Source organism: Vibrio sp. 2433-A1 (assembly GCF_056726085.1).
This window is the reverse complement of the sequence record NZ_JBRESC010000007.1, coordinates 1-57,671: the sequence shown is the minus strand read 5'-3', so window position 1 is coordinate 57,671 and position 57,671 is coordinate 1. Positions and strand designations below refer to the sequence as shown.

The window sequence follows — 57,671 nt, the reverse complement described above, 5'->3', positions numbered from 1 at the left end:
CTTGTATAGAGGTCGTTAGATCTTTCGATGGGCATGTTCATAGACTTATGGGAGATGCCGTGATGGCTTTTTTTGGTGGTAGCACTAAGGGTAAGGAAGATGCTATTGCCGATGCGATCAATTGTAGTATTACTTTGAGGGCGATTTTGGAAGAAAGTATAAAGCCTTGGATGACAAAACAAGGCTTGGAGTCTAAAGACTTCGGTTTCCGAGTTGGTTGTGACTTTGGCAATGACGAGGAGGTTTTGTGGGGAAGTTTCGGATATCGAAGTGTAGGTGAAGTGTCTGCTACTGGGTTACCAGTTGATATGGCTTCAAAGTTACAGAGTTTGGCAGGTAAAAACCAGACTATGTTGGGACAAGGTCTGCTTGATTTTGTTTATTGGCCAGCAAAGTACTCAAACATTAAAGAACGAAAAAGAGGACAAGAAAAAGAATCTCTTCCTATAGTAGTTCCAAATATGAGCGACAATGGCGGTAACCTACTGAATTACAATATGAGACTTTTGGATTACTATAAGTGTATAGATTTCAGCGCATTACCGTTGGTTTTTCGAGAGAAAGTTGCAGGGAGCACTGTTAAGTACAACCCAGGTATTGAGTTTAGATGCTTTGTGACTAGCGGTAATCAAAGAGAAGAATATATTTCAGCGTCGTGCTATTTACAGCCAGGACTCGATCTTTTATTTGAAGTGAAAGCTACTACTAGGAGCCGACTAGCTTTTCCATTAAAAGTGGTGTTCAAGAAAACAAATCATGGCCCTAAAACTCCAGAAGATGAGAGGGATATCGAGCAAGATGGTGTAGTTAGATATCTACAAGCAAGGAAAACCAGTACCTACAACTCATCGATCGCTCCGTATTCCATTACCGAGCTAAATGAAGGTACAAGTTATAGGGGGTTACACACCATGAAATGTGAGGTCTTCGATAACAATCAAAGTTTAATCTTCAGGGACGTAATAGGTGTCATGATTAAGTGATAAGCTTAACTAAGAACGGCTTAGTGGAAGAAGGGAAAACCGTGAACGAAAAAGCATCAATCTTATTCGAATCACTACGAAGAACCGATAGCTACATAGTGGCAGCAGATCAGAAAGCCTCAATAACCCTCGCGGCAGGTGTGACCTTTTTAGGCATTTATACTTCAATATTTTATGGTCTGATAAGCGGTGATGATGTTGTTGTTCCAACCACATTGATCGTCTCTGTTGTTGGGGTTGTTATTATTAGTTGGGTTTATTGGTTTAATAAGCTTAAGGATGTGTTCGTACCTAGAGTCACTCCTTCGAAAGGAAAATCAATAGTGTCTTTTGCTTCAATGGTTGAGACTCACAACTCTCTGGACAATTTTATACATTATTATTCAACACTTAATAGTATGAGCCAGTCTTCTACGCTAACAGATCTAGAGAGAGACCTGTTAGAAAACCATTGGATTTGTGCAGAAATATGTTCTAAGAAAATGGGGGCATTTAAAAAGAGTCTATCGGCATTGTTGCTCTCATTGTCAGTGTCTTTATTGGGACTGGCTTTCGTTACGTTCTATGCAGATATAATTACATGACCAGCTTTCGTCAGTTTAGCTATCTCTAGAGCAAGCAAAGCTGACGAATTATTGTTATTAGGTGATCTTTTGGTGAAATTTTGCTAAGCCAACCTTTCCCTCAAAGAAGAGTCAATAGTCTGCCAGTTAGCCGATATTTCTTAGGTGCTCAAGCAAGTATTCCGTGTAGTACAAAGGCATAACAACATGTTTGGTTTCTGTTTCTGGAGACCCTTGAGTTTCCGTTAGCTTAATGGTTTTGTGGGGGCTGCATTTTTTAATGTAAGATTGTAGAGATTTCGCGCGAGTGCGTGTTCCACTTTTAACTTCGACTGGGATGATGCGATCTAGATCATCAGTAACTATAAACTCAATCTCTGCACGAGCATCATTCCAGGAGAAGCTTGGCTCAATACCTAATGCCACCATTTCTTGCTGGACATAGTTTTCCGCAACATAGCCCTTGTATTCACAGCCTTTTTGCTTTAGCTCACAATAGCTAATGCCTAGCATGTGGTTAAGTAACCCAACATCGAAGAGAAATAGCTTAATGGTGTTGTTTTTCTGATATGCGACCAACGGAGTTTTGGGACGTCCTTCAATCGGGTGATTTTTTAGAATCAGTTTGCCTTTTTTCAGCCAACATATGGCGCTTTCGTAATCTGTATAACGTGATTTTCGCTCATGTACTCCTTTGAACTTGAAGCGTTTTACCGAATTTTCATATACCGAAGAAAGTTGGATAGGGATGTTTCTAAAAACAGATCCTATTAACTGCGAATCAACTTTGCCAGAGTATTTTACGAAGTCACTCATGTAACCTTCGATTAAGTTCCAATGCACTTTAGATATTGCTTCAATACGTTCAATAATACTTAGTTCTGCGTTTTCGAACCACGACTTCACGGCTTCAGGCATACCGCCAACAAAGTAATAATCAGTAAGTAGCTCAAGTAACTTGGTATGGACTGCGGCAGAATTCAACTGTTGCTCGTAGGCTTTTTGAAGAGCTTTCTGTTCAGAGGCCCATAAAAACTCTTTAAAAGTAAGTGGCCTTAATTCGTATTGCTCTACTTTGCCCACTGGAAATGACGTGAGTCGATCGATATTGGAGCCACATGCGGCAACGTAAGCTTCAGGGGTCTTCTCTGCAAAATATTTGAGAGCTGTCACAGCTCTCGGGCACTCGACAATTTCATCGAGGATGAGAAGATCTGTCGATAAATCAAAGATCTTACCAGTTAAAAGTTCGATATTAGTAATGATCTCATTGGGGTTTAGAGAATCAGCAAAAGCGTTTATATATTCAGGATTTTCTAGAAAATCGATTCTTAGAACATTTTCAAATGACTTTCCTAGAAGCTCTTCTACTAGGAACGTCTTTCCTGTTCGTCTAGCACCATCAATAAGTAAAGGCTTTCTAGTCTTCTTATTCTTCCACGCGAGTAGGTTGTCAAGTAATGCTCGTTTCATCTAGCCCCCCTTTCGAAAATGTGTCTTCAATACCCAGTTACACTATTATGCGCAATAAAAAGTGGCTTTTGTCATTTTTATGCGCACAAAAATGTAAACTAATCTACATTTATGCGATTTAATAGCTCACTTTGTGGTAGGGAGAAGGTAAGCTTAATAGGCTAAAATTTGTCTGGTATGTATCAAATTTGGACTCTTCAGTTAATAGGATGGGTATGGGGTACTGTAAAGTGGCATTGGTCATCACTAAGCAAATGAATATCAGAGAAGTGTTAGATCAACTCGCCAGAACAAAATTTAAAGCTAATTGTGCTGTTCAATTTGAATGGGATCAAAGTCAATTTTCTGTAGACAATGGGATGAACAATGTACGTGCAGTTATCGATGAAAAGAGGGAGCTTATTTTATTTTGTTGCCGCTATCCACATTACATAAACATAGTGGAAGAGCTGGTAAGCGAGTTTGCAGGTGAATTGGTATTATCGCTCGAGAATCCAAAATTTATTGAAATACTTCACGCTAGGCCTCTAGCGTGATTTCTTGAGCTCAGTAATTGGCAGGGCAGTGGCATCGATTTGCAGTGTGTCTCCCACGAGTGGGAGATTATCTTTTGGCGCTAGACCTCTAGCGTGACTTCTTGAGCTCATTCATTCTGTTAATTGGCGGGGCAGTGGCATCGATTTGCAGTGTCTCCCACGAATGGGAGATTATCTTTTGGCGCTAGACCTCTAGCGTGATTTCTTGAGCTCATTCATTCTGGTAATTGGCAGGGCAGTGGCATCGATTTGCCGTGTGTCTCCCACGAATGGGAGATTATCTTTTGGCGCTAGACCTCTAGCGTGACTTCTTGAGCTCATTCATTCTGTTAATTGGCAGGGCAGTGGCATCGATTTGCAGTGTCTCCCACGAATGGGAGATTATCTTTTGGCGCTAGACCTCTAGCGTGACTTCTTGAGCTCATTCATTCTGTTAATTGGCAGAGCAGTGGCATCGATTTGCAGTGTCTCCCACGAATGGGAGATTATCTTTTGACGCTAGACCTCTAGCGTGATTTCTTGAGCTCATTCATTCTGGCAATTGTAAGGGCAATACCATCAATTCGTAGTGTCTCCCACGAATGGGAGACTATATTTTGGCGCTCGACCTCTAGCGTGAGGTTTAAAAAGACCGAATGAATAGAAATATAAGAACAACATGGCCGTTCCAAACTATTTTGAGCTATTAACCTTCGCACTCCCTGAGTGCGAGTCGATAGCAATTTCGCACTCAAGGAGTACGGGGCATGGGCAACAAAAGTGCCATTGGTGGCAGTAACATTGTCATTGGTGACAGTTGAAGTGCCATTGGTGGCAGTGTTTCAAAAGACAAGATTTTGGGAGTTTTCTGAATGGGAGTGCTGAAAAACATTCACTCCTTACATTAGTTATATAAATTTATAATTGTTATAAAGGTTATAATAGTTATACCATATTTCTAATCAAAATTAAACACCAACACAAAACAAAATATCACAAAAAACCTTAGAAAAAGATTAATATACCAGATAATTTATATTTGTCAGTCCTAAATAACGATAATATTCCTATATCAAACTAGCGCACTATCTATATGCGCCATCCATACATGCGATCTAGCCTCCGCACTCTGTGTGTGCAAATATTAACCAACAAGTATTGCAAATAAAGAAAATATAGATCCAATCTCATCATATCCTTTAGTATCAAAAAACAACCGCTAAACGATAACAGTGGGACATCCCTAAAAAGGTATCATAAAAATACCTATTATTTATATGATACCAATGTTATAGTGATACTAGATTTTATGATACTGGAAGTGAAATGACTGGACGTATTTTTGCCTATTGTCGAGTTTCAACGACAGAGCAAACCACAGAGAACCAAATTTTGGCGATTCGGAATGCAGGTTATGACGTTATCGATTCTCGAGTTATTAGTGAGACGATCTCGGGGAGCACTAAAGCAATAGATCGAAAACAGTTCTCTAATTTAGTCGAGTACAAGCTGGAAGAGGGCGATACACTCGTTGTGCTCAAGCTTGATAGGCTTGGTCGAGACAATATTGACGTACAGCAAACCATCAGTTTATTCGGTGAAAAAGGTATTCGTGTCGTTTGTCTTGACTTGCCTGTTGCTGATCTAAGCTCTTCGGAAGGGAAGCTAATGTTACAGATGTTCTCGGCATTTGCTGAATTCGAAAGAAATAGAATCAGAGAGCGTACTCAAGAAGGCTTGGTTAGAGCGAAGGCTGAAGGTAAAAAGCTAGGTAGGCCGAAAGCTATTAAAACTACCAAGCGAGTTCAAGACTGTAAAGTAGCGGGTATGTCTCAAAGTACTACAGCTTCACACCTTGGTATAGGAATCGCCACGGTCAAACGACACTGGAACCTGGCATCATAGCCAAGTGTACCATCGTCCCTTTCTCCAGCCGCTTATGCGGTTGAAGGAAACGAGTATGTATATGAGAGAGCTAATAGCTCCAATCTTCATAAGCAAGAGGAAGGCTGTTAAGCAGACTCCGACGTTCTCGCCAGTCAGGCATGTTCTTGTCCATAAGCGCCCTAAAACGTTCGTTATGGTGTCGCTCAAGCAAGTGCACTAATTCATGCACCAATATATATTCAAGGCATTCTGGTGGTTTTTTAGCTAGTTCTAGATTTAACCAAAGACGCTTCGCCTGAATATTACAGCTCCCCCATTTAGTCTTCATCTTTTTGATTCCGATACTATTTGAGGTAACACCTAGCCTATCTTCCCAATATGGTAACAACTTAGATAGTGACTCCTGCATGTGCCGCCTGTATAAGGCATTGAGTAATTTGAGACGATTATCAACCGAAGTTTTCTTTGATACTGCAAGTTCTAGCTTAGAGTTACCTCGAATAGTAACTCTATGCTTTCCAGACGTTTCCACCACATCCAAACGATAGCGCTTGCCCCATAGATAGTGACTCTCACCACTCACCATCTCTCTACTAGATTGTCTTGGCTGTGCAGCAAAGTCAGCTTGTTGTTGCTTAATCCAAGACAGCTTGTTAATGATTGCTAGTCTAATTGCTTGCTCATTAGTGTTATGAGGGACAGAGAGACGTACTCTTCCGTTTGGCGGCAGAACACTGAGATGCAAGTTTTTAATACTCTTTCGATTTAACTGAACCGAAATACCCGCTATCTCGACCACTTCACTAAGTTCCGATGACATTAGTGGTATTCCTTCTGAGCTTTGATAAGCTCCATAACAAACTCAATATCCAAATCGTACTCTTTGGTTTCTCGACGAACAGCATTAGCCACCTCACGTTCCTTAAACTTGTCGCCGACCCAATCAGCTTTCTTGGTGTATCGAACAACCATATCAATTTTAGCTGTAAGTACTTCGTCATTACCTAAGTTGTCATAAAGCGATTGTTTTGCAGCAGAGTCTATAGAGTCAGGGTAGCTTTTTTTGCGTTCACCGCCTGGGTTCACGACTTTCTTGGCAAGTTCACGAATGCTCTCCAAATACTCTTGGTAGCTGATCGCCTTAGCTCTACGTTGCTGAATAATTTCGTCTAAAAGGTGGGACATCTGATCGTAGTATTTTGGGTTGATAGGATTTTCATCAACAATCGTTTTGCGAACGTTATTCTCAATAGCTTCCGCCATTGCATCTTCGTTATCCCTCAGGTCTTTTGGTAATGAATCCAAACCATCAGCACCTTTCTTCACGACCAAATCAATAAGCCCAAGCTCTTCAAAGTCCATTAACACTTCACTATCGTCAGCGCGGATGTACATATCCAGAAGGTGTCTCATTGCTGGCTCAAAGCGTTTCATTTCTAGGAGATCACCGCTAGCCAATTTGATTTCATCACGAACTTTTTCAAAGTAAATGACTTCTTTCTTTATTTGCTCTGCTTCAGAGTAAGTATAACCAGCTTCTTCCATCTCATTGGCAAGGTTGGCATAAGCTCTAAGAAGCTTGGCTACTATTTGATATAGTGCCAAACGTAACGCTTCTTTTTCTGATCTTTCATCTGCATCAGTCGGTTCAACACCAGACTCCCCACAGAAATAGTGAATGAAGTCTTTAGTATCACGTGGTGCTTTCACTGGTTCACAAAGAGCCCTAACGGCTTCTAACGCGTTATCGAGGTCTTCTCGTGCTTGCACGAGGCGGTCTTTCAGAAGACCTGCTACATCTTCTTTGTCATATCCATCAAATGCTTCAGCCGTATAATCCTTGATGGCTTTATCTAGTGATCTGAACAAATCTTTATAGTCGATGATATAACCGTATTCTTTGTCTTCTCCGTCAAGTCGGTTTACGCGGCAGATAGCTTGGAACAAGTTATGATCAGCCATGCTTTTATCTATATACAAATAAGTCGCAGAGGGCGCATCAAATCCCGTCAATAGCTTATCAACCACGATCAACAAGCGCATTTGTCCAGGTTCTTCAACAAATCGTTCTTTTACTGCAATCTCAAACTCTTCAACTCGCTTCGCTGCATCATCTTCACTCTGTTCAAAATAGTCTGCGAGCATCTTTCTGTAAGTATCATACTTGAAGAGTTTTTCGGTGAGACCTTCACCTGATTCCTCTCCTTTAATGGAGCTAGCAGCGGGCTGATAGCTAGTTACTATTGCACACTTACCAGCCAAATCAGTCTTACTAAATAGGTCGTAAACCACGCAAGCTTGATGGACGCTAGAGCACACTAACATGGCATTTCCTCGGCCATCCATCAGTCTTGGCTTAAGCTCCATATCCATCAAGATGTCGCTAACAATTTTCTCAAGACGTGACTTACTTGAGAGTACTTTCTGCATGGTTCCCCATTTCTGTTTGAGCTGCATCTTAGCAAGATTAGAAATGCCTTTTGTCTTCGCTTCAAACCACTGATCGACTTTCCTCTCTGAAGTAAGGTGCTGGTCAATATCTCTCGCTTCATAGCGGAGATCCAAAACGACACCGTCGCTTACTGCTTCGTCAAACTTATAAGTGTGGATATAAGGGCCAAATACCTCTAAAGACTTCTTCTTGTCTTTTTTCATTAAAGGTGTGCCAGTGAAGCCAATAAACATCGCTTCAGGCAAGATTGTCTTCATTGCAGCATGTAGCTTTCCTGATTGTGTGCGATGGCACTCATCAACAAAAACAAACAGTTTTCCTTTAGGTGTGAAATTCGATGGTAGGGACTTTGTCAGTGCATCAATATAATCTGTCGTTGCCGCCTCATCATCTTCTTCTTTGAGATCCTCACCATTACGACCAAATTTATGTACCAATGAGCACATCAACCAAGGATTGGTGTTATCTAGCGTAGCGATTAAATCCTTCCCGCTTTTAGTGCGATATATCTCTTCGTCAACGCCAGAGAACACTTTTTCAATTTGTTCATCTAGTTCTGTACGGTCTGTAACAACAAGTACACGAGAGTCGGTAACGTTTTCGCGAATCCACTTCGCGAGCCAAACCATGGTGAGGCTTTTACCTGACCCTTGTGTGTGCCAAATAATGCCCCCCTGTTGAGACTTAACATGCTTCTTCGCATCTTGAATGCCAAAAAACTGATTGTGTCGACATGTTTTTTTTACTCCTGCATCAAATACAATGAAGTCATGAACAATCTGTAGGAAACGATTTTTATCGCATAACTGGGCTAGGTGCGTGTCTAAAACCGTCTCAGTATGGATATCAGAGTGTGGCAGCGCCTTATCGCTAGCGGCCTCTTTCCATTCTAGATAGTATTTTTCTGTTGTCTCAATCGTGCCGTAGCGAATGCCTTGAGTATCATTACCTGCCATTACTAGCTGCATGGTGGTAAAGAAATTTCGGATGAAGGATTTTTTCTGGTTATCAAGGTTTTGACGGATACCTTCACTAACAGAGACTGACGAACGCTTCAGCTCGATAACGCCAAGTGCAATACCATTAACATAAAGCACAATGTCAGGTCGCTTCTTATGCTCCCCCTTGATTGTAACTTCTTCTGCAATTGCAAAGTTATTGGCTTCTGGATTCTTCCAATCGATCAACCAGACTGTTTGGTTAAGCTCTCCAGCACCTTCTTTTTCTTTCACGCCATAACGAAGCAAACGATAGACTTCCTTATTAGCATCGAATAGCTTTTTACCCTCACCCAGAGCTGCGGCCATGTCGAGCTTTCTCAGAGTACGGGTGATTAAAGTTTCTGGCACACCTCTACTACTAAGCCACTCCGTGAGAATACCTTTTTCAACATTGCGGTTGTCTTCACGGTATTCCCAGTTACCAAGGTAATCATAATCTAACTGGTCTTTAAACAAACTCACGACACGATTCTGAGTTGCTCTTTCTTTTTGGCCTACGTTACTCATCTTTAAGTTCCTTAAACTCCGAGCAAAGCTCTAGAATCATATCTATAACTTCATCTAAACGATCCAATTCATCATTAATCAACTTTGATTCGTCGTAGGTGTATGATTTGAATCCATGCTTCTTCAAGATGGAGAGCAGCTTCTCTGAGTGTACAGAATTAGCTCCCGCATTAATCCAGACCTTGAAATGGCCATCATAAAAACCGACTTCAATAGAGTACAAGTTGTCGCCATACAACCATCCAGATAAGTTAAATGTCGCATACTCATCGCGGGACTTAACAGGAACATAACGAATATATTTAAAGGGTAAGAGCTCTTCTACTTCTTTATTTAATCGTAGTTCTATGACTTTTGAATACAGTTCGCTGTGATAATGGTTCCTCTGAGACTCACTAAGTAGGATGATTTCAGTGCCATCGTTGGAAATGAAGCCTTGTCGACACTTTTTAAACAAAATGGGGTATCGAATAAAGCATTTTTGCCAAAGCTCAATTGTTGGATTTTCCAAGGCATCACTACAGATTTTTTCAAGAGAAGTTTGAACATTTTCAGTATCAAAGTACGGGTCATCAAACACGGCTTTAACATATCGCTGCTTATCTTCACTCCTCGTTGATTTGACCGTGATTCTTAATAGGCGACGCCAGCTATGATCTCGAGGAATATTGTTTCGAGTATCGTTACTACTCAAAAGGTTGAACCTGTGCCCTGATTTTTCAGTAAAGTAGACTCCTTTACTAAGAACGGCCCTTTCCCATGCATAATTAATTGCAGAGGAATCAGTAGCCATCAGATCAAAAACAGCACATGCTGATAACTTATAGTGCCTAAACTTCTCTAGGTAACCTGAATCCAGCTCATCATCCCATGAACAATGGTTATTCTCTCGGTAAAACTCCAAGACTCCAGAGAAGTTGAATAGGAAGCCAATTTGTCCATTGAAGAACGTATTTTTTTCTGCCAGAAGAATTTCATCACGCCACTCAGCTGACTTCAGAAGTAGATACGCTTTAATCTTCTCCTCTAAAACCTGAGCTCCAACAAAGCCTGTAACTTCGATATCTTCTTGTAGGTGAAGAAGTATGGGGTCTTCTGCTTTCAAAAGGCGATCTAAGCCCAAAAGCGCCTTACAAAACTCATCTGACGTATTTATAATGGTGTTTTCTGTTAAGTTGTAAACAACTCGCATCCACTCTGCTAGCTCATCTAAATCAGAAGATTTTGCTAAGAAACTGTAGAATGCAAAAAATCGCAATTTATCATCATAGCTGGCAGTGTTCGTAATGACTTTTTTAAATGTATTACTTTCAGAGAAGTAATATGGTTCAGCCAGGTGTGGCTTGATCTGCCCATCAACTAAGCCATTACATGAAATTTTATCTAATACATTGATTAATCTGACTATGAGTTCTTGATTTATACAGTCGTACTCATCATATTCAGACAATGAAAGTGGCCACAATCTACCAGAGCTACCAAATAGCTTACTCCTTATCTCGGTTAGTTTTTCTGGCGTATCCTTTGCGTCTAAGACACTTTGGTAGGCAATGAGTAGACGGAAAAAATTCATTAGCTCATCATCAAAAGTATTGTCTTCAGATACAGCATTTCGATACGGCCAAAACAAATCCGCCCACGCCGTATCTATCTTGTGAATGAAGTACTCATAGCCATCTACACATGCCTCTTTGAAAGGTAATTTGTACTTTGGCCATGGAGACTCAAAAGATTGAATGGCTTGCTCTAACTTGGCTTTAAAGTTTTCGAATATTGTCAAAGGCTTACCACGGGCGTTCATCTTTATATAAAGCTCATCAGATAAACCAAATGAATGTAGATCCAAGAACTGAAAGGTGATGAAAGGAGCCTCAGTGTTAGTTAACCTCTCATATAGATCAACGTCTTCACCAACGAAGTGTGTTTGAATCGCATCTAACATACGTAAACAAGATTGAACTGTAGGGTCTTGTTTCCACGACAAGTAAAACCATTGGCTATCACATATTTGTGTACTTATCTTTCCATTTGGCTTGCCTAAACTATTGGAAGTTAGCGCATCAAAAAACTCAGTCGAACTAGGTCGGGTTTTGTATGTAAAGCGTGCTCTACCGTCTTCAGTAACAAAGCGCTTTGTGAAATCAGATTGGCGACTGCAATGAACAGCTAAAAACCAATGAAGCAGAAATAGCGTGGTTAAACGCTGTTGACCATCTAATACAGAAAATGCTTTTTCATCACCTTCATCGAAATTGCCATAGACAAAGTCCAAATCTAGAGGTGCTCTTTGTTCTGAGTCATCTACAGTAAGTGCACAATGAAGGGAACTAAGGAATTGAGCTCTAACCTCAAACTCTTCAGCACGCCCTTGTGCGTAGTCCCTCTGTAGAATGGGAATCTGAATCTTATCAACTACGTCAAACAGCTCAAAAAAAGTTAAACCTTTACCTCGTTCCATCAGTGAACCCCTCTACCACAGAAAAAGTCAAAGAGTATATCCACCATTGCTTGTTGATGATCTTGACTGTCTTTAGCTCCCCAAAACAGCATCTTATCTACCCGTTTGCTGTAATACTTTAAAAACACATTCTTCGTACATAGCGGTACAAATGTGGCCTGTTTATCGAGGGCAATAATTCTCGACCGCTTGATCGGGAAGACTGCATTTTTATAACTACGATTAGTTGAACTGTCTAAAAGAGTAAGGTTTCCGATAGAGTCATCAATATCCCCATCACCTGAATCAAAAACCTCAATGACTTGCTCATAGGTTATCGAGAACTGGTCAATATCAAACGAAGACGCATTTAATAACTCACTAGCATTATTTCGAATAAGTTGAATCTTACTTAGACGTTTTTCAGTTGCTTCTTCATCGACCACCCTGTCTTCAGAGATGTAATTAACCACATTTTGAAGCCAATCTAATTGTTTCTCTCTGCTGCTAGGCATTTCTGATGCTACAGAGCGAATATGTTCAATATCCCAACAATCTTGCTTAAACTTATCAAATTGAAATCTGGCATTAGTTACGGGGTTAGCCAATAAACTAGCTACATTGAACAGTAAAAGAAGTGAGCGTACTTTCCTTGCTCCTGAATCGTAACTAAGAGCATCAAGCTGATCTTGCAAAAATTCTTTTGAATTGTCGGAAAGCTCCTTCGTAATAAAGATTTGCTTAAAAGCCCATTCGATTAGTGCCTGCCTAAACTCAAATTTGGTTTTGCTTTCCTCGTTAAGGACAAACAGTTTCTCTAGCTCTACACCTTGAGAAACCAAGTAACCAACCAAATGGAACAATGCTCTATCATTGAACCACTCTTCCAGAGTCATATAGCACTGCTTAATTTTAAGCCACTCCTTAACTACGTCAGCTTTTCCTTCATTGGGGCTGAGCAAGCGGTTAAATTGGAGAAAGACTTTTAGTTTATCGCTATCTAATATTCCTTCACTATCTAGCTCTCGTGCAGCCAATTTAAGTACAAACTCAATGCGGTTAGTTTTTATGTTTTTGTTACTGAGAAAGAACCAAAATGCATCATCTTGTAGGCGTTTCTCTATCGCATCCCATTCTTGAGAAATATTAAGCTGCTGAAGGTGCTTAGCGACGCTGCCATCCTTATCAAAATGGTTTGATTTCAAGAACAGTGCTTTTACCAGTTCAGCATTGACTAAGGGGATCTTCCCCATGTTCAAACGAGTAAAAACGTCAGTTACATCATCACTATCACTGATCTGGTACCAGATAACCTTAACATTCTTTCCTGTCTCATCATCATTCAGGAGCGTTTGGATAAACTTGATTTGATACGCGCCATCCTGTCTCTTAAACCACTCATCTACAGCCCGTTTGGCTTCAACAATATGGTAGAAATCAATGTTTTCCTCACCACGACTTTCATCAATATTTTTTAGAAATTCAGCACTGTCTTCTCTAGTCTCATAACTAAGTTGATATCGAGATTTCCCTAGTAGGGCGAGAATATCTTTGAGATAAGTAAGAATGATAAAGATCGTCGTAAGCCTTTGTTGACCATCAACTAACTCCCAAGTGTCCCCACGCCTTTTTACTACAATTGGTTGTAAGCAGTAGAAGGCACTTTTGGGGCCTTCTTCTGCCTGTTGTTGGAACTCTTTGATATCATCGAGTAGTTCAGTAACTTGGCGATTTGTCCAACGATACCCCCGCTGGTAAGCGGGAATAAAAAACGACTCATCTAGAAGTTCACTAATTGGCTTTAACACCAAGTCATTCTCTACTGACATCCTGATTCCTTAGTCTTTATCAAGCGGCAAACGAGTTCGACCAGTAAGCAGCTCTTGCATCATGCCTTTTTTTATCTGGCGGGTTTTCTCTAAGCGTTGCTTAAGTTTTTGAACTTCCTCTTCCATATCAGATAGAATGGTAGCTATAGCTGTTTGCTCTTTTTTTGACGGTAGTATAATTAACATGTCAGCTATCATTTCGCGTCGAACAGAGTCAACCGAAGACTTTGCTGTCATTGACATGATTCTTTCGTAGAAGAATCGACTGAAATATATGTAAAAATAATAACCGTCTAATTTTTCATCAAAATTATACATTAGATAAACTCTTTGATGAAAATCGAACTTACCATTTATGTAATGAAATATTTTTCCTGTACCAACGCCATCACCAGCAGTGAGTACAGCCTCACCATCAAACGAATAAGTGTTAATTCGCTCAACGACTTGAGACCTTACATAAAACGGATAAGCACCACTGGACACTTTGTCCTGTGTATTCCTGTTCCCTGTGGTGATAGATACAACATGGTCGATTTTATCAACTTGCCAATCTTCTGGTATATCCCCAAGCTCACTTGATTTCATGCCTTTAGGCTGGCCTTTTTTCTCGCCATCTGTGTGCAAAGCGAACTCAGGCAAACGTTTCTTACCTGTAAGCAATTGCTGCATTGATGCTGTTTTTATTGCTTGCTTTTTGGCGATAAGTTTCTCTAACCCGTTAAGCAATGCATCTACATCATTCAAAGCTTGTGCTATCGAAGTCTGCTCTTCTAAGGGAGGGAGACCTACTGGATAGTCTCTCAAAGCAGGTAGATCAACACCCGTTTGTCCAGATGAGCGCTGTGAAAGAGTATCCATTAGTGAGAACAATTTTTCATTTCTAATAAAATGAAAAATGAACTCTCGATCTACAGTTTTAATTGGAATCACTTTGATGAGAGCTACATTGTAAGCCCCTTCAATCCCACGAAGTATTTGGAAAATAGGGGGGCCATAACGGCCAATCATGATGTCTTGAGCATCACATTTTTTACGAGCTAGGTTCTCAGGAATATAAACAATATCTTTATCTGATTTGTAATCACGGATCTGAATTAATCGTATGAACCCTTTTTTTTCTTTATAGCTAAAAACACTCTTGTCGGGTTGAGCTCCACCGACAAAACGGCATATGTCACCTAAGCGCACACATTCCCAGTCGGTTGGAATTAGCCCAGCATCTGTATTTTTATAAGTATGATTCAGTGTAAAGGCTGTAGCAGATTCGCTCATAGTTCATCCTCATAACCTAATGACGTCAAGTGTTCTAAAACACGTTTGCCTAAAAGATGAACTTGTTCGGAAAGAATTGGTAAAGCTGTATTATATCGTTCCTCTAGCTCTTTCACTCTATTTGACATGCGCTGTGTAACTCGCTCAATTTCAGCAATAATATTGATTTGTAAACTAGCAAGCCACTTGTCTTCTACAACTAGCGACTTAACATCATCTAGGCTGAGTTTTTGGTACTGTTTAAACACTGCTAAATCTAGTGATTCCTGAGCCACTTTCACTGTTTTTTTAGCAGTGCCTTCCGCATTGAATAATTTGGTTGCCTGCTTAAGTGCAGCTATCTCATCAGCATCGGTTGCTAACTTAGCTCTAGCTGCGACACTGGCTTTAGTGACTTTATCTTTATCATTAAACGCTTCAGCTAATAAGCCATCTTCGGCACTATGCTCTTCTATGTAGCTTTCCAATAATTGTGTTGCCACGTCCAACTTCGCCTGTAGCTCATCAATTTCTGTTTGTTTATCCGCGAAATAACGCGCTACTATCACGCTAGGTGGGATCAGTTCTGCCTTGTACCTCTTCTTAGCAATAGTGAGGTCTGGTATTTCCTTGAGTTTTTCACCTTTAGCAACAACAAGCTCACGTAAGACCTTACCAGCTTCCCAACCATCTTGAGCCAACACATACACATCGTCCTGCATAACATCAGCCCAGTAATCCATCAAGATTTGATAAATGTCGTACTTACTCAACAACTCACTGTTTGCGTATCCTGCTAAAAGGTTTTCAGAGATTTCATAGATAAGCTCTTTCGGACTGTCACCTATAGAAATTTCAGTTAGAGATGCTTGTTTAGCCCACGCTTTAAAAGGTAGCAAACTACGTGCTTTGAAATCTTTGAACTCTTGATGCGCAAGAATCGTTGCCTTTACGTTCCCCGCTTCAACTAACGCTTCGCTGTAGCCTTCTCTAGCTGGTTTAAATAGAGTCTCACGAATACTAGGGAAAACTGTCCAATAGTTGTCCAGAGCTTCAATATCACGATTAGGTATGCCACCTTGCAGGTGAGCGCTTAAATCATGTATATCTTCTGGCTCAGACGAATCAATGTAGCGAGGAATGTTGAGGTTATAGTCATTACTCGCAATTTCTTCTATGGGCACCATGCGGCTGTATCGTTTAAGCTGAGCCTGCTTATTGAAAACGTCCACGATTTTATGGATATCTTGGCTACGAAGGCGGTTTTTGTTGCCATCTTTCATAAAGCCTTTGCTGGCATCAATCATGAAGATAGAGCGGCCTTCCATTTTACCATCGGCATTAGCGACCGCTTTTTGCGAGTGTTCTTTATCCACCACAATGATACAAGCAGGGATACCTGTGCCATAAAACAGGTTGGCAGGTAAGCCTATAATTCCTTTGATATAACCTTGTTTGATCAAATTTTCACGAATATCCTTTTCCGCATTACCTCGGAAAAGGACACCGTGAGGCAAGATAACAGCACCTTTACCAGTGCTTTTCAGACTGGAAATAATATGAAGTAAGAATGCATAGTCACCATTCTTCTCTGGCGGAACCCCCCAGTCTTTAAATCTCTTAAATGTGTCTTTGGTTGGTACGATACCACTTGTCCAGTTTTTGTTCGAAAACGGTGGGTTCGCTACGGAAAAGTCAAAGGCTTTCAATCTATCTGGTGCATCCTTCCATTCTGGAGAGGAGAGCGTATTGCCCTTAACAATTTTGGCCGTTTCATTGTTATGTAAGATCATGTTCATACGAGCCAGTGCACTGGTCGCATTATCCATTTCTTGACCAAAGATGGATAACCCTCGCGGAGCCTCATCACTTGCTTTCAAAAGCAATGAACCCGAGCCGCAGGTTGGGTCATACACCGTGGCATCTTGAGGTGTATCTTTAGTAATCCCCACCACTTTCGCCAAAATTCGTGACACTTCTGAAGGTGTATAAAACTGTCCTTTAGATTTACCAGACTCGGTAGCAAAGTGGCGCATTAAGTATTCGTAGGCATCACCAAGTAAATCATCACCATCTGCGCGGTTATCTGAGAGGTCTAAACGTTGGAATATACCTACCAATTTAGTAAGGCGGTCAACCATCTCCTTACCTTTGCCGAGTTTGTCCTCATCATTGAAGTCAGCAACATCAATGACGCCTTTCAAATCGTTTTCTTCAGCTAACGCAGCGATAATTTTGTTGATCTTATCGCCGATTTCTTTGTCATTTTTGATAGCAACGAGGTCATCAAAGCTTGCTCCTTCTGGAACAACAATCATGCCGTATGGGTCGCCTTTGTACTTATCAGATACGTACTTCATAAACAACATTGTAAGTACATAATCTTTGTATTGGCTGGCATCCATACCGCCACGAAGTTCATCGCAACTTGCCCAAAGAGAGGAATAGAGTTCTGTTTTTTTAATGGCCATTTTTGTTAAACCTTGATTCATGATCCAGCACATTGCCTGGATTGGGCATTTAGATAAGTTCTGTATTCAAGCCAGCCGCTTTGAGACGAGCTGTTAGATTGCGCATCTTGCTGAACTCAGTGCCAAAACTGCTGCGTAGTCCCATCCCTTCACAAAACTCTTTTGCGGTGATGTTTTTCAGCTCATCGGCATACTTGATCATTTGAAGATGCAACTCAGCGGTGTACTGGTTTCGGGGGGCTTCTTCTAGCGCCATGTGGATACGCTCAAAGATGTCTGACTCTGTCATTCAAACAAACCTTTCATATACATTCAGTTACGTACAATTAGCTAATTTAGATAAATTAGCTAATGCCGCAATCAAACACAATCAAAAGATGCTGCAATGAATCTATATGGTTGGTTTTTGAGCTCTGGTTAACATATCGAGAACTTCGCCGTAGGCGGTTGGTTATAAGGCAAGGTTGTAATCCCAGTTGCACTGGGATTAAGGAAACGAGTTGATGGTGTAGCAACCCTTGTCTATGTTCAATAATTTCAGGTCAGGTTATAAGCTAAAACTGAAACTCAAAAAAAAAAGAACTGACTGGCTAATTAGCATACGAATATTAGTAGTAGCAAATTGTCTAACCTTTAGATTTCAGGGAAGCTTAAGCAAGCTTCATTCAGAGGTCTTACTATTGATTGTCCTAATATCAGGAAGTCCGTGTTTATTTCGAATATAGTTTCTGTATTGGCGAGCTCTGGGATCGAGCGATAGGCGAGCTTTTCTTGAACTCGGACTAAATTTCCCTAGGTTGAAGCCTATTGATCTGAGAAGTTTTCTGATCGTGCGAGTCGCTTTTTTTTGAGTGTCTGCTTTTCTGAACATCGTTTTTTCATCAAGGACAAAGCTTAGCTTCGATATATGCTTGTATAGTTCAGCGACTATATTCATCATGTCATCCTGCGACACAAACACCGCTGATTTATCGGCAAGATAATCATTACGTTGCAGGAGCTTCTCATGGAGTAGGTGTGCGACTTCTAATTCTAGCTTGTTTATATTACTTTGACGCTCCAACTCATCTGACGATTGTACACACGGCAAAAGTTTGAATAGCTGTTTATTAGAATATTCGAAGTGGAAGTCGAAATCTTCTGGAGTAACGCCACTTTGACAATAATGACGCATTATTGTATTTCGTATCACCAGCGGTTCGTCAATGGAGCGCAGCTCACTTAGGTGATTTTTTTGCCCACAAATGGTTAGGTCGCCGCCATTGACTACAGCTTGTTTCAGTGCCCTATGGTAGTGAATTGAAGAGGCTTTAATCTTCCCTTTGCTTGCCAGTACTTGTTTACATTGCTCTTGATGAGTAGACACATTAAATCCCATATACTCCAGTGTAAATAACAGGCTTTGCTCCAGTTTTGAGTTGAGTATTTTCTTACGTGCACGAAACTGACTCATCAAAAGAAACCATGGGTGTTCACATACATAAAAATCAATGGCTTCGCTCTGAGTCGGTTTCTTACTATCATTTACGGCAAACACAATGTTTTTTGCTCGTCGGAATCTCCTTGCAAAGTTGACTAGCTCTGAGGGAGTTAAGGTCTGATCTGCAATTACAGTAACTGTGTCAGTGTAATCTGATGTGATAGAGAATCCTGAACTTAGGCAAGGTGATACTAGGATTGCGCGATATTTGTGAACATGTTGATTTGGATCTGCTAAGAACTCTTTTTGCTCTTTTAACCCTTTATTATCACTGTGCAAAATCAAGACCTTCTTCTCGAGTGCATCTTGTTCGCAATACAGGTGATTTTTGCCCTTGAATCCTAACTCTTTCGCTGTCTGTTTAAGTGTGTTTACTGAGTCAAACAGAAACACTCGGTCTTTCCAAATTCGATCTGGAAGATATTGAGTTAGATAGGTTGATTTGTCCCTAATGATTGCGTGGATACCGTTGTAGGGGTTTTCATTGCATTCGATTATAGTCACTTTCCCTCTGATATATTTTATGTAATTCAAACTAATATCAGAAAGGTCTGCATCCCCAATTACTAGGTTTGGCACGGCCTTAAGGATTTGCTCTAAAGCCGAAAATACTTGGTTTCTAAGCATTAGGGGATTGTTCTCTGAGCAGACTACAGACTGTAGTACTTTTTCGAACTCATCAATGATCAATGTGTCACATGAGATAAGTTTCTGAAAAAACATATCTTTGTAAATGCTGTTTACTACAATTCCGAAAGCGTTTGCTTTTTCAATTTCGTAAACACGGCGGCAAGAATATGGAGTAGCCTCATTATCTCGGCAGAATTGCTCCACTAATGCAATGAGGTGAGATAAATAAACAACTCGGTTGCTTTCACTCGCTTTGCTAGCGAGTGGGCCAAAAAGAAACTTTGTTTTACCTGTACCTGTTGCAGAACGAATAGCTAAGGTAGAACATTCAAGCAACTCTTGATTGAGGTCGATGTCTTGTAAGGAACGACAGGTCTTGCTCTTAAAGTTAGGTGAAATAGACAACTGTTCATGAGCAAGAGCTTCGTGTGAGGAGATTTCTCTTTCGACTGCTTTGAGTAACAGGTTGTACAGATTGCTTTCTCGATTGATGTACTTATCTATAGTCCCCTGAACTGTGCTCGACATTAAAGGAAATTGATAGCTAAGATTTCTAGCAATCATATCTAAGTGCTTTTTCTTTGGAGCTAAGTCATATAGTGCCAGCAAGTATTCAGTATTCTTGGTTTTAGGGCATAAATACAAGTTAGAATTGACATCGATTACTGGCAAACGATGTGTGTAAAAATTCTTGGTTAGAGTGTAAATCGCAGACTTCAAGTTATTCTTAGAGTCAATAATGATTTTTTCTACTTTTCCTGCTGAATCATGGTAGTAGTTAATTATTTTATCAAGCTGCCCGTGCTTAGGCAGAGCTATGACTCTTGAGGAACTTTGATGGTACGAGATTTTCTCGTCTGCCAGAATAGTGATTTTGTTGAAGTTGCCATCTTTTAATAGCAGATGTTCTGATGCTAATCCCGCGGCTACTGTGGTCATGTTTCTTCTTCTAAAAGTGATAGGTTCAGAGTAGTGGGATTTTGCGATATTTATATATATAGAAGAAAAATCCCACTTATAAACAGCATGCGGTGCATGCTAAGAGAGCGAGTTATGCAGCTAACGCTGTATAATAGGTTTCTTCAAACAGTGACTGGCGTCTTTCGAGTAGTTCAGAGACAACAGCTCTTAGATCTTTATCTAATGCCATCGCTGCGATGACAGTATCAATTTCATAGGAGAGAAAGCCGACAGAATTTGCGCCGAGTGAAATCGACGGCGGAAACGATCCGTCGTTAATTTTACGGTGTAGTGTAGCTTTAGAGAATGGAACACGTGCTAGAACGTCATGCTTACGTTCGATCTTGAAGTTGTTGCTCATAGAAAACCTGTATTTTGTGCTTTTTAGCAGTTATTGAAAGTTAAGGTTTTAAAAAAACTATGAGTACTAGTGCTCAGCGAAATGCTATTTTATGAGCGATAAAAAGTATGTCAAAAGTTGCTTTCGATAAAGTAGCAAACTTCAGCTTTAATTTAGTTTCACTTTCTCCTTTTAAGTCAGTCGGTTGATACGGAGTGAGTCTCTAAACGACGCAGGGAGACTAGATCGAATACCTTCAACCTGTAAAGAAAAGCCATGCAATCTGCATGGCTTTTTGTGATCTGTATCACAAAGTGATATTTAGTCGCCTAATGTCGGCTTTGCGATAGTATTAGCACTTTTGGCTGCGTCATGGATGAAATTGCTCCACCATTGCATGATTTCTCTTCTCTCATCCAGATATTGGGCGTTGTTGTAGATATCTCGGATCGTATTTTTATCAACATGTGCCAAAGACAGTTCGATAGCATCTCGATTAAAGCCCTGTTCGTTTAAAGCTGTACTACCAATCGAGCGCATACCATGACTGACTAGTTTCCCCGTCAATCCCGCTCGCTTCAGAGCCGTGTTAACGCTCTGGGTGTTAATATGGCCGCTTTTGCTAGTATCGCTGGCAAATACGTATCTTTTTCCCTTGGAAATCGGCTCCATGAACCGAAGAAGTTGTATGGCAGCATCTGAAAGTGGGATTTTATGAACTCTGCGACTTTTCATCTTTTGCTCAGGGATGATCCAGAGCTTATTGTCGAAATCTATTTCACTCCATTGAGCTTGAGCGCTCTCTGATGGTCTAGTCAAAGTATGAAGCTGAAACTCAAAAGCACATCGCGTCACTAGCTTGATGTTCGCATTTGACATTGAATTCATTAGTACAGGAAGCTCATCAGGGGTGAGCGTTTTCATATGCTCAACTTTAGGCTTCTTGAATGCGTCTTTAATTCCTTGCAACGGGTTTGAATGTATAACACCACAGTTCACTGCGAAAACCATGATATCATTCAAGCGCTGACAGACTCGTTTAACTGTTTCCAATGAGCCTTTCTGTTCTAGTGGCCGTAGTTGCTTAATAACAGTCGGAGCAAGAAGATCGCGAATCGGTAACTGACCGAGATTCGGAAATATATGTAACTCTAGAGAGCGCCATATATCTTGCGCGTAACCTGGCGTAATGGAGTGGCTTTTGACGTCAAACCATTCTTTGGCGACATGGCGCAGTGTTGTTTCGACCGCTAATTGTTCCGCTGCTGCTTGATTGTTTCGATGAGTCTGAGGGTCGATTTTTTCAGCAACGAGCTGGCGGAACTCTCTTGTTTTCTCTCGTGCTGACGCTAGAGTGATATCGGGATAGATACCAAGGCCGATATTCTTTCGTTTCTTGGTTATAGGGTGTGTGTAGTTAAATATCCAGGATTTTGTGCCATTCGGTTTAATACGCAAAAGTAAGCCATTACCATCGCCAAGGTTGTATTCTTTTTCTCTAGGCTTAGCTTTACTTATTTGAGTGGGTGATAAGGGCTTGATTATCTTAGGCATGTTCTCTCTTCCTTGTTTCATGTAACACTGAAGGTGGGTGGTTTTGTGCTGTGTTACATAAAATGTTACTTCATCGAAGAGATTAGGTGAAATTCAGTGAGACGCCTTGATACTGATCAATTAAGACTTTTCAAGGGCTTAAAACCAAAAACGGGACGTCCTGAGACGTCCCGATACACGTGTTTGGTGGAGCTGGCGGGAGTTGAACCCGCGTCCAAAAACCATTCATCATTGGTACTACATGCTTAGTCGATCTTTAATTTCACCAGTGACCTGCGAACCGACACGCCAGCCAAAGACTATCCTGAATTAAAATTCGCCGTTCATCTCTCAGGCGGGAGAATCCGGGCTAGCGCGTTTGGGTTTGATCTCTCGTTGGTCCCCGTCTTACGTGCGGAAGCTAGGGCGAGAGAGCTCTGAGCAGGTTATTAAGCTGCTAGTGCGTAGTTTTCGTCGTTTGCGACTATTTTTTTGCGGCTTTTTACGTGGCCAACCGCCCCACGGCATGCACCTCAGACTTCAAAATTCCTGTCGAATCCTAAATCAGCCCCGAAGTGTTACTCGCATAGTACCAGAAAAGTGCAACCTGTCTAGACTTGTGCGTTTAAGTGCTCAATATTAGCGCAGCGAACTCTTCATTACGCGCGCTTTTTCACGAGCCCAATCTTTTTCTTTAAGATCAGTACGTTTATCGTGCAGCTTTTTACCTTTCGCAACACCAATTTTCATCTTCACCCAAGAGCGAGACCAGTATAGTGAAAGGGCAGCTAGCGTCATGCCTTCGCGGTTGATACGACCCAATAGGTTGTCCAGTTCGCGGCGGCTTAAAAGTAGTTTACGTACACGAGTCGGGTTAGCGACAACGTGCGTAGATGCTTGTTGAAGTGGAGTGATGGTCATGCCACTGACAAAAGCTTCACCGTCACGCATAAAGACGTAGCTTTCTGCGATATTCGCTTTGCCTTGACGAAGTGACTTAACTTCCCAGCCTTGTAGCTCCATGCCGGCTTCAATTTCATCGTCGATAAAATATTCGTGGCGAGCTTTCTTATTTAGAGCGATGGTATTGCTACCCGCTTTTTGTTTAGATTTTTTCTTTGCCATAATAGCTGCATTATACGGTTAGGATTTAAGTTAGGAAATCCCTTTATTTGCGCTGAGTGCAAATAAAAGTAAAATTGCATCATGCTTGAGGTTCAAGCAGATGTTAAGAGGAATCTATATGAAGCAAGTCAGCCGTTCTGCACTGGTGTCATTTAGTGCCGAGCAGATGTTCAATCTAGTGAATGATGTCGCTAGCTACCCAGAGTTTCTGCCGGGTTGCTCAGGCTCACGTGTGATTGAGTCGAGTGCAGGAGCTATGGTCGCTTCAGTTGATGTAGCAAAAGCAGGGATTAGCAAAACATTTACCACGTCGAACGAGTTGGTGGATTGCGAGGCAATCATCATGAACCTTGTTGATGGTCCTTTTAAAACCCTCAAAGGCGGTTGGTTCTTTACGCCACTCGATGAGCAAGCTTGTAAAGTCGAACTGAAACTTGAATTTGAGTTTTCAAGTAAGATGATCGAAATGGCATTTGGTAAGGTCTTCAATGAATTGACTAACAATATGGTCAATGCATTTACTAAGCGTGCAAAACAGGTGTACCCAGCTTATGAGTATTGAGTCTGACATGATTCATGTTGAGGTGGTTTATGCGCTTCCTCAAGAGCAGCGTGTGTTTACGCTGGTGGTCAATAAAGAGATGACGGTAGAAGAAATCATCGCGCAATCAGGCGTGTTAGAAATCTACCCAGAAATTGACCTAAAAGAGAACAAAGTCGGTGTGTTTAGTCGCAATGTGAAATTGAACGCGACCGTTCACGATAAAGATCGCATTGAAATTTATCGTCCTCTTTTGGCTGATCCAAAAGAAATTCGTCGTAAACGTGCCGAACAAGCTAAAGCGTCTGGTGCTGCTGATCCTGTGACGGGTGGCAAGAAGAACCCGTTAAGGAAGGAAGGTTAGGCTACAAGAGTGGGCTGCGCCCTACGAGATGCGAGAACACTACGTTCCGAGAGTCGAGACTGGAGAGTGTCCTTCGAGAGCAGAGCTACACTATATACCGTCATTCCCTAGACTGACGAAGGAATGAGTAGGGAATCTCCATAAGCCATCGACTTGATTTAAGAGATTCCCAACTCACTCATTCTTCGTTCTTGAGGATGACAGCTTAATTTATTGAAATGAAAAGGGTTGATGCTTACACATCAACCCTTACTTTTTTTGATTAGCGGTGACTTGTTCGATTAGTTAATACTTTCGAAAAAATTAGAACTTGCTGGGAAGTCTCCGGCAATATCAACTAACTGGCCGTTGCCATTGAAGTTGACGATCAGGTTCTTCTGGATCGAAGCGTTGTGGCCTTCAGTGTGGTGATAAATGTAGTACCACGTATCTGGGTAGCCATTTTCGACCAACATAGGTGAGCCCATAACATAACGAACTTGTTCTTTGGTCATACCAAACTTCAACTGATCAACAGCAGATTGCTCAACATAGTTACCTTGGTTGATATCAATGCGATATACCAACTTTTCTAGTAGGGAGCAGCCTGTCAACATTGTCATAGCGAGTGGTACTGCGATAAGCCACTTTTTCAATTGCATACTTAAATTCTTGTAACTGATAAATTCTTAAACTCAGCCGATAATAAACAAGCTAGGCGCTAAAGTAAAAAGCTGAACGTGTTTTGAATTGTTTCAGACCATGATTTTTGAATTTGGTTGCAAAGTCGAGTCAAAATTCTTAAACAAAAGGAACTTTGACTCGATGTGGGGATGATTATGCAGCGATCAGCAGCTCTTTCGCATTGGCCAGTGTCGAATCGGTGATTTGGCTACCGCCGAGCAAGCGAGCTAACTCTGATACACGTTGCTCGTTATCTAGGCGGCGCATTTGTGTTTCGGTTTTGCCAGCTTTAGTTTGTTTCGCGACGAATAGTTGTTGGTGACCACAACCCGCAACTTGCGGTAAGTGGGTCACACACATGACTTGCGTTGATTCACCCAGCTTACGCAGCATTTTACCGACGACAGCGGCTGTTGGACCGCTGATACCGACATCTACTTCATCGAAGATAAGACTTGGCGTGTCGACTTTTTGTGCGGTAATGACTTGTATCGCAAGAGAAATACGTGACAGCTCACCACCCGAAGCCACTTTAGCGATAGGCTGCATTGGTTGACCTGGGTTGGTTGAGACCACAAAACACACCGAGTCCATACCAAGTGGTGACGGGTGCGTACCTTCGTTGTTTACTTCAATACTGAACTGGGCTTTTTCCATGCTTAGTTCATGCATACTTGCCGTAATAAGCTTGTTGAGTTCTTTCGCGTAACGTAGGCGAGACTTGTGCAGTTTCTCTGCTGCGGTTAAGAAGCTTTGGTATTTTGCCTCAACTTCTTGTTCTAGCTCTTCTAGTTTTTCATCTGAACAATCGAGCGCTTCAATCTGGCTTAGTAAGTCTTGATGGTGTGGGTATAGCTCGTCTGGCATAACATGGTGCTTTCTTGCCATCGACATCACTTTAGAAAAGCGCTCTTCAACATACGCCATGCGCGCAGGGTCAACATCGATATTATCAAGGTAATTACGCAGCTCACCGTTAGCTTCTTCTAGCTGAATGATCGCCTCCGCCACCATGTTTGGCAGTTCTGCGAGTTTTTCGTCGAGCTCCGCTAATTGAATTAGGGAGTGATTGGCTGTTTGCAAAATACCAAGCGCGTTAACTTCTTCACCTTCGTAAATAAGTTCGATCGCTTGTTGGCAGGTAGAGGCAAGCTCGCCACTGTTGGATAGGCGTTTGTGTTCTTGTTCGAGTTCTTCATATTCGTCCTCTCCAAGTGATAGCTCGTTTAGCTCTTTAATTTGGTATTCAAGTAGCTGTTTTTGAGCCAAGTTTGCCGCACTGTTTTCTTTTAGCTGCTTGAGGTTGTTATCTGCCTGTCGCCATGACTGGTAAGCATTACGTGTGCTTTTTAGCAGATTCGAATGCCCAGCGTATTGGTCGAGCATGGCCATTTGGTATTCGCTTTTCATCAATTGATGATGCGCATGCTGACCGTGGATATTGATCAGTAGCTGCCCTAAAGATTTAAGCTGTGAAAGGGGGACAGGGCTGCCATTGATGAATGCGCGAGAGCGACCTTCTTTGCTGATGATGCGGCGCAAAATACAGTCGCTACCATCCAGTAAGTCGTTGTCTTCTAACCAACGAGTGGCATTAATATTGTTCTCTAAAGAGAAAGCAGCGCTAACTTCGGTTTTCTCTTCACCTTGTCGCACCATGCTGGCTTCCGCGCGCCCGCCTAAACATAAACCAAGAGCGTCAATAGCGATGGATTTACCCGCACCTGTTTCACCCGTGATGGTCGTCATTCCTTTGGATAGCTCTAGCTGTAGAGACTTAACAATTGCAAAATTATTAACACTTAGATGAGCCAGCATTTTGTTGTACCTGTTTAAATGAACAATACTGTGTATGTGAACAGTATATACTGTTTCTTTATACAGTAAAGTTGCAGGTGAAAATTTTTGTGAGGAGGATCTGAACCTTGTTGGATTAGATAGCAGTGTCGATGGATTTAGTAAGCGCTATAACATCGACCGTCTGGTCTACTATGAGCTTTATCTTGATATCACAGACGCCATCAAGAGAGAAACAAATGAAAAAGTGGAAGCGAGAATGGAAAGAGAATTTAATCGCTGAAACGAATCTGAGTTGGGCCGACCGATACGACTCACTTTGAGAGATTCCTGACTCTATCGTTCCTCCATCTCAGGAATGACAGGACAATGGATCTCATCCTGTCATTATTCATTTAGTACTTAAAACAACTTACTCGACCAACCGAGCTTGTTACGCAGTACGTGATAATAGCTGTAATCTTTTGGGTGGATCAGTTTGAGCACATTTGGGCTCTGGTAAATATGCACTTCATCGCCCGGCGACACAGGTAACGAAACCTGACCGTCACAGCCAACTTCTTGCGTACCGCGGTTATCTGGCGACACAATCAACTTAATATGGCGTTTGCTATCTACTACTAGCGGGCGGCTTGATAGTGTATGCGGAAACATCGGTACCAGTGAAATCGCATTCAGACTAGGGGATAGAATAGGACCACCACCAGATAGTGAATAAGCAGTCGAACCTGTTGGCGTTGATACGATCAACCCATCGGCACGCAGTGAAAACGCGAAGCTATCATCGATGTACACTTCGAACTCAATCATATGCGCGACTTGCCCTGGGTGAAGGACTGCTTCGTTTAATGCCGCATTATGACTTTTGACTTGCCCATGGCGATGCACTTCTGCTTCAAGTAAAAAGCGTTCTTCTTCAAAAAACTCACCTTCCAACACTTTTTTTAGTGCCGTTTGGAAGTCTTCTGGGTTGAGGTCGGTAAGGAAGCCAAGGTTGCCGCGGTTGACACCGATAACGGAGATATCAAAGCGAGAAAGAACACGAGCCGCGCCTAGCATGTTGCCATCACCACCCACGACGATAGCAAGGTCGGCGCTGCGACCCAATTGAATCAGACTGGCAAAGTCATCTTTTGGAATATCATCTAAGATTTCGCTTAGGCGGTCGTCGATATAGACCTTATAACCTTCTGAACTCAGCCAAGTATAGAGCTCTCGATGAGTCGCAATAGCTTGCTGATCTCTTGGTTTTCCAATGATGGCGATCACTTGAAAAGGTTTTTTCATAGGTTTTACGTACCAAATAGGCTTGAATCGTCAATCTTCATCCCCATAATAATGGCAAGTTAGCTATTTATGCGAGTTTTTGTGTATCTCAATACGATAAACGTGATGTGTTGAGTACCAATAGATGTGAATTCTGGAGATATCATGAGCAACGAAGAAAACAAAGTTACTGAAGAAGAGCTGGATCAAATCATCGAAGAGGCAGAGAAAGTAGAAGCTGCGGCTCAAGAAGCGGAAGCTGAGCTTGAAGAAGCTGGTGATGAGAAAGACGTTAAAATTGCTCAACTAGAAGCCGCTCTACTTTCAAGCGAATCGAAAGTAAAAGAGCAGCAAGACGGTGTGCTACGCGCAAAAGCAGAAGTAGAAAACATGCGTCGTCGTACAGAGACTGAAATCGATAAGGCGCGTAAATACGCTCTAAACAAGTTCTCAGAAGAGCTATTGCCAGTTATCGATAACCTTGAGCGTGCTATCCAAGCAGCAGATACTGAGAACGAAGCAGTCAAACCACTGCTTGAAGGTGTAGAACTGACGCACAAAACGTTTGTTGATACGGTTTCTAAGTTTGGTCTAAAAGAGATCAACCCAGAAGGTGAAGTATTCAATCCTGAACTGCACCAAGCGATGTCAATTCAAGAAAGCCCAGACCACGAACCAAACACGGTTATGTTCGTTATGCAGAAAGGCTACGAGCTAAACGGTCGTGTAATTCGTCCGGCAATGGTAATGGTATCTAAATAATTCTACTTAGATCTAAGTTTTGAAAAGAGAGTCCTACGGGGCTCTCTTTTTTTATGTGCTAGAAGAGGAGAAATAGAGTTGGTATAAATAATTGATGTGGTGAATGATTTTACTACATAAGCTTAATATAAAATTTATTTCCAATGAGAAAGTTGTAACACTATCGTAAACAAAGTCTTTATTTTGTAACCTTTATGTGTATTATGTGCGAACTCTGCCGAATTAACTGGCGGAATAAACTATAAAACCATAAATAACAAACACAACATTCTGGAGATGAATGATGGATAAATCGCTTTCAAGCAAGATATTTGTAGGCTTGTTTGCTGGTCTACTGATCGGTACTGCAATTCAGTACTTGTTCAGTGGGATCGCTATCTTCGATACATACCTGTTAGGTGCTGCGGAAGGCGCTGGTGGTATGTTTGTATCTTTGATTAAGCTACTAGTTGTTCCTTTAGTCTACGTTTCTATCGTATGTGGTATCGTAGATCTGAAAGACATCACCGCATTTGGTCGTCTTGGTGGTAAAACCTTTGCTCTATACATTATTAACACCATCATCGCGATTACTGCTGCTCTAACTGTTGGTCTTATCTTCCAACCGGGTGCAGACGCAAACCTAGCGGGTACGATTTCAGAAACGGTTAAGCTAACCACAACTGAAACACCTGATATCTTCTCGTTGGTAGTGAATATCGTACCAAGCAACCCTGTTCAGGCGTTTGCTAACGGTGACATGCTACAAATCATCTTTATGGCAATCCTGACAGGTCTTGCTATCCAAGCACTTGATTCACGTGGTGGTCCAGCTATCCGTACGTTCAAGATGGCTAACGAAATCATGATGAAGCTAGTTGGTCTAGTAATGAGCCTTGCGCCATTTGGTGTATTCGCTCTGATGATTCAACTAGGTGCAACTCTTGACGCTAACACGTTGATGTCTGTTGCAGGCTATGTAGCGCTAGTAGTATCAATGTTGGTTTTCTGGATTTTCTTCTTCTACCCAATGGCGGTAGGTATTGCGACAGGTACTTCACCAAAAACGTTTCTACGAGCAACACGTGAGCAGATTCTATTCTCTCTATCAACAGCAAGCTCGAATGCGACTATTCCTGTAACGATGCGCACTCTGACTGAGAAACTAAAAGTATCTAAGTCAGTGGCAGGTTTTGGTGTACCACTAGGTGCAACAATGAACATGTCTGGTGTCTCTATCTACATTGCACTAGCAACTATCTTTGTAGCGAACGCGTTTGGTCAGCCTATCAACACTGCTGATGTATTCACTCTAGGTCTAACTATCCTTCTGCTATCAATTGGCGCAGGTGGTGTACCAGGTGGTGGTGTGGTTATGGTTGGTGTTCTTCTTCACCAACTAGGTCTTCCACCAGAAGGTCTTGCAATCATCGCAGCGGTAGACCGTATTAATGATATGTTCTGTACTTCTTCTAACGTAGTTGGTGATACAGCGGTAAACACTATAGTTGCTAAATCTGAAGGCGAAATTGGTAAAGAAGAAGTGGAAGTAGAAGCGAAGCCTGTAGAAGCTTAATCTTCAAAGTTCCCAAGTATTAAAAGCGAGCCCTAGAGTTCGCTTTTTCGGTTTTCAGTAGGGGAAATGAGCATTCGCGATATGATTGTCGGTCATTCCATAGAGCGAAGAATGAGCGAGTAGGGAATCTCTCGAAGTTATCAGCCAATCTTTTTTCATTTTTTTTCAATCTTTCCCTTGAAAAGCCATTCGTCGCCCTTATCTATGTGGCATACGAGAAGCAAACATCCATATTTTTGTTTGTGAGCAAGGGTTGAAACCCGATTCTCCATCCCCACATAGGGGATATAGCAAAACGAAAATAGAAAATTATTCGGAGATAGCCTGATGGGTAAAATCATTGGTATTGACTTAGGTACTACTAACTCATGTGTTGCTGTACTAGACGGTGACAAACCACGTGTAATCGAAAACGCGGAAGGTGAGCGTACAACGGCATCTGTTGTTGCATACACAGACGGTGAAACGCTAGTTGGCCAACCAGCTAAACGTCAAGCGGTTACAAACCCAACAAACACGCTATTTGCAATTAAGCGTCTTATTGGTCGTCGCTTTGAAGACGAAGAAGTTCAGCGCGACATCGAAATCATGCCTTACAAAATCGTTAAGGCTGACAACGGTGACGCTTGGGTAGAAGCACAAGGCCAAAAAATGGCAGCTCCTCAAGTTTCAGCTGAAATCTTGAAGAAAATGAAGAAAACAGCTGAAGACTTCCTTGGTGAGGAAGTAACTGGCGCTGTTGTTACTGTACCTGCTTACTTCAACGATGCTCAGCGTCAAGCAACTAAAGATGCTGGCCGTATCGCAGGTCTAGATGTTAAACGTATCATCAACGAACCAACGGCTGCTGCTCTAGCATACGGTCTAGACAAGCAAGGCGGCGATCGCACTATCGCGGTATACGACCTTGGTGGTGGTACATTCGATATCTCAATCATCGAAATCGACGAAGTTGAAGGCGAGAAGACTTTCGAAGTACTAGCAACTAACGGTGACACTCACCTTGGTGGTGAAGACTTCGATAACCGCATGATCAACTACCTAGTAGAAGAGTTTAAGAAAGAGCAAGGCATCGATCTTAAGACTGATCCACTAGCAATGCAGCGTGTTAAAGAAGCAGCAGAAAAAGCGAAAATCGAGCTTTCTTCTACTTCTCAAACTGACGTAAACCTACCTTACGTTACTGCGGATGCAACTGGTCCTAAGCACATGAACGTAAAAGTGACTCGTGCGAAACTAGAATCTCTAGTTGAAGACCTAGTTCAACGTTCTCTTGAGCCACTAAAAGTTGCTCTAGCTGACGCTGACCTATCTGTAGGCGACATCACTGACGTTATCCTAGTAGGTGGTCAGACTCGTATGCCTATGGTTCAAGCTAAAGTTGCTGAGTTCTTCGGTAAAGAAGCTCGCCGTGACGTGAACCCTGACGAAGCAGTAGCAATGGGTGCTGCAGTTCAAGGTGGTGTACTAGCTGGTGACGTTAAAGACGTACTTCTACTAGACGTTACTCCTTTATCTTTCGGTATCGAAACGATGGGCGGTGTAATGACTAAGCTAATCGAGAAGAACACAACTATCCCTACTAAAGCGGACCAAGTGTTCTCTACAGCTGAAGACAACCAGAGCGCGGTAACTATCCACGTACTACAAGGTGAGCGTAAGCAAGCGACTTACAACAAGTCTCTTGGTCAGTTCAACCTAGAAGGTATTCAGCCAGCACCACGTGGCATGCCACAAATCGAAGTAACTTTCGACCTAGATGCTGACGGTATCCTAAACGTATCTGCGAAAGATAAAGCGACTGGTAAAGAGCAGAAGATCACTATCCAAGCTTCTGGCGGTCTATCAGACGAAGAAATCGAGAAAATGGTACAAGAAGCAGAAGCTAACAAAGAAGCGGACAAGAAGTTCGAAGAGTTAGTAACTGCACGTAACCAAGCTGACCAAATGATTCACGGTACTCGTAAGCAAATCGAAGAAGCGGGCGAAGCTCTTCCAGCTGACGAGAAAGAGAAGATTGAAGCAGCTATCTCTGAGCTAGAAGAAGCTCGTAAGGGTGAAGACAAAGAGGCGATCGACGCTAAAGTTCAAGCTCTTATGGCAGCAGCTCAGAAGCTAATGGAAATCGCTCAGCAGCAAGCTCAAGCTCAACAAGCAGGCGCGGAAGCAGGTGAACAGCCTAAGCAAGACGACGATGTTGTAGACGCAGAGTTTGAAGAAGTTAAAGAAGACAAGAAGTAATTTCTTTACAGAGTGACTTGATTTCGTTGTCGGAAGTGCTCATTTATACTTATAAATTCCGCGCTTCATCCTAGAACTCAAGTCATCTGTTTTGAAATTGGTCCTGACTTAATGCGGGCGTTTGGGGAAACTCATACGCCCGTATGTTTGTAATTAACTGTCCTTCCAGATAAGCACTTTTGTTTAAAGCCTTTATCTAGAATGATACAAACACCAAGCGGTGGTCGACTAACCCACTGTTTGCAGTACTACATTGGTGACGAAGAACATGTCAAAACGTGATTTTTACGAAGTATTAGGCGTAAGCCGCGATGCATCAGAGCGCGATATTAAGAAAGCGTACAAGCGCTTAGCGATGAAATTCCACCCAGACCGCAATCAGGGTGATGACAGCGCTGCAGAGAAGTTTAAAGAAGTAAAAGTAGCGTACGAAATTCTTACTGACGCTCAGAAACGTGCAGCTTACGACCAGTATGGCCACGCAGCCTTTGAACAAGGTGGCATGGGCGGCGGTGGCGGCTTCGGTGGCGGCGGTGCTGACTTCGGCGATATCTTCGGTGATGTATTCGGTGATATTTTTGGTGGCGGTCGACGTGGTGGCGGTGGTCATCGTGCACAGCGTGGTGCTGACCTACGTTACAATATGGAATTGACGCTAGAAGAAGCAGTTCGTGGTGTGTCTAAAGAAATTGAAGTACCTACACTTGTAGAGTGTGAAATCTGTGACGGCAGCGGCGCAGAGAAAGGCTCTTCAGCAGAGACTTGTGGTACCTGTCATGGTCACGGCCAAGTGCAAATGCGTCAAGGCTTCTTTGCGGTTCAACAAACGTGTCCTACCTGTAACGGTAAAGGCAAGATCATTAAGAACCCATGTAAATCATGTCATGGTCAAGGTCGCAAACAGAAAACCAAAACACTTAACGTTAAGATCCCAGCAGGTGTGGATACTGGAGATCGCATTCGTCTATCTGGCGAAGGAGAAGCAGGTGAGCACGGTGCACCAGCAGGCGATCTATACGTACAAGTACACGTAAAAGAGCACCATATCTTTGAGCGTGACGGCAACAACCTTTACTGTGAAGTGCCAGTGAGTTTTGCAATGGCTGCGCTAGGTGGTGAAGTTGAAGTTCCTACGCTTGATGGTCGTGTAAATCTTAAAGTGCCTTCTGAAACTCAAACTAGCCGCATGTTCCGTATGCGTGGTAAGGGTGTGAAAGGCGTTCGCGGCGGCGGTATTGGTGACCTAATCGTTAAGCTAGTGGTTGAGACTCCAGTTAACCTAAGCTCACGCCAAAAAGAGCTACTGAAAGAGTTTGAAGAGTCTTGTGGCGGCGAAGCGGCGACTAAGCATAAGCCAAAGTCTGAAGGCTTCTTCAACGGCGTTAAGAAATTCTTTGATGACCTAACCAGCTAATGGGTTATTAAATTTGATTGAAAAGCCTGCCACTGCGCAGGCTTTTTTATTGCCAGCAATTACTTGGCGTATGTTGCCCAATGTTGTTGAGCGTCAGTTCACTATAGGTAGTGCTGGCACATTCATCCTTGGTTTGACTCCCCTTTGCCGTAGCGATAATGGTATAGCTTGTTAACGCTGATGATACCGAGAGTTCAAACTGAGCTTGGTCGAGTCTACAAAAGTTGCACACGCCTCCGGGTAGAACCGCTTGCGCCGCAGAAACATAGCTACCGCGGTAATTCCTTTCTAGCTCAAGTTGTACCTTTGCTAAATCACTCAATGCGGCTATTCGATGCGCTTTTAGAACATGCTGCTGATAGCGTGGGTAGGCGATACTTACCAATACAGCGATAATAGACACGACTAAGATTAGTTCGATCAGTGTCATTCCCTTTACTTCTTTCTTGCGCAACTTACAGCTGTTTTTTCGAATCATTCCCAACGCTCCCCTTTGATTTCCCGACCATTTTTATTAGCTGATAGCATGGGTTCAAGAAGGAAAAATGCCTCACATGGCTTTACATAGGAAACTGGGAAATGTCTCGCGGGTTTACACTCCTTGAGCTTATTATCACATTAATCGTGCTGGGCGTTTTGCTCGCGGCTGCTGCTCCGAACTTTTCAGCGATGGTTAGAGACGCCCAAATCAAGCGATTTGCTGGCGAGCTGCACAACTATTTGATTCAGGCAAAGTCTGAGGCGGTGTGGAGAAACCAAAGTCTTTGGGTGCATATCAATCTTGCGACAAACCCAAGCCCTGCCGGGGAGTGGAGGCTCACTCTAACTGATTCAGTGACGCCTAATGTAGGGAATCAACTGCTGATTTTAAATGGTGAAGCCTATCGTCATATAGTTCTGTTTTCTGGCTATACCTCTGAGCAAATTAAGTTAGATGGGACGAGAGGAAAAGTAAAAGATGGTCACCTCAAGTTTTATGTAGCGGGGCAAACGAGCAAGGTGTTAAGACTAAAGAGTGCTTACGCAGCAAGCCGAATCATCATTTGTGGTGAGGGAGGGGCGTGGTTTGGCTATCCGAGTTGCTAACCGTGGTAAGCAAGCGGGAGGTACATTAATTGAGCTGCTTGTTTCTTCCTTACTTGGTGTCATGGCGGTTGGCTTAGTCGGCACTATTTATCTTACTGGCCAAAAGCTGACTATCGAAAGGACGAAAGTGCTGTTGCTCACTCAGAACATATCGAGCGTGGTGCAGCAAATCAAAGAGGATATTCAACGAGCAGGTTTTGACGGAGTCGATTCCAGTTCGTTGCTTTTATCAGGTGCGCTAAGCAGTGTTCATCTACATCCAAGCTCGGATTTTATCGGTTATACCTATCGCGTTGCTTCATCAGGCAGTCATGCGTTTCGCAGTGTTGTGTACAAAAGGGAAGCCGCTTTAATTTCTTCGCAAGGCGATAGGCTCAAGGTGTGTGAAAAACATTCGCCGTTTCCATTGAGCGTATCGGCAGCAAGCTTATCCGGCAGTGGTGGTTATTGTTTTAATCTGTTCGACCCAAAGCAGATCTCCATCTCTCGATTTGAGGCTGAATCGACGCTTATATCGGGCACTAGCGCGTCTAGTCAGTGGCTCACTTTATATGTCACTGGGCATTTGGTGTTGGATCCGAGTGTCGAGTATCAAACTCGTATTGAACTGATGCAAAGAAACTGGCAATGAGACGCGTGTATCAGCGAGGCGTTGTGACTTTGATGGTTGTGTCGATACTGCTATCCGCAGCATTGATGCTGACATTGAGCTCTTACAAATCTGTTTTCTATCAAATCAAACGCGCGCAAAATGAACTTAAAGATCGTCAAGCTCACTGGCAAGTCGAGGGTGGAATAGAGTGTCTTTATGCCTATGTCTCCGCTGAGCCTTTACAGCTCAATGCACTCTCTTCAGCGACTAATACAGTACTCGACGATATTTGTAAAACTGACTTGAAGCTCACTGAGCTTTATAGTTATCCGCTAAGTGCAGAACGTTATGTCATTCACTCCAAGAGTCACAGTCATGCGGTTACGAAGCAGTTCTTATATGCCGCAAAACGCGGGCTGGGGGCGATTCAAACCACAGCCGATCTTAGGATCAGAGGCAGTGCTGAGATTTCACCAGATGTTCCTCTAAACAAAAACTCAGCGGGAACCTACGATTGCATTGCGGTGAGATATAAAAGCAAAGTGAGTTACGAGACGACCACATCGTCCGATTTTCTGACAACCCTAGAGCCTGCAGCGGGCGCTGCTTATCGCGGCGAGTGCGCCAGTACACACAAAACTGCCAACTCAGTCAGTAGTAATACCTCGGTCGATGTCGGTCTGTTTAAACAAGACTACAAACAAGACATCAGCTTAGAACCATTCAAAAATTATTTTGGTTTGGACAAAACGCCCAGCAACCTCGCAGAGGTAAAAAATCATTATCACGTGGTATCGCTCGCAACGGTAGCTGATGGTCATGATTGTGCTGATGTGATTCAAACCCACTTTAATATGGGCGAACAGAAATTATGGATTGAGGGACATTGCATTATTGATTCGCCCATCGTTACCCATGGTGCTTACTCTCTTGTGGTAGAAAATGGCTTGTTTGCGGCGAATGGCTCAATGGTGTTTGAAGGTTCTATCTATCATATGGTGGATATGACATTGAGTGAGTTTTCCCTAGCCGACATCGCGAGTTACTGGAATGACGTCTCTTTCAAAGCGGCAATAGAAAGTTATTTGGGCCCGACAACCGTCTATTTTGACAACGGAGCTTTTGAGCCAAAAGGTGGGATGGTTTTTGACGCAGTCGGTGGCGAAGTGGTTCTAAACGGTACATATAGCATCGACTACTCATCTGCAAATAGCTTGAGTAATCCACCTAAGGTACTGACATGGTTCGCCGGGAGCTGGAATATTGAATAAGGAAAGCGGTTTTAGTTTATTGGAAGTACTGATCGCGTTTTTACTGATTGGTGTAGCGGCATTGGGTTTAGTCAAAATGCAGTCATACGTAGAACAGCGGGCAGACTTTGCTCTTAATAGTCACCAAGCGCTTAATCTAGCTGAACATAAGCTAGAGTGGTTTCGAACTAGGGGAGCATTGTCAGCCGCTTCTGGTCGCTCTGTGGCACATTTCTCATCACTGACAAGTGGCAGCGATACAAGCAGCTATTCTCCGTATGTATTGCGCTGGTCGATATCGACACCTGCGATGTCTCTGTCATCGTCATTGAAAAGCATTTCTGTAACGGCTGAGTGGAGCGATCGAGTCGGTGTTACTCAGTCAGTAACGGTGAAATCAATGCTCTCTAGTTATAGCGAATTCAATATGTAATCAGGTGCATTCTTGCCTGAGTGATTAAACATCTTTTAAAACGCCATGTTATATATTTAAAATTGGTTGGAATATTGTTTATTTATTGAAGATAAATATGTGGATTATTTGTTGCGTGTTGATGGCATTTTTGCAAAATATGTCTCCAAATATGGAAAAAACTATAGAACCTTGTGCTTTCTGTAGGCCTATTTAATAGAATATAAGGCGAATCATAGGCTGACAAAACAATAATCATAAGCCCTAGACATCAACATCACATATGGAGTTACCATGAGTAACCAAGCAATCAATAAGGCACCATCCGAAAAGCCGAGTGGGATGGATCGCTTCTTAAACTTTATTGAACGAGCAGGTAATAAAATTCCTGATCCTGCAATTTTGTTCTTCTGGGCATTGGTCATTACTTGGGCAGCATCTGCTCTACTTTCAAACATTACGTTTGACCTTATTAACCCACGTTCGGGTGAAGCGCTTGCAATCAACAACCTTTTGACTGGCGAATCTCTAGCAAGCTTTTTAGCGAACATGGTGACCACATTTACTGGCTTTGCACCACTAGGTATCGTACTTGTTGCGATGTTAGGTGTTGGTGTAGCTGACTCTTCAGGCTTTATTACAACAGGCCTTAAGAAGATGCTTAACTTTACTCCAGCGAAGCTTTTGACACCAATGCTCATTCTTGTGGCTATCGTGTCACACACCGCTGCCGATGCGGGCTACGTACTGGTTATCCCTCTAGGTGGTATCATCTTCCACGCTGCTGGCCGTCACCCTCTAGCGGGTATCGCTGCTGCGTTTGCTGGTGTATCAGGTGGTTTCTCTGCAAACTTTATTCCTTCTGGTATCGATCCTCTACTCGCGGGCTTCACTCAGACAGCGGCGCAAGTACTTGACCCTGAGTACGTGGTTAACCCACTAGCGAACATTTTCTTCACTGGCCTATCTTCAATCATCATCGTTGCTATCGGTTGGTATGTAACTGAGAAGATCATTGAACCACGCCTAGCGAACACACCAATTGATGAAGATGCAGAGAAAGCACCAGATCTAGGTTCTTTCACTGAGCTTGAGTCTAAAGCGTTCCGTTACGCAGGTTGGGCGATGATGGCAGGTATTGCTGTTCTTATTGCTGCAATCATTCCAGAGAACTCAGCACTGCGTTCTCCTGAAGGTGAAATCACAGCGTTCTCTGCACCGCTAATGAAGTCTATCGTTCCATTGATCTTCATCTTGTTCATCATTCCTGGTTATGTTTACGGCCGAGTGTCTGGCACGTTTAAGACAAGTAACGACATCATCAAAGCGATGGCGGACACTATGTCTACAATGGGTGCTTACATCGTAATGTCGTTCTTCTGTGCTCAGTTCCTATCAGCATTCGCGCAGTCAAACATCGGTACCATGCTAGCGCTATACGGTGCGGAAGGTCTGAAAGCAATGAATCTACCAGGCGAAGCAACCATCATCGGTATGATTCTACTAACAGCTTCTGTAAACCTTCTAATTGGTTCTGCATCAGCGAAGTGGGCGCTAATTGGTCCAATCCTAGTTCCAATGCTAATGGCGGTTGGTATCTCTCCTGAGCTATCGCAAGCAGCTTACCGTGTTGGTGACTCTGTATCGAACATCATTTCTCCTCTAATGGTATTCTTCCCACTAGTGGTTGTTTACTGTCAGCGTTACGTGAAGTCGACAGGTATCGGCACTCTAGCGTCATTGATGATGCCATTCTCGATTGCAATGCTAATCGGTTGGTCAATCTTCCTAGTTGCTTACTGGACATTGGGTATTCCTCTAGGTATTCAAGCACCTTACACATACACAATGTAAATACCGCTTACTATTTAGGTGTTTGATATTTAGAAGCGCTGGTCGAAAGACTGGCGCTTTCTTTTTTAAGCTGGGAAGATTAGCTTGTGTGAGTTGCTATGCATCTTGCTTTCACTTCCTTATTCATACGGGTAGAATTTGCAATCTCTAGTCGTTTACTCATATAGCCGGAGTTTTCTTTGTCAGAATCTCAATTTACCCCTCAAGATGAACTGTTTATGCGCCGTGCGATGGAGTTGGCAGAACGTGCGGAATCTCAGGGCGAAGTGCCTGTTGGCGCGGTACTGGTAAAGGACGGAGAAATTATCGCTGAAGGGTGGAATGAATCTATTGGTCAACATGATGCTACAGCTCATGCTGAGATGCAGACGCTGCGTAAAGCTGGTCAAGCATTAGAGAATTACCGACTGCTAGATACTACGCTTTACGTGACGTTAGAGCCTTGCCCGATGTGTGCTGGGGCGCTGTTACATAGCCGAGTTAAGCGCATTGTATTTGGTGCGCCAGATTTAAAGGCTGGCGCTGCAGGTACAGTACTTAACTTGTTTGAACACCAAGCGGCGTACCACTATGCGGATGTTGAAAAAGGGCTGTTAGAGGATGAGTGCCGAGTTCAACTTCAAGCGTTCTTTAAACGTCGACGCAAAGAAAAGAAGCAAGAACGCAAAGTAATGCAGATGGGCGAAGCGAAACAAGGGCAAGAAAAAAGCGGGTAGGTTTTTTAAGCAAACATCTTATCAGAAGATGTTTGCTCACAGGATTATACCTCAGTGATGAGTTGCATAAATGCGCGGTGACGTGCAATCACCTTTTTCTTGTTGTTGCTTAGCATGCGCTTACGGCGGTTTGCGGCAACAGTTTTATTAAGGCGTTTTGACTGCATTTTACGTCTAAGCATAAAACGACCTCCTATCATGGTTAAAAACAAATCACATGCGGAACAGTGCAAAGGTAATTGATATTCCGGCAATACGGGATTTATACCCTGTAATTGTTACTGTTTTAAGAAACTTCGCAAGTGATCTTGGACACGATATTATGTATGGGTTTCATCAGAACAATTCAAGTGCACAATCTTTGTTTAAAAACTGCGCACTTAGTTTAGATAAATCTATTGTTCTTCGTTGAGGATAGACTCTGCTGCTGATGCTTCTGATGTCGCTTGGGCATCAGAAACGGCCGAATCTGTTACTTGAATCACTTTTAGGTCGTCGATACTGACATCGTCATTGTCCACCGTTTTCTGCTCAACATGACCGATAATACTCTGGTAGTAGCGTCGAATGTTCTCAACGTAATTACGCGCTTCATCACCTCGAGCAAAGCCATAGCGGGTCTGGCTGTAGTATTTCTTTTGACGCAGTAACGGTAGGCGATCTTTAACGTCAGACCACGCATCTGGGTTGCCGCCCTGTTTCTTCGTTAAGCGACGCGCATCCATCATATGACCGTAACCGACGTTATAAGAGGCTAAAGCAAACCAAATCTTTTCATGCTCTTCAATTGAGTCAGGAATACGTGACACCATTCTGCGTAAGTACTCAACACCACCACGCACTGACTGCTCAGGATCGAGACGATTGGTTACCCCAACGCTTTTCGCTGTCGGTAGTGTCAGCATCATCATCCCACGAACGCCCGTTGGTGATTTCGCTTTAGGATTCCAGTGGGACTCTTGATAGCCCAGTGCTGCCACTAAGCGCCAGTCAAATTCATCGGAATACTTTTTAAACAACGGCGACCATTTCGGTAGTTTTGAATCGAGCGCACGAATGAAAGCGCGAGTATCGACATAGTCAAAACTTCCCACGTGACCAATATACTTTTCTTCCAGTGAGGCTAAATGGCCAGATTGCTTAATGTTGCCAAAGAACTCAATCAATAGACCGTATAAGCTTTCATCTTGTGAGCGGCTTAAAAACCAAGAAATAGGTTGGTCTTCAGTAAGCTCGAATGCTAACGCAACATCAGGATAAATACGTTGTGACAGAGACAACTCTACCGAGTCAGCTAATGTAAAACGCAGTTGACCTTTAGATACTTTCTTGAGTAGGTCATTCACATCGGCATTAGGATCGATGTGGTAAGAAAAGTTAGGGTGCTTAGCTTTAATCTCCGCCAGTGTTTGATTGAAGTGCGAGTCACTCACAATACTTAAAACGTCGTTGCCGTCATTTTCTTCGATGAGTTTCGCTTGTCTATTTAGTAACTGCTCTAGGTTACGTGGACGCCAGCTACCTTTCTTATAAATGACTTGTTGACTGACATAGTAATAAGCTGGGCCGGGTCGAAACGACTTTAAACGTTCTGGAGATTGGCTTAATCCTGCGGCGATGATATCGATCTCGCCTTTTTCCAGTGCAGGGTACAGGCTAGAAATACGATAGGCCGGTTTCATTTCAAGTTGCACGCCTAGCTCATCAGCAAATTCACGCGCTAATTCATAATCCAGACCAGCAGGGCCATCTGGGCCGATATAGTAAGAGAGTTGGTTGTTCAACGTCCCCACACGTAATACGCCACGCTCTTTTATTAAATCTAGATCACTCTTAGGTTCTGATTCGATTTGACAGCCAGATAGCACTAATGCGCTGGCAAATAATATGCAGAGTGATTTTAGTTGGGTTAGGTAATGCTTCTTCATTCACGGCAATCTCATACATCCAGTAGGGCATTTATATCAAAGTGGTATAACAAGGCAAGACAATCACAGTAACTCTTAGTAATAGAGAACAATAAACAGCGTTTTCTGTCGAAATTCAAAATTGATGAAAAAAATGACGCAAACGGTTGCTTTTGGTGTTACATCACAAAAACAATTGCTATATAATGCGCTCGCAACGAAGAGGTGGAATCGGCATAGGTTTGAAAAACCTTCGGAATAGCTTCGAAGAAAACAGTGAAATGTATAGAGCAATTAGGTGCTCTAGAACATTTTAACCCACTGAATTTATTCCAATATCACCTTAATCAATTGCATAAGAGACCTAAGTACATGAGAATTTTTCGTGGCTCCCCAGCTCTATCTGAATTTCGTGTTAACAAGCTTCTAGAGCTTTGTCGTGAACTAGGCCTACCTGTAACAGGTATTTACGCTGAGTTTGCCCACTTTGCAGATCTAACGGCAGACCTAGATGCGTCTGAAGTTGAGAAACTAGAAAAACTACTGACTTACGGTCCGACAATTGAAGAGCACAAGCCAGAAGGTCTTCTTCTACTTGCGACTCCTCGTCCTGGTACTATTTCTCCTTGGTCTTCTAAGTCTACGGACATCGCGAATAATTGTGGCCTAGCTAAAGTTGCTCGTCTAGAGCGCGGTACGGCTTACTACATCGAAACATCATCTGACCTGTCTGAGCTTCAACTGGTTGAGCTTAAAGCGATTCTTCATGACCGCATGATGGAAGTTATCTTCACTGACTTCGATTCAGCTGCGGCACTGTTCCAAATTGCTGAGCCTGCACCAGTAGCGGACGTTGATCTACTTGCTGGTGGCCGTGCTGCGCTTGAAAACGCAAACGTTACCCTAGGCCTTGCTCTAGCGGATGATGAAATCGAATACCTTTACGATGCGTTCGTAAACAAGCTAGATCGCAACCCAACTGACATCGAGCTAATGATGTTTGCACAGGCGAACTCTGAGCACTGTCGCCATAAGATCTTCAACGCAGACTGGACTATCGACGGCGTTAAGCAAGAGAAGTCTCTGTTCAAGATGATCAAGAATACTTTCGAAACGACGCCTGAAAACGTACTGTCTGCATACAAAGATAACGCAGCAGTAATGGTAGGTTCTGATGTCGGTCGTTTCTTCCCGAATCCAGAAACTCGTCAGTACGGTTACAACCAAGAGAAAGCGCACATCCTAATGAAGGTGGAAACGCACAACCACCCAACGGCTATCTCTCCTTGGCCGGGTGCTTCGACTGGTTCTGGTGGTGAAATCCGTGACGAAGGCGCAACAGGTATCGGTGGTAAGCCAAAAGCAGGTCTTGTTGGTTTCACAACATCTAACCTACGTATTCCTGGTTTTGAACAGCCATGGGAAACAGACTTCGGTAAGCCAGGTCGCATCGTTAACGCACTCGATATCATGCTAGAAGGCCCGCTAGGTGGCGCGGCGTTTAACAACGAATTTGGTCGTCCAAACCTACTAGGTTACTTCCGTACTTACGAAGAGAAAGTAAACTCTCACGCAGGCGAAGAAGTTCGTGGTTACCACAAGCCAATCATGATTGCTGGTGGTATGGGTAATATCCGTGACGAGCACGTTCAGAAGAAAGAGATCCCGGTAGGTGCAAGCCTAATCGTACTTGGTGGTCCTGCAATGAACATCGGCCTTGGCGGTGGTGCTGCTTCTTCAATGGCATCTGGTCAATCAGCAGAAGATCTAGATTTCGCTTCAGTACAGCGTGAAAACCCAGAGATGGAGCGTCGCTGTCAGGAAGTGATCGACCGTTGTTGGCAGTTAGGTGATGCTAACCCAATCGCATTCATCCACGATGTGGGCGCGGGCGGTATCTCTAACGCACTTCCAGAGCTTGTTGATGACGGTGAGCGTGGCGGTATCTTCCAGCTACGTGATGTACCAAACGATGAGCCGGGCATGAGCCCTCTTGAGATCTGGTGTAACGAATCACAAGAACGTTACGTAATGGCCGTTGCGCCTGAGAACATGGCAGCATTCGATGCAATCTGTAAGCGTGAACGTGCACCGTATGCTGTTGTTGGTGTAGCGACTGAAGAGCGTGAGCTGAAACTTGAAGACTCACACTTCGACAACACGCCAATCGACATGCCAATGGATATCTTATTAGGTAAGACACCTAAGATGCACCGTGATGCGAAAACGCTAAAAGCGAACAACCCTGCAATCGACTGTGACGGCATTGAGCTAAATGAAGCGGTTGACCGCGTGCTGCGTCTACCAACGGTGGCTGAGAAAACATTCCTTATCACTATCGGTGACCGCACTGTAACTGGCCTTGTTGCACGTGACCAAATGGTTGGTCCATGGCAGGTACCAGTAGCTAACTGTGCGGTAACAGCGGCAAGCTACGATACTTACCATGGTGAAGCGATGTCGATGGGTGAGCGTACACCAGTCGCTCTACTAGACTTTGGTGCTTCGGCTCGTCTAGCGGTAGGTGAAGCAATCACTAACATCGCAGCGACAAACATCGGTGATATCAAACACATTAAACTGTCTGCTAACTGGATGTCTCCAGCAGGTCACCCAGGTGAAGATGCGGGTCTTTACGAAGCGGTGAAAGCGGTAGGTGAGGAGCTATGTCCAGCACTAGGCCTAACTATCCCTGTGGGTAAAGACTCAATGTCGATGAAGACTAAGTGGGAAGAGAACGGCGAGCAGAAAGAAGTAACTTCTCCGCTATCTCTAATCATCACTGCGTTTGCACGTGTTGAAGATGTACGTAAGACAATTACTCCTCAGCTTCGTACTGACAAAGGTGCTACGTCACTGGTTCTAATCGACCTAGGTAACGGTCAAAACCGTTTAGGTGCAACTGCACTAGCACAGGTTTACAAGCAGCTTGGTGATAAGCCAGCAGACGTTGACAGCGCAGCGCAGCTAAAAGGTTTCTACGAAGGCGTTCAAGCTCTTGTAACGAACGATCAAGTAGTGGCTTACCACGATAAAGGTGATGGTGGCCTATTCGTAACGCTTGCTGAGATGGCATTCGCAGGTCACTGTGGTGTTAAAGCAGACATCGCAGACCTTGGTGAAGATGCATTAGCAGCACTATTTAACGAAGAGCTAGGTGCAGTACTTCAGGTTAGGAACGACGACCTAGATGCTGTGCTTTCAACGCTGGCAGCAAACGGTCTTGAGGCGTGTTCACACGTAATTGGCAGCGTAGAAGCGTCTGACGAGCTAGTGATTACTTCTGGTGAGACAGTAGTTCTTGAGCGTAACCGTACTGAACTACGTACTATCTGGGCTGAGACAACGCACAAGATGCAAGGCCTACGTGATAACCCAGCATGTGCTGATCAAGAGCACGAAGCGAAGAAAGACAACTCTGACCCAGGTCTGAATGTTAAGCTAAGCTTCGATGTTAACGAAGATATTGCAGCGCCATATATCGCAAAAGGCGTTAAGCCTAAGATGGCAATTCTGCGTGAGCAAGGCGTTAACTCTCACGTTGAAATGGCAGCAGCGTTTGACCGTGCAGGTTTTGAAGCAACAGATATTCACATGAGCGACATCCTAACGGGCCAAGCGGTACTTGAAGAGTACCAAGGTCTAGTGGCTTGTGGTGGTTTCTCTTACGGTGACGTACTAGGTGCTGGTGAAGGTTGGGCGAAATCTATCCTGTTCAATGAGCAAGCTCGTAACCAGTTCCAAGGCTTCTTCCAACGTGAAGATACTTTCTCTTTAGGTGTATGTAACGGTTGTCAGATGCTGTCGAACCTGAAAGAGCTAATTCCTGGTGCGGACCTATGGCCACGCTTCGTTCGTAACGAATCTGAGCGTTTTGAAGCTCGCTTCAGCCTAGTAGAAGTACAAAAGTCTGACTCTGTATTCTTCGATGGTATGGAAGGCTCTCGTATGCCAATCGCAGTGTCTCACGGTGAAGGTCGCGTAGAAGTGCGTGATGCAGATCACCTAGCAGCGATTGAAGCGTCAGGTACAGTCGCAGTACGTTACGTTGATAACCACGGTAATGCGACTCAGCAATACCCGAACAACCCGAACGGTTCGCCAAACGCTATTACAGGTCTAACGACTCAAGATGGCCGCGTAACTATCATGATGCCGCACCCTGAGCGTGTATTCCGCACAGTAGCGAACTCATGGTCTCCAGAAGGTTGGGGCGAGAACGGTGCTTGGATGCGCATGTTCCAGAACGCACGTAAGAACGTAGGTTAATTGAGAAGACGTAATTTTTTTCTCTAGCAGCATAATGAAAGCGCAGATCGAAAGGTCTGCGCTTTTTATTTGATTAGACCTCTGTCATTCCATAGAGCGAAGAATGAGGGAGTAGGGAGTCTCTGTTGGTTTTCTACTCGCGTTGAGAGAGCCCCGACTCGTTCGTGCCTCACTCTTGAGGATGACGCTATTAATAATCTCCATTCTTTGAAAGAAACCATTAGCCAAACGATGGCTTTTAAGTTTTAATACCGCCCTTGCCAAGGGATGGTGTTAAACAGCTCAGCTTAGATGGAGTTATCAAGTTGACCGAATCCCTGATTAATCCCTTAGGAAATTAACAAATGTCTAAAAATCAAAAATTTGCCATTCGTGTTACAGAAAAACGTAACGGTTGGTGTGCAGAGATCACTCGCCAAGTGACTTCACGCAAAACGTCAGTATCTAAGCGTGAAACAGGCTTTGAAACTGAAGCTCAAGCTCAAGAGTGGGCTGAAAAAGAGCTTGCGAGCTTTGTTCAGAATCAAGCAGTTCGTAACGAGCGTAAAGGCGAAGCGCGTAAGGTTCGTGTTGAACGTGAAGAGCGTTTAGCACAAGAAGCAGCGGAAAAGAAAGCACGCCGTATTGAAGAAGCGAAACTTGCTGCAGCAGCACAAGCTGAACTTGATGATGAAGACGATTTCTTCGACGAAGAATAATCGCGACTCATAGCAAATAAAAAACCGCCCTATTTGGCGGTTTTTTTGTAGCTAGTTATTTGTAGTTCAAGTTAACGGAATTGACCCGCATCAGGCAAAAAGTCAAAACCAGCAGTGGCGAGCTTTGCTTCTAACGCGCTTTTATCGATATCGAAGTAAGCAACAAGTTTGTCTAAGTCACCGCCAAAATCATCACGTAGCTTCATGTTGACGATACTCATCAACATAATCGGATCCATGCTTTCAAAGTTCGCCAGATTCATTACTTATCCTCGAAGTCGGAAATAAGCAGGTTTGCAGCAGCAAAGGCGGCTTTATCACGCACTTCTTTAGGTAGAGATTCATCTGCCGCAATATCATTCAACGCTCTTACTGCGCATGAAATTGCTTGTGGGACATACGCTTGGTCACCACTGCCGATTTGAGCGTATAGCTCACGAACCAGTTCACAACAGCCATATACTTGCATAGCTTCAACTCCAATAAATGATAACTGCTCTCAAATATACACACTCGGTTTAGTAAACTCAAAGCTTAAGCTTGTTCTAGCTCAAGCCTTGTCGAGTAGTGCTTGAGATTTATACAGAGAAATCAATTTTGCAGTTGTTGCTCTAGTTGATACGTCACTTCACCGTCTAAACGAAGCTATTTGGCTAGCTCTTGTAAGTAGGGTTTTAAGATCCATAGATTACCTCCATCATTTTTTGACAGCTTAATGGAGTAAAGATGAATAGGGGATTAATAAGGGCACAAAACAAAAAAGGCGAGCTGTGTACGCTCGCCTTTTAAATCGTGATAGTAAGAGTATTATTCTTCAGCGTAGCCGTGCATACCAAGAAGTTCACCATCAAGGTAAGCTTCTTTTTCGTCTTTCATCACCAAACGCTCTTCAACCAGCCACTTAACTACCATAGGGTAAATTTTGTGTTCTTGAGTTTGAACGCGTTCAGTTAGAGTATCGACAGTATCTTCGTCGAAAATTGGCACTTTAGCCTGCAGAATAACAGGACCACCATCAAGCTGCTCAGTCACAAAGTGAACGCTAGTTCCATGCTCTTCATCACCAGCATGGATAGCACGTTGATAAGTGTTAAGACCAGGGTACTTAGGTAGCAGAGAAGGGTGAATATTAATCATGCGGCCCATATAGTGGCGAACGAATTCACCACTTAAAATGCGCATGTAACCAGCAAGTACGATGACATCTGGCTTATATTCATCGATCTGCTTCATCAACTCATGGTCAAAAGCATCACGGGTATCGAAGGCTTTAGGGTCAAGGAAGTGTGCCGCAGCACCGGCGTTCTCAGCGCGCTCTAAAGCATAGACATTGGCTTTGTTGGAAAATACTGCGGTAACACGACCACCAGTAATGTCCTTGTCACATGCATCAATGATTGCCTGCAGGTTAGAACCGTTTCCTGAAACTAAAACGACGATACTTTTCATGCTTATTTGATCTCTACTTGTTCTTCGCCAGCTGCAGCGTTTGCGATCTCACCGATAACCCAAGCGTTCTCGCCTTCGGCTTTTAATAGCTCAACTGCTGCGTCTGCTTGGTCTTTAGGTAGAGCAACAACAAGACCTACACCACAGTTAAATGTGCGGTACATTTCGTGAGTCGTTACGTTGCCTTTCTCTTGTAGCCATTTGAAGATGATTGGCCATTCCCAACTGTTACCATCAACAACCGCTTTAGCGCCTTCTGGAAGTACGCGTGGGATGTTTTCCCAGAAACCACCACCTGTAATGTGAGAAATCGCGTGGATGTCGTGTTTCTCAATCATTTTCAGTGCTGATTTAATGTAAATCTTTGTGGGTTCTAGTAGGTGCTCACCAATAGTGCGACCAGCTAGTTCTTCGTTTTTATCTGCGCCAGATACTTCAAGGATCTTACGAATCAGTGAGTAACCGTTTGAATGAGGACCGCTTGAACCTACTGCGATAAGTGCATCACCAGCGGCTACTTTTGTGCCGTCGATTACGTCCTCTTTTTCTACAACACCAACACAGAAGCCTGCAACGTCGTAGTCTTCACCTTCGTACATACCCGGCATTTCAGCCGTTTCACCACCGATTAGCGCACAACCTGCTTGTACACAGCCGTCAGCAATACCAGAGACTACGTCAGCTGCTGTATCAACATCAAGTTTTCCTGTTGCGTAGTAATCTAGGAAGAACAGTGGCTCAGCACCTTGAACAATAAGATCGTTCACGCACATTGCAACTAGGTCAACACCGATGGTGTCGTGCTTTTTCATATCCAAAGCAAGACGAAGTTTAGTACCCACACCGTCAGTACCAGAAACCAATACTGGCTGCTTATATTTAGTTGGCAGTTCACATAATGCGCCAAAACCACCAATACCACCCATTACTTCTGGGCGACGTGTACGTTTTACAGCACCTTTAATACGGTCAACAAGCGCGTTGCCTGCATCGATATCAACGCCAGCGTCTTTGTAGCTAAGAGATGTGTTATCAGCACTCACAGGGAAGTCCTCGGTTTTTAAGTTGGATATGAAAACGGCGCTATTCTAACAGTGGATAAACCCATATAGCAAACGTTTGCGTAAGTTTTTTTATGCCATGATTAGGCAGAAATTGAGAACGAAATCGTTTATAATCTGGAGGTTTGATTAAATTTTACCTGAAATCCGGAGATGGAAATGAAAGTTGTTGAAGTGAAACACCCTCTAGTGAAGCACAAACTTGGTCTAATGCGAGAAGGTGATATCAGCACGAAGCGCTTCCGTGAGCTAGCGACAGAAGTAGGTAGCCTACTGACTTACGAAGCAACAGCAGACTTTGAAACAGAGAAAGTGACCATTGAAGGTTGGAACGGTCCAGTGGAAGTGGACCAAATCAAAGGTAAGAAAGTAACGGTAGTGCCTATCCTACGTGCAGGTCTAGGTATGATGGATGGCGTTCTTGAGCACATGCCGAGCGCACGTATCAGTGTTGTTGGTATCTACCGTGATGAAGAGACGCTTGAGCCAGTACCATACTTCAACAAGTTAGCGTCTAACATGGACGAGCGTATCGCGCTTGTTGTTGACCCAATGCTTGCAACAGGTGGTTCAATGATCGCAACAATCGACCTTCTAAAAGAGAAAGGTTGTAAAGCAATCAAGGTTCTTGTTCTAGTAGCTGCGCCAGAAGGTATTGAAGCGTTAGAAAAAGCTCACCCAGATGTTGAGCTATTCACAGCTGCAATCGATGAGAAGCTTAATGACAAAGGCTACATCGTTCCTGGTCTAGGCGATGCGGGTGATAAGATCTTCGGTACGCTATAAGCGGTCGATAGTGAATGATTTAAAAAGGGAGTCGATTGGCTCCTTTTTACGTCCTGTCATTCTATAGACCGACGAAGGAGAGAGTAGGGAATCTGTTTTGTTGAGAGATCCCCAACTCGTTCGTTCCTCACTCTCTAGGATGACGGGCAGAAATTAAAAGGGCTGACGTATTACGCCAGCCCTTTTGCAGTATCTTCTATTTCTTCAGACTTAATGTGCCGCCGCCTTTTGGCTTTGCTGGGTGCTGCGCTTTATCTGAAACAGGCTTATAGAAAGTCTTGCCTTTAGCCTGCTTACCTTTTGGCTCACTGTGTTTATCGCTGTTGCGACCCTTCTTAGAGTTTGGTGCGTGACGGAACTCGTCGGCGTTGCGGCCTTTAAAGGTGCGTTGTTTTTGGTTGCGGCGAGCTTTTGATTCCTGATTTTCTTCGCGGCTATCGAAGAGCTTAGCATCAGTCGCGCGGCGGATACGTTTACCTTTAGCGTCCATCTTTGATGCTTCTTCTGTGCCGCTTGAGTCTTCACACATCGCCAGGATCTCAGCAACTTCTGCATCTGTTAGGTAGCGCCATTGACCGTTAGGGATACCATCTAGAGAGATGTTCATAATACGCACACGACGAAGCTTAAATACTTCATAGCCTAAGGCTTCACACATACGACGAATCTGACGGTTTAAACCTTGCGTCAATACGATACGGAATGAGTATTTAGTCTCTTTAGTTACAGTACAAGGAAGCGTTACTGTGTCGAGAATGTTGACGCCTGAAGACATCTTCTTGATGAAGTCATCGCCGATCGGCTTATCAACACGTACTACGTACTCTTTTTCGTGGTTGTTACCGGCGCGAAGAATTTTATTGACGATATCACCGTCATTAGTCAGGAAAATAAGACCATCAGAGGGTTTATCTAGACGACCAATCGGGAAAATACGTTTTTTGTGGCCAACGAAATCAACGATATTGCCCGGAATATCACGTTCGGTGGTACAGGTAATGCCAGTTGGTTTATTAAGTGCGATGTAAACAGGCTTGTCAGTGGCAGCGGCGATAGGTTTATCATCGACACGGACATCATCACCTAGCTGGACTTTGGTGCCCATTTCAGGCACTTGACCATTAATAGTGACACGACCTTGCTCGATGAGGCGGTCAGCTTCGCGGCGCGAGCAAAAACCAGTTTCACTAATAAACTTATTAAGGCGTTTAGCGTTATCTTGTGACATGTTGTTCTCCTAACGTTTCACAACGGCGGTTAAAAGGTGGGCTGGCCGAAAAAAAGAACAGCACATAGAGGGCGCGCATTCTAGCACTGTGCTAAGCGTTAACCCAGTCGTTTTTGGTGACGTTCGCGAGTTTCGATTTTTTTCTCGGCACTTTTTCGTAGTAAAACGTACACCGCCCCCGTCCCTCCGTGAAAACGCTGGGCACTGTGAACACATTGCACTTCTTTAATTTGCATCAGCCATTGGGCTACGAAGCTTTTCATTAGTGCTGGTGGATTTGAGCGTTCACCTTTGCCATGAACAATCACGACGGTGCGAATATCCATACGCATACATTGCTTTAAGAACTTAACCACTTCATCGCGTGCTTGTTCTAGGGTGCGTTTATGCAAATCTAATCTGGCTTGAATAGGGTACTTGGCAAGGCGCAGCTTTTTATAAACGCCATCTTGTACCCCGTCACGTTTGAACTCGATGATATCATCAGGCTTAATCATCTCTGCGTGATCGATAGAAAGATACTCAGGGTCACCTTCGGTAAGCCAAATCGCAGCTTCACGTTTAGCAAGTTGAGAATCAGAGACCTGATGCTGTTTTTTATGCTCAGTAGTATCTTGTTGAAGAGGTTTTACGTCGCCCATCATTTGTTGAAAGAGGGCAAAATCATCGTCTTGAGACATAACGACATCTCAGAGTGGTAATCAATGTAACTATTATACCAATGATGAAGCTTAGGTGATCAGAAAAAATAAAAAACCGAAGCAGACAAGGTATCTACTTCGGTGCATAGCGAACGTCTATTCAATGAATAGGGCTAAGCGATTCTAGTGAGGAGATTTGTCGTTCACAACTTTGTAGATGAAGTAACCGCCGTAGAACAGCATAAGACCAAAGGCTGCAAAGATTACCATCATTGAAGATAGACCTACTGCATTACCAAATAGGAGATCAAGCCAAAAGTCCATAGTCACTTCCTCTAGTTACCTGTGTGAAGACAAGGATTAAGGTAATGCGTGGTTAAATATGCAACACTGATCTGGATCAAATGTTGTTATTAGGTTGCGTATTTGTTTTTAGTGGTGTGTTTTTGCTCACACTTCATGCTCGGTCGATGGTGTTTTATACAAGCGAACTATTAATTTGAAAAACTTAATGAAAATGGCTTGCGTTAAAATCCAGAATCCGTAATATACGCTCTCGTTGACGGGCAATGAGCTCGAAGAAATATCTCGGTGAATAGCGTACTTGGTAACGCATCTCGGAGTTTTGGAATAGCGGACCAGAGGGTAACCCTCCTTAAACGCAAACTCCATCGTCAACATTTTCGGTGAATAGCGCAGCTTGGTAGCGCATCTGGTTTGGGACCAGAGGGTCGGGGGTTCGAATCCCTCTTCACCGACCATATTTAGAAAAAGGCTCTGCAGAAATGCAGAGCCTTTTTTGCATCTGTGGTTTAGAGATTCGAACCAGCGTGGGTTCGTCTGATATTAGAATCTGGCTCTTCACCGACCATTTTTAAAGAAGGGCTTTGCAGAAATGCAGAGCCTGTTTTGCATCTTGAGATAAAAGATCGGTCATTCCACAGACTGACGAAGGAAGGAGCAGGGAATCCCCTGATGTCGAGTGAGGACTATTAGAAATCCCCAACCCGCTCGTTCTTCACTCTTGAGGATGACGTTAAGACTAATAGCGAAGTGTCCTCAGTATTCAAATTCACATAATGCCGCTTTGCTTTTGGACAGCTGAGTCACTTTGAAGCCCCCTTCTTTAAGTAGCGCAAGAACATTATTTTCACCAATGAGGTGCAAAGTACCGACAACCACTAGATACGTTCCCTTGTTCTCTTTAGACCAACTTGGGTTAGTAAGTTGCTGGGCCCAGTTTAGGTTTCGGTCAGTAAGGAAAGCGGTTTCAAACTCTTCCGACATTTCGGTCAGTTGGGCAAATTCGTTCAGTTTTTCGATATCTCCTGCCTTCCAAGTTTTAATCAAGCAGTGAGTCATTTCTTCAGAGTGATCAAACTCTTCAATCGCACTCAAAAGAAGCTCTTTTCCTGACTCTTTTTGTCCTGTTAAAAGGTCAATTTGAAACTGGAGAGGCTCTAGGCTGATGACAGGAATATTTTGAAAAGTAGCTTTATAAGTTAGGTGCGTATCGACACCGTACGCCGCTTTATAGCCTAAATACTCAATCTGTTTCATCTGAACCGCGAGCGCTGTTGCCCACGGTGGGGAGTTTAGCAATTGAGGGGCATTCAGCTCTAACAGATTGGCGATCCCTTTCAACTCGCTTTGTTGTTTTGTTGTTAGGACATCTTTGCTCAGCAATGTCACGGGTGGGTAAGTTAGGCCCTGACTCTTACGCACGTCTGTTTCAATAATCAACCCATTACTGGTCTGTAATGCGTCCATGATCTGGTTATTTAACGGGAACATGCTGTCATCACCGACATGCACGGAACCGAGTATGTAGTAATTCAACTTACCCTTTGTTGCTTGCCAAAATAGTGGCTCGGAAAGAGTAGTGGTCGAGTAGATTAAAGCAATAAACGGGATAAGTAGTTTGTGCATTAAGTATGAGTTGCCTTACTGAAAAATTGTTGAATCCAAAATTATCAACGTATTTTGACGAGACAATTGTGAGTGTTAGATCACATTTCGAATTCTAGTTACTCGCTTCAGTTTATGACAACTGAACGGGAGATGTGATCACTATTCACGAATTGCATCCATTTGAGGAGGAAAGCTGTGATTTACTTCTCAGTAATCTCGTCAAAATAAGTTAGTCGAAATTAACGTTAACTGTAACCTTATGTTTATAAAGTACTTTTAGTTTTTAGGTTTTGTGAGGTTTGAATCAGATCACTTTCGATGATGATTAATTTTACGATGAAAAATAACTCAGGCTATTGTGATGGCATCTTGATTTTGACGCCAAACTTTTCAGGCTTCGCTCCACTTTTAAGGGTAAGTAAGATGCTTAAACAAACTTTCATCGCGACTTCAGTATTAGCAACGTTAGCGGGTTGCGCATCGTTTCAGTCTACTGAGCAAAATGTCGTTAACTCACTTGCAGCAAACTTAGATGTTCAATATGAAGTACTCACTAACCATGGTGCTAACGATGGTCTTGCATGTCAGGAACTAGGCGCTGAGTGGGCCTCTTGTAACAAGGTCAACATGACACTCGTTAATCAAGGTGAAGCGATTGACTCAAAAAATTGGGCTATTTACTTCCACAGCATTCGCCTGATTTTGGATGTTGATAATGAGCAGTTCAAAATCTCACGTGTAACCGGTGATCTACACAAACTTGAGCCAACTGATAAGTTTGATGGTTTTGCGGCGGGTGAAGAAGTGACGCTTCCTTTAGTTGCTGAATACTGGCAGCTGTTTGATACGGACTTCTTGCCGGGGGCCTTCGTTGCTGCGCCGAACGCAGAGCCGAAGATGATTGCTTCGCTAAACACTGAAGACGTGACTTCTTTCGTGACTGGCCTTGAAGGCGACAACCTAAAACGTACACCGGATGACAACAACGTATTTGCCAACGCTGTATCTCGTTTCGAGAAGAATGAAGATTTAGCAAAACAAGACGTATCAACCACGTTGCTGCCAACACCAATGTTTGTTGAAGCGGGCAAAGGTACAGTAGATATCTCAGGTGGCATTGCACTACCTAAAGATGCGTTTGATACGACTCAATTTACCGCAATCCAAGATCGTGCAGAAGTGGTAGGTGTGGACGTTCGTGGTGATCTTCCTGTAAGCATCACTGTTGTTCCAGCAGACTTCACCGGTGAATTAGCAAAATCTGGTGCTTACGAGATGAGCATCAAAGGCGACGGTATTGTGATTAAAGCGTTCGACCAAGCAGGCGCTTTCTACGCAGTACAATCTATCTTTGGCCTGGTGGATAGCCAAAATGCTGATTCTCTACCACAACTGTCTATTAAAGATGCGCCTCGTTTTGATTACCGTGGTGTGATGGTGGATGTGGCTCGTAACTTCCACTCTAAGGACGCAATCCTTGCAACGCTAGACCAAATGGCAGCGTACAAGATGAACAAACTTCACCTTCACCTAACCGATGATGAAGGCTGGCGTTTAGAAATCCCGGGTCTGCCTGAGCTGACAGAAGTGGGCGCTAACCGTTGTTTCGATACACAAGAGAAAAGCTGTTTACTGCCTCAGCTTGGCTCTGGTCCAACGACAGACAACTTTGGCTCTGGTTACTTCAGCAAAGCAGACTACGTGGAAATCTTGAAATATGCGAAAGCACGTAACATTGAAGTGATTCCAGAAATCGATATGCCAGCTCACGCTCGTGCAGCAGTAGTATCAATGGAAGCTCGTTACGACCGCCTAATGGAAGAAGGTAAAGAAGCTGAAGCGAACGAATACCGTCTGATGGATCCTCAAGATACATCAAACGTAACGACGGTTCAGTTCTACAATAAGCAAAGCTTCATCAACCCATGTATGGAATCTTCAACTCGCTTTGTTGATAAGGTGATTTCAGAAGTGGCAGCAATGCACCAAGAAGCTGGCGCTCCACTAACAACTTGGCACTTCGGTGGTGACGAAGCAAAGAACATCAAGCTAGGTGCTGGTTTCCAAGACGTTAACGCAGAAGATAAAGTAAACTGGAAAGGCACGATTGACCTGTCTAAACAAGACAAGCCGTTTGCACAGTCTCCACAATGTCAGACGCTAATCACAGATGGCACAGTCAGTGACTTTGCTCACCTTCCAAGCCACTTTGCAGAGGAAGTGTCGAAGATTGTTGCTGAGAAAGGCATTCCAAACTTCCAAGCTTGGCAAGATGGTCTGAAGTACAGCGACGGCGAGAAAGCGTTCGCTACAGAAAATACTCGCGTAAACTTCTGGGACGTTCTTTACTGGGGCGGTACTTCGTCAGTGTACGAGTGGTCTAATAAAGGCTACGACGTGATTGTTTCTAACCCAGACTACGTGTACATGGATATGCCATACGAAGTTGACCCGAAAGAGCGTGGTTACTACTGGGCAACACGTGCAACGGATACTCGTAAGATGTTTGGATTTGCACCAGAGAATATGCCTCAAAACGCAGAAACTTCTGTAGACCGCGATGGCAACGGCTTTACCGGTAAAGGTGAGATTGAAGCGAAGCCTTTCTACGGCCTGTCAGCACAGCTTTGGTCTGAGACAGTACGTAACGACGAGCAATATGAGTACATGGTATTCCCTCGCGTACTTGCAGCTGCTGAGCGTGCATGGCACCGTGCTGATTGGGAGAACGACTACAAAGTTGGGGTAGAGTACTCGCAAAACTCTAATTTAGTAGATAAAGCAGCTCTAAACCAAGACTACAACCGTTTCGCGAACGTACTTGGCCAACGTGAACTGGCTAAGTTAGAGAAAGCGGGTATCGACTACCGCCTACCGGTACCAGGTGCGAAAGTAGAAAATGGCAAGCTTGCAATGAACGTTCAGTTCCCAGGTGTTGAACTGCAATATTCACTAGATGGTGCAAACTGGCTGACTTACGCTGACAGCGCCCGTCCGGAAGTAGAAGGTGAAGTGTTCATCCGTTCAGTGTCTGTGACTGGCGAGAAAGCAAGTCGAGTGACTAGGGTGAAATAATTCTCCCTTCCTTCCGATATAGACGGAAAGGAAAAATGCCCGGCCAGTGATGGCCGGGCGTTTTTATTTTCTAACCTTAAACCACCTTCTTTAGAAGGTGGTGATCGTTCCTTTGGGCTATGCCCGAAGAACGCTCATGTTCAAGATGTCCTCGTTTGTAACCAGCAAATGAAGGAAATAAAGAACATGAGCAAATATGAATCCGCCTCACACGTATATTATAGGTGTCAGTACCACATAGTCTGGACGCCAAAATACCGCCTGAAAATCTTGAAAGGCAATTTGGGTAAGGAGCTTTACCGAAGTATCTATATCTACAGTAATATGAAGAACTGTAAGGTTGTAGAGCTGAATGTTCAAGTAGACCACGTGCATCTGGTCGTGAGATTGCCACCTAGCTTGAGTGTTTCGACATATATGGGTTTTGTAAAAGGACGAACCGCAATTCGCTTGTTCAACAAATTTCCGTATTTAAGAAAGAAGAAATTATGGGGTAACAAATTTTGGCAAAGAGGCTACTTCGTTGATTCAGTAGGGATGAATGAGGAAATTATACGTAGGTATGTCCGGCACCAAGATCGTGTTGGAAAGGAAGAAGAAGAGCGTCAGATGCGTTTGGGGTTAGAAAACTAACAGTGAGCCCCCTTTTAGGGGGCCTTTCAAAGCCACCTGCTATGCAGGTGGATTTTTACT

General features: G+C 43.4%; 47 protein-coding genes, 1 tRNA gene and 1 other RNA gene (1 of these 49 running past the window's edge). 22 read left to right on the top strand and 27 right to left on the bottom strand.

The annotated features are described in order from the left end of the window. Together ACU01J_RS09025 and ACU01J_RS09020 are read left to right on the top strand one after the other, a co-directional pair. Positions 1-983: the 3' portion of a nucleotide-binding domain-containing protein gene (locus tag ACU01J_RS09025; protein WP_481085393.1), read on the top strand. The gene continues 373 nt to the left of window position 1, outside the view; 983 of the gene's 1,356 nt are visible here — the last part of the coding sequence; its start codon lies beyond the left edge, outside the window; it ends in the stop codon at positions 981-983. Positions 984-1,006: 23 nt separating this feature from the next. Continuing rightward, positions 1,007-1,567 carry a Pycsar system effector family protein gene (locus ACU01J_RS09020; RefSeq protein ID WP_481085392.1) on the top strand — a complete coding sequence of 187 codons (561 nt, stop codon included), beginning with the start codon at positions 1,007-1,009 and terminating at the stop codon, positions 1,565-1,567. A 126-nt stretch (positions 1,568-1,693) separates the two neighbouring features. On the opposite strand, the gene ACU01J_RS09015 is transcribed toward ACU01J_RS09020, so the two are convergent. Next, a complete protein-coding gene (locus tag ACU01J_RS09015; RefSeq protein ID WP_481085391.1) occupies positions 1,694-3,019 on the bottom strand; it encodes an ATP-binding protein in 1,326 nt (441 codons plus the stop codon). 230 nt (positions 3,020-3,249) lie between these two features. Between ACU01J_RS09015 and ACU01J_RS09010 the strand changes: the two genes are divergently transcribed. Then, the gene (locus ACU01J_RS09010) at positions 3,250-3,555 is read left to right on the top strand and encodes a hypothetical protein (protein WP_481085390.1); all 306 of its coding nucleotides are present in this window, start codon (positions 3,250-3,252) and stop codon (positions 3,553-3,555) included. 1,305 nt (positions 3,556-4,860) lie between these two features. Further along, positions 4,861-5,439 (top strand): recombinase family protein, encoded by a 579-nt coding sequence (locus ACU01J_RS09005; RefSeq protein WP_481085389.1) that lies wholly within the window; start codon positions 4,861-4,863, stop codon positions 5,437-5,439. 70 nt (positions 5,440-5,509) lie between these two features. Here ACU01J_RS09005 and ACU01J_RS09000 read toward each other — a convergent pair whose 3' ends face one another. From ACU01J_RS09000 to smpB, 12 genes are all read right to left on the bottom strand, one after another. Next, positions 5,510-6,241: a M48 family metallopeptidase gene (locus tag ACU01J_RS09000; RefSeq protein ID WP_481085388.1), complete on the bottom strand. Its 732-nt coding sequence runs from the start codon at positions 6,239-6,241 to the stop codon at positions 5,510-5,512. Then, a complete protein-coding gene (locus ACU01J_RS08995; protein WP_481085387.1) occupies positions 6,241-9,381 on the bottom strand; it encodes a type I restriction endonuclease subunit R in 3,141 nt (1,046 codons plus the stop codon). The genes ACU01J_RS09000 and ACU01J_RS08995 overlap by 1 nt, the downstream gene beginning before the upstream one ends. Further along, a complete protein-coding gene (locus tag ACU01J_RS08990; protein ID WP_481085386.1) occupies positions 9,374-11,839 on the bottom strand; it encodes a GmrSD restriction endonuclease domain-containing protein in 2,466 nt (821 codons plus the stop codon). Before ACU01J_RS08990 ends, ACU01J_RS08995 begins: the two co-directional genes overlap by 8 nt. Further along, a complete protein-coding gene (locus ACU01J_RS08985) occupies positions 11,839-13,647 on the bottom strand; it encodes a DUF262 domain-containing protein (RefSeq protein ID WP_481085385.1) in 1,809 nt (602 codons plus the stop codon). Before ACU01J_RS08985 ends, ACU01J_RS08990 begins: the two co-directional genes overlap by 1 nt. A 9-nt stretch (positions 13,648-13,656) precedes the next feature. Then, positions 13,657-14,922: a restriction endonuclease subunit S gene (locus ACU01J_RS08980; RefSeq protein ID WP_481085384.1), complete on the bottom strand. Its 1,266-nt coding sequence runs from the start codon at positions 14,920-14,922 to the stop codon at positions 13,657-13,659. After that, entirely contained in the window at positions 14,919-17,372 is a 2,454-nt protein-coding gene (locus ACU01J_RS08975; RefSeq protein ID WP_481085383.1) for a type I restriction-modification system subunit M, read from the bottom strand. The genes ACU01J_RS08980 and ACU01J_RS08975 overlap by 4 nt, the downstream gene beginning before the upstream one ends. 49 nt (positions 17,373-17,421) lie before the next feature. Further along, complete coding sequence (locus ACU01J_RS08970) at positions 17,422-17,661, bottom strand: HTH-like domain-containing protein (protein ID WP_322851509.1); 240 nt, start codon at positions 17,659-17,661, stop codon at positions 17,422-17,424. A 372-nt stretch (positions 17,662-18,033) separates the two neighbouring features. Continuing rightward, positions 18,034-20,421, bottom strand: coding sequence for a hypothetical protein (locus ACU01J_RS08965; protein ID WP_481085382.1), 2,388 nt, complete (start codon positions 20,419-20,421; stop codon positions 18,034-18,036). Positions 20,422-20,533: 112 nt separating this feature from the next. Beyond that, a complete protein-coding gene (locus tag ACU01J_RS08960; RefSeq protein WP_481085381.1) occupies positions 20,534-20,803 on the bottom strand; it encodes a helix-turn-helix transcriptional regulator in 270 nt (89 codons plus the stop codon). Positions 20,804-21,103: 300 nt separating this feature from the next. Further along, a complete protein-coding gene (locus ACU01J_RS08955; RefSeq protein ID WP_481085380.1) occupies positions 21,104-22,336 on the bottom strand; it encodes an integrase domain-containing protein in 1,233 nt (410 codons plus the stop codon). A 184-nt stretch (positions 22,337-22,520) separates the two neighbouring features. Continuing rightward, positions 22,521-22,887: a transfer-messenger RNA gene (gene ssrA / locus ACU01J_RS08950) on the bottom strand. Between the two features lie 67 nt (positions 22,888-22,954). Next, the gene (smpB, locus tag ACU01J_RS08945) at positions 22,955-23,440 is read right to left on the bottom strand and encodes an SsrA-binding protein SmpB (protein ID WP_053440575.1); all 486 of its coding nucleotides are present in this window, start codon (positions 23,438-23,440) and stop codon (positions 22,955-22,957) included. 118 nt (positions 23,441-23,558) lie between these two features. On the opposite strand from smpB, the gene ACU01J_RS08940 reads away from it, so the two are divergent. Continuing rightward, positions 23,559-24,002: an SRPBCC family protein gene (locus ACU01J_RS08940; protein WP_053440574.1), complete on the top strand. Its 444-nt coding sequence runs from the start codon at positions 23,559-23,561 to the stop codon at positions 24,000-24,002. Next, positions 23,992-24,345, top strand: a complete 354-nt coding sequence (locus tag ACU01J_RS08935) for an RnfH family protein (RefSeq protein WP_134836935.1) — start codon at positions 23,992-23,994, stop codon at positions 24,343-24,345. Before ACU01J_RS08940 ends, ACU01J_RS08935 begins: the two co-directional genes overlap by 11 nt. Positions 24,346-24,626: 281 nt before the next feature. Here the strand turns inward: ACU01J_RS08935 and bamE are convergent, their stop codons facing one another. From bamE to nadK, 3 genes are all read right to left on the bottom strand, one after another. Next, on the bottom strand, positions 24,627-24,986 hold the full coding sequence (gene bamE, locus ACU01J_RS08930; protein WP_481085379.1) for an outer membrane protein assembly factor BamE: 360 nt from the start codon (positions 24,984-24,986) through the stop codon (positions 24,627-24,629). A gap of 175 nt (positions 24,987-25,161) precedes the next feature. Then, the gene (recN, locus tag ACU01J_RS08925; protein ID WP_481085378.1) at positions 25,162-26,826 is read right to left on the bottom strand and encodes a DNA repair protein RecN; all 1,665 of its coding nucleotides are present in this window, start codon (positions 26,824-26,826) and stop codon (positions 25,162-25,164) included. 381 nt (positions 26,827-27,207) lie between these two features. Then, entirely contained in the window at positions 27,208-28,092 is an 885-nt protein-coding gene (gene nadK, locus ACU01J_RS08920; protein WP_481085377.1) for an NAD(+) kinase, read from the bottom strand. 144 nt (positions 28,093-28,236) lie between these two features. Here nadK and grpE point away from each other — a divergent pair, with 144 nt between their 5' ends. From grpE to dnaJ, 4 genes are all read left to right on the top strand, one after another. Beyond that, complete coding sequence (gene grpE, locus ACU01J_RS08915) at positions 28,237-28,833, top strand: nucleotide exchange factor GrpE (protein WP_481085376.1); 597 nt, start codon at positions 28,237-28,239, stop codon at positions 28,831-28,833. 283 nt (positions 28,834-29,116) lie between these two features. Continuing rightward, a complete protein-coding gene (locus ACU01J_RS08910; RefSeq protein WP_481085375.1) occupies positions 29,117-30,388 on the top strand; it encodes a dicarboxylate/amino acid:cation symporter in 1,272 nt (423 codons plus the stop codon). Positions 30,389-30,715: 327 nt separating this feature from the next. Beyond that, on the top strand, positions 30,716-32,629 hold the full coding sequence (gene dnaK, locus ACU01J_RS08905; RefSeq protein WP_004413146.1) for a molecular chaperone DnaK: 1,914 nt from the start codon (positions 30,716-30,718) through the stop codon (positions 32,627-32,629). A gap of 268 nt (positions 32,630-32,897) precedes the next feature. Then, a complete protein-coding gene (gene dnaJ, locus ACU01J_RS08900; protein ID WP_481085374.1) occupies positions 32,898-34,043 on the top strand; it encodes a molecular chaperone DnaJ in 1,146 nt (381 codons plus the stop codon). Between the two features lie 46 nt (positions 34,044-34,089). Here the strand turns inward: dnaJ and ACU01J_RS08895 are convergent, their stop codons facing one another. After that, positions 34,090-34,521, bottom strand: a complete 432-nt coding sequence (locus tag ACU01J_RS08895) for a type IV pilin protein (protein ID WP_481085373.1) — start codon at positions 34,519-34,521, stop codon at positions 34,090-34,092. Positions 34,522-34,622: 101 nt separating this feature from the next. Between ACU01J_RS08895 and ACU01J_RS08890 the strand changes: the two genes are divergently transcribed. From ACU01J_RS08890 to tadA, 6 genes are all read left to right on the top strand, one after another. Then, complete coding sequence (locus ACU01J_RS08890; RefSeq protein ID WP_481085372.1) at positions 34,623-35,129, top strand: pilus assembly FimT family protein; 507 nt, start codon at positions 34,623-34,625, stop codon at positions 35,127-35,129. Further along, positions 35,110-35,760: a PilW family protein gene (locus ACU01J_RS08885; RefSeq protein ID WP_481085371.1), complete on the top strand. Its 651-nt coding sequence runs from the start codon at positions 35,110-35,112 to the stop codon at positions 35,758-35,760. Before ACU01J_RS08890 ends, ACU01J_RS08885 begins: the two co-directional genes overlap by 20 nt. Next, a complete protein-coding gene (locus tag ACU01J_RS08880; protein WP_481085370.1) occupies positions 35,757-36,992 on the top strand; it encodes a hypothetical protein in 1,236 nt (411 codons plus the stop codon). The genes ACU01J_RS08885 and ACU01J_RS08880 overlap by 4 nt, the downstream gene beginning before the upstream one ends. Beyond that, positions 36,982-37,404 (top strand): type IV pilus modification PilV family protein, encoded by a 423-nt coding sequence (locus ACU01J_RS08875; protein ID WP_481085515.1) that lies wholly within the window; start codon positions 36,982-36,984, stop codon positions 37,402-37,404. Before ACU01J_RS08880 ends, ACU01J_RS08875 begins: the two co-directional genes overlap by 11 nt. A gap of 273 nt (positions 37,405-37,677) precedes the next feature. Further along, positions 37,678-39,237, top strand: a complete 1,560-nt coding sequence (locus ACU01J_RS08870) for an AbgT family transporter (RefSeq protein ID WP_481085369.1) — start codon at positions 37,678-37,680, stop codon at positions 39,235-39,237. Positions 39,238-39,416: 179 nt separating this feature from the next. Next, entirely contained in the window at positions 39,417-39,953 is a 537-nt protein-coding gene (tadA, locus tag ACU01J_RS08865) for a tRNA adenosine(34) deaminase TadA (protein ID WP_481085368.1), read from the top strand. Positions 39,954-39,997: 44 nt separating this feature from the next. Here the strand turns inward: tadA and ACU01J_RS08860 are convergent, their stop codons facing one another. Further along, positions 39,998-40,135, bottom strand: a complete 138-nt coding sequence (locus ACU01J_RS08860; RefSeq protein WP_481085367.1) for a hypothetical protein — start codon at positions 40,133-40,135, stop codon at positions 39,998-40,000. Positions 40,136-40,348: 213 nt separating this feature from the next. Continuing rightward, positions 40,349-41,881, bottom strand: coding sequence for a membrane-bound lytic murein transglycosylase MltF (gene mltF / locus ACU01J_RS08855; RefSeq protein ID WP_481085366.1), 1,533 nt, complete (start codon positions 41,879-41,881; stop codon positions 40,349-40,351). A 351-nt stretch (positions 41,882-42,232) separates the two neighbouring features. Here mltF and purL point away from each other — a divergent pair, with 351 nt between their 5' ends. Next, a complete protein-coding gene (gene purL, locus ACU01J_RS08850; RefSeq protein ID WP_481085365.1) occupies positions 42,233-46,129 on the top strand; it encodes a phosphoribosylformylglycinamidine synthase in 3,897 nt (1,298 codons plus the stop codon). Positions 46,130-46,473: 344 nt separating this feature from the next. Next, entirely contained in the window at positions 46,474-46,827 is a 354-nt protein-coding gene (locus ACU01J_RS08845) for a DUF3622 domain-containing protein (protein WP_481085364.1), read from the top strand. Between the two features lie 71 nt (positions 46,828-46,898). Here ACU01J_RS08845 and ACU01J_RS08840 read toward each other — a convergent pair whose 3' ends face one another. The 4 genes from ACU01J_RS08840 to purM form a co-directional block, all read right to left on the bottom strand. Then, the gene (locus ACU01J_RS08840) at positions 46,899-47,090 is read right to left on the bottom strand and encodes a DUF4250 domain-containing protein (protein WP_481085363.1); all 192 of its coding nucleotides are present in this window, start codon (positions 47,088-47,090) and stop codon (positions 46,899-46,901) included. After that, entirely contained in the window at positions 47,090-47,296 is a 207-nt protein-coding gene (locus ACU01J_RS08835; protein WP_004413160.1) for a YaeP family protein, read from the bottom strand. Before ACU01J_RS08835 ends, ACU01J_RS08840 begins: the two co-directional genes overlap by 1 nt. A 338-nt stretch (positions 47,297-47,634) precedes the next feature. Continuing rightward, the gene (gene purN, locus ACU01J_RS08830) at positions 47,635-48,276 is read right to left on the bottom strand and encodes a phosphoribosylglycinamide formyltransferase (protein WP_481085362.1); all 642 of its coding nucleotides are present in this window, start codon (positions 48,274-48,276) and stop codon (positions 47,635-47,637) included. Positions 48,277-48,278: 2 nt separating this feature from the next. Further along, on the bottom strand, positions 48,279-49,319 hold the full coding sequence (gene purM / locus ACU01J_RS08825; RefSeq protein WP_481085361.1) for a phosphoribosylformylglycinamidine cyclo-ligase: 1,041 nt from the start codon (positions 49,317-49,319) through the stop codon (positions 48,279-48,281). A gap of 177 nt (positions 49,320-49,496) precedes the next feature. Between purM and upp the strand changes: the two genes are divergently transcribed. Further along, a complete protein-coding gene (gene upp / locus ACU01J_RS08820) occupies positions 49,497-50,123 on the top strand; it encodes a uracil phosphoribosyltransferase (protein ID WP_481085360.1) in 627 nt (208 codons plus the stop codon). A 196-nt stretch (positions 50,124-50,319) separates the two neighbouring features. Here upp and rluF read toward each other — a convergent pair whose 3' ends face one another. From rluF to ACU01J_RS08805, 3 genes are all read right to left on the bottom strand, one after another. Then, the gene (gene rluF, locus ACU01J_RS08815) at positions 50,320-51,351 is read right to left on the bottom strand and encodes a 23S rRNA pseudouridine(2604) synthase RluF (protein WP_481085359.1); all 1,032 of its coding nucleotides are present in this window, start codon (positions 51,349-51,351) and stop codon (positions 50,320-50,322) included. A 98-nt stretch (positions 51,352-51,449) separates the two neighbouring features. Next, on the bottom strand, positions 51,450-52,031 hold the full coding sequence (gene smrA, locus ACU01J_RS08810; RefSeq protein ID WP_481085358.1) for a DNA endonuclease SmrA: 582 nt from the start codon (positions 52,029-52,031) through the stop codon (positions 51,450-51,452). A gap of 144 nt (positions 52,032-52,175) precedes the next feature. Beyond that, complete coding sequence (locus tag ACU01J_RS08805) at positions 52,176-52,316, bottom strand: DUF3149 domain-containing protein (RefSeq protein ID WP_481085357.1); 141 nt, start codon at positions 52,314-52,316, stop codon at positions 52,176-52,178. Between the two features lie 360 nt (positions 52,317-52,676). On the opposite strand from ACU01J_RS08805, the gene ACU01J_RS08800 reads away from it, so the two are divergent. Beyond that, positions 52,677-52,753 (top strand) — tRNA-Pro (locus ACU01J_RS08800). 298 nt (positions 52,754-53,051) lie between these two features. Here ACU01J_RS08800 and ACU01J_RS08795 read toward each other — a convergent pair. Further along, complete coding sequence (locus ACU01J_RS08795) at positions 53,052-53,921, bottom strand: TraB/GumN family protein (protein ID WP_481085356.1); 870 nt, start codon at positions 53,919-53,921, stop codon at positions 53,052-53,054. Positions 53,922-54,326: 405 nt separating this feature from the next. Between ACU01J_RS08795 and ACU01J_RS08790 the strand changes: the two genes are divergently transcribed. Beyond that, on the top strand, positions 54,327-56,978 hold the full coding sequence (locus ACU01J_RS08790; RefSeq protein WP_481085355.1) for a beta-N-acetylhexosaminidase: 2,652 nt from the start codon (positions 54,327-54,329) through the stop codon (positions 56,976-56,978). A 186-nt stretch (positions 56,979-57,164) separates the two neighbouring features. Further along, a complete protein-coding gene (tnpA, locus tag ACU01J_RS08785; protein WP_481083863.1) occupies positions 57,165-57,611 on the top strand; it encodes an IS200/IS605 family transposase in 447 nt (148 codons plus the stop codon). The last annotated feature ends 60 nt before the right edge of the window (positions 57,612-57,671 follow it).

Coding starts and splice junctions, on each gene's coding strand:
- ACU01J_RS09015 (WP_481085391.1), bottom strand. CDS start 3,019: ATGAAACGAGCATTACTTGACAACCTACTCGCGTGGAAGAATAAGAAG.
- ACU01J_RS09005 (WP_481085389.1), top strand. CDS start 4,861: ATGACTGGACGTATTTTTGCCTATTGTCGAGTTTCAACGACAGAGCAA.
- ACU01J_RS09000 (WP_481085388.1), bottom strand. CDS start 6,241: ATGTCATCGGAACTTAGTGAAGTGGTCGAGATAGCGGGTATTTCGGTT.
- ACU01J_RS08995 (WP_481085387.1), bottom strand. CDS start 9,381: ATGAGTAACGTAGGCCAAAAAGAAAGAGCAACTCAGAATCGTGTCGTG.
- ACU01J_RS08990 (WP_481085386.1), bottom strand. CDS start 11,839: ATGGAACGAGGTAAAGGTTTAACTTTTTTTGAGCTGTTTGACGTAGTT.
- ACU01J_RS08985 (WP_481085385.1), bottom strand. CDS start 13,647: ATGTCAGTAGAGAATGACTTGGTGTTAAAGCCAATTAGTGAACTTCTA.
- ACU01J_RS08980 (WP_481085384.1), bottom strand. CDS start 14,922: ATGAGCGAATCTGCTACAGCCTTTACACTGAATCATACTTATAAAAAT.
- ACU01J_RS08975 (WP_481085383.1), bottom strand. CDS start 17,372: ATGGCCATTAAAAAAACAGAACTCTATTCCTCTCTTTGGGCAAGTTGC.
- ACU01J_RS08970 (WP_322851509.1), bottom strand. CDS start 17,661: ATGACAGAGTCAGACATCTTTGAGCGTATCCACATGGCGCTAGAAGAA.
- ACU01J_RS08965 (WP_481085382.1), bottom strand. CDS start 20,421: ATGACCACAGTAGCCGCGGGATTAGCATCAGAACATCTGCTATTAAAA.
- ACU01J_RS08960 (WP_481085381.1), bottom strand. CDS start 20,803: ATGAGCAACAACTTCAAGATCGAACGTAAGCATGACGTTCTAGCACGT.
- ACU01J_RS08955 (WP_481085380.1), bottom strand. CDS start 22,336: ATGCCTAAGATAATCAAGCCCTTATCACCCACTCAAATAAGTAAAGCT.
- smpB (WP_053440575.1), bottom strand. CDS start 23,440: ATGGCAAAGAAAAAATCTAAACAAAAAGCGGGTAGCAATACCATCGCT.
- ACU01J_RS08940 (WP_053440574.1), top strand. CDS start 23,559: ATGAAGCAAGTCAGCCGTTCTGCACTGGTGTCATTTAGTGCCGAGCAG.
- ACU01J_RS08935 (WP_134836935.1), top strand. CDS start 23,992: ATGAGTATTGAGTCTGACATGATTCATGTTGAGGTGGTTTATGCGCTT.
- bamE (WP_481085379.1), bottom strand. CDS start 24,986: ATGCAATTGAAAAAGTGGCTTATCGCAGTACCACTCGCTATGACAATG.
- recN (WP_481085378.1), bottom strand. CDS start 26,826: ATGCTGGCTCATCTAAGTGTTAATAATTTTGCAATTGTTAAGTCTCTA.
- nadK (WP_481085377.1), bottom strand. CDS start 28,092: ATGAAAAAACCTTTTCAAGTGATCGCCATCATTGGAAAACCAAGAGAT.
- grpE (WP_481085376.1), top strand. CDS start 28,237: ATGAGCAACGAAGAAAACAAAGTTACTGAAGAAGAGCTGGATCAAATC.
- ACU01J_RS08910 (WP_481085375.1), top strand. CDS start 29,117: ATGGATAAATCGCTTTCAAGCAAGATATTTGTAGGCTTGTTTGCTGGT.
- dnaK (WP_004413146.1), top strand. CDS start 30,716: ATGGGTAAAATCATTGGTATTGACTTAGGTACTACTAACTCATGTGTT.
- dnaJ (WP_481085374.1), top strand. CDS start 32,898: ATGTCAAAACGTGATTTTTACGAAGTATTAGGCGTAAGCCGCGATGCA.
- ACU01J_RS08895 (WP_481085373.1), bottom strand. CDS start 34,521: ATGATTCGAAAAAACAGCTGTAAGTTGCGCAAGAAAGAAGTAAAGGGA.
- ACU01J_RS08890 (WP_481085372.1), top strand. CDS start 34,623: ATGTCTCGCGGGTTTACACTCCTTGAGCTTATTATCACATTAATCGTG.
- ACU01J_RS08880 (WP_481085370.1), top strand. CDS start 35,757: ATGAGACGCGTGTATCAGCGAGGCGTTGTGACTTTGATGGTTGTGTCG.
- ACU01J_RS08870 (WP_481085369.1), top strand. CDS start 37,678: ATGAGTAACCAAGCAATCAATAAGGCACCATCCGAAAAGCCGAGTGGG.
- ACU01J_RS08860 (WP_481085367.1), bottom strand. CDS start 40,135: ATGCTTAGACGTAAAATGCAGTCAAAACGCCTTAATAAAACTGTTGCC.
- mltF (WP_481085366.1), bottom strand. CDS start 41,881: ATGAAGAAGCATTACCTAACCCAACTAAAATCACTCTGCATATTATTT.
- purL (WP_481085365.1), top strand. CDS start 42,233: ATGAGAATTTTTCGTGGCTCCCCAGCTCTATCTGAATTTCGTGTTAAC.
- ACU01J_RS08845 (WP_481085364.1), top strand. CDS start 46,474: ATGTCTAAAAATCAAAAATTTGCCATTCGTGTTACAGAAAAACGTAAC.
- ACU01J_RS08840 (WP_481085363.1), bottom strand. CDS start 47,090: ATGAATCTGGCGAACTTTGAAAGCATGGATCCGATTATGTTGATGAGT.
- ACU01J_RS08835 (WP_004413160.1), bottom strand. CDS start 47,296: ATGCAAGTATATGGCTGTTGTGAACTGGTTCGTGAGCTATACGCTCAA.
- purN (WP_481085362.1), bottom strand. CDS start 48,276: ATGAAAAGTATCGTCGTTTTAGTTTCAGGAAACGGTTCTAACCTGCAG.
- upp (WP_481085360.1), top strand. CDS start 49,497: ATGAAAGTTGTTGAAGTGAAACACCCTCTAGTGAAGCACAAACTTGGT.
- rluF (WP_481085359.1), bottom strand. CDS start 51,351: ATGTCACAAGATAACGCTAAACGCCTTAATAAGTTTATTAGTGAAACT.
- smrA (WP_481085358.1), bottom strand. CDS start 52,031: ATGTCTCAAGACGATGATTTTGCCCTCTTTCAACAAATGATGGGCGAC.
- ACU01J_RS08805 (WP_481085357.1), bottom strand. CDS start 52,316: ATGGACTTTTGGCTTGATCTCCTATTTGGTAATGCAGTAGGTCTATCT.
- ACU01J_RS08795 (WP_481085356.1), bottom strand. CDS start 53,921: ATGCACAAACTACTTATCCCGTTTATTGCTTTAATCTACTCGACCACT.
- ACU01J_RS08790 (WP_481085355.1), top strand. CDS start 54,327: ATGCTTAAACAAACTTTCATCGCGACTTCAGTATTAGCAACGTTAGCG.
- tnpA (WP_481083863.1), top strand. CDS start 57,165: ATGAGCAAATATGAATCCGCCTCACACGTATATTATAGGTGTCAGTAC.